This is a genomic window from Photobacterium pectinilyticum (assembly GCF_024357955.1).
GTDB lineage: Bacteria > Pseudomonadota > Gammaproteobacteria > Enterobacterales > Vibrionaceae > Photobacterium > Photobacterium pectinilyticum.
This window is the reverse complement of record NZ_JANEYT010000015.1, coordinates 1-57671: the sequence shown is the minus strand read 5'-3', so window position 1 is coordinate 57671 and position 57671 is coordinate 1. Positions and strand designations below refer to the sequence as shown.

The following is a 57671-nucleotide window of genomic DNA, read 5'->3' as shown; positions in this document are numbered from 1 at the left end:
TTCTTCTTCAAGCGCAGAACGCTTTACGTAGGTGCGCTTTTTGCGCACTTCTACCTGAACACTTTTATTTTTGCCACCTGAGCCCGAAACACTCAGCGTACTTCGGGTCTTACGTTGCAAAGTAAGGCGTGTAGGAGCCTCGCCAGCACTACTATCGCCACCATGTTCTTTCTTCAGGTGGGCTAACAGTGTCTGTTTTTCCTGTTGGCTTACGCTTTCTTCAGCTTTCTTGCTGATACCAGCATCGGCAAACTGTTGAAGCACACGGTCAATCGGCGTACCAATTTCCTCGGCTAATGCTTTAACTGTAACCTCTGACATGCTGCTTCTCCCTTGCGTATGAAATTTTTATGCTTCGTCACTGAACCAGCAAATATTACGAGCAGCCATAATCAGCTCGCCCGCTCTTGCTTCATCGACGCCGTCGATATCAGTAAGATCATCAGTACCCTGATCAGCAAGATCTTCTAGCGTTGTAACGCCTTTCGCAGCCAGCTTAAACGCAAGCTCACGCTCCAAGCCTTCCAGACCCAGTAGATCTTCAGCAGGCTCAACACCTTCAAAAGTTTCTTCCTGAGCAAGGGCAAGCGTGGTTAGCGCTTCTTTCGCACGGTTACGCAGTTCTTCAACTGTGTCTTCATCCAGGCCATCTACACCCATCAGCTCGGCTACCGGTACGTAGGCGATTTCTTCAAGCGTAGTGAAACCTTCTTCAACCAATACAGTGGCGAAGTCAGCGTCGATATCAAGGTGCTTAGTGAACACTTCAATAGACTCTTGGGCTTCTTCTTGGTGTTTCTTCTGAAGATCTTCAACTGTCATCACGTTCAGTTCCCAGCCAGTCAGCTGAGACGCCAAGCGAACATTCTGACCACTACGGCCGATTGCCTGAGCAAGGTTATCCTTCTCAACAGCGATATCCATAGTATGGTTGTCTTCATCAACGATGATAGAACTTACTTCTGCTGGAGCCATCGCATTGATCACGTACTGAGCGGCATTTTCGTCCCACAGTACGATATCGATACGCTCGCCACCTAGTTCACCAGAGACAGCCTGTACACGTGCACCACGCATACCCACACATGCACCCACAGGGTCAATGCGTTTGTCGTTAGTCTTCACAGCGATCTTGGCACGAGAGCCTGGATCACGAGCCGCACCCATCAGTTCAATCATCTCTTCGCCGATTTCCGGCACTTCGATGCGGAATAGCTCTGATAGCATCTCAGGCTTAGAGCGAGTCATGAACAATTGGAAACCGCGCGCTTCAGGACGTACTGCGTACAGAAGACCACGAACACGGTCACCTGGGCGGAAGTTTTCGCGTGGCAACTGGTCGTCGCGCTGGATAACAGCTTCTGCATTATTACCAAGGTCAATAATAACAGCATCGCGGTTAACTTTCTTTACTACACCGGTGATTAGCTCACCTTCGTTGTCAATAAACTGTTCAACGATTTGAGCACGCTCAGCTTCACGTACTTTCTGTACGATAACCTGCTTCGCAGTCTGCGTGGTGATTCGATCGAAAGTAACCGATTCGATTTCGTCTTCAACGAAGCCGTCAAGCTCGATGGTTTCATCATCAAACTGGGCTGCTTCCAAAGTGATTTCCAGCGTAGGCTGAGTCACTTCTTCAACCGCTTTCCAGCGACGGAAGGTTTCGAACTCACCCGTCTTGCGGTCGATAGCTACGCGAACATCGATTTCCGCTTCGTGTTTTTTCTTCGTTGCTGTGGCCAGTGCGATCTCTAGTGCTTCAAAGATACGCTCACGAGGTACAGCTTTTTCGTTGGATACCGCTTCAACGACAGCCAAGATTTCTTTGTTCATTTCTAATGCCCCAATTTAGCGGTTAGAATTTTGGAACCAGGTTGGCCTTGGAAATATTGCTCAGTGCAAATGTTTCTTCATTGCCATCAACATTTAATGTGACAAGCTCACCTTCAACGGCAACGATATCACCTTTCCACTTACGACGGTTGCCCATCGCCATTTTCAACACCAGGTTGACCTCGTGGCCAATAAACTGTTGGTAATGTGCGGCTTTAAAAAGCGGCCTTTCTAGACCAGGGGAAGAGACCTCCAGGTGATAAGCTACAGTGATTGGATCTTCAACATCCATCACCGCGCTTACCTGGCGGCTTACTTCGGCACAATCATCAACGTTAATACCGTTTTCATGATCGATGAATACTCGTAGTGTTGAGTGTTCACCTGCACGGATAAATTCCAGACCGACAAGTTCATAGCCTGTCGCCGTTACCGGCGCATCAAGCAGTTCGGTCAATTGCATCTCTAAAGCTGTCAAGACAACCCCCCGGAAACAAAAAAAGGGCTATAAAGCCCAGTAGATACCTGAATGGTCATGTTTCAGATAATAAAAAACCCCGAATTACGGGGTTTTTTATCACTGGACCCTGATTACCACAGCGGGTCGCTGTGATAGAAAAAACAACCTTACTAATAATAGCTGTTTTTTCGGAAAGTGGTTGCGGGGGCCGGATTTGAACCGACGACCTTCGGGTTATGAGCCCGACGAGCTACCAAGCTGCTCCACCCCGCGTCCGTAATCTGATACCGATTATATCGATCAGACAGCACTCTTTCAAGTGACTAATAATGGTGCCGAGAAGGGGACTTGAACCCCTACACCTTGCGGCACTAGCACCTCATGCTAGCGTGTCTACCAATTTCACCATCTCGGCTAAATTCTTTATTTACTCAGGAATGTCACTGTTAACGGGTGCATTCTGAGTTGGCTCAACAACTTGCTCAGTCGCCGGAGCGCTTAGGTCTTCCCAACCACTTGTTTCGTTTGCCTTTTTGGCGCTCATATTACCAAGCACTAGGCTGATGACGAAAAAGATAGTCGCAAAAACTGCGGTCATTCGGGTCAAAAAGTTTCCAGAGCCGCTCGCGCCAAACAGGGTTCCTGATGCGCCAGCCCCAAATGAAGCTCCCATATCTGCGCCTTTACCTTGCTGAACCAAAACTAGGCCAATAACACCAAGCGCAGCCAACAGATAAATCACAAGTAGAATTTCGTACATGGGTTCCACCTATGGTTAAATTGTTGTGCCGGCTTTGCTTCAGCAGTGCCAGCGCACCCCTTCCATTAGGAGCGGAATGAATACTAGCGAAAGCGCTCTTCACTGACAAGTAAAATATCAACGAAAACTCTGTTTCTTGAATTACTTGTCGAAGATTTAGACAAAACCGACACCCATCAGTTGAATTTAGGGCTACATCAGCAGTTTTCTTTCACTGCGTCAGCAATCAGCAAGGCTGACTCTTTAACCAGCGCAGCATCTTCCCCTTCCACCATTACACGGATCAAAGGTTCAGTGCCTGATTTGCGTAACAAGACGCGCCCCTTATCACCGAGTTTAGCTTCAACGGCTGCGGTTGCAGCAACAACTGCATCAGATTCCAACGGATTAGAATCCCCTTCAAAACGGACGTTCTCCAGTACCTGAGGGTACATGGTCATGCCATCCGCCAACTCTTTTAGGGTCATCTTGCTGCCGACAATCGACGCCATCACCTGTAGGCCAGCGACAATACCGTCGCCCGTCGTCACCTTGTCAAGCAAGATAACATGGCCTGAGTTTTCGGCACCGATCAACCAACCGTGGCTCTTCAGCTCTTCCATCACGTAGCGGTCACCGACCTTGGCACGGACAAACGGGATCCCCAGGTTCTTCAGGGCATTTTCCATACCAAGGTTTGTCATCAGCGTACCGACTACACCGCCTTTGAGCTCGCCGCGGCGCAAAGCATCACGGGCAATAATGTAGGCAATCTGATCACCATCAATTTTGTTGCCTTCTTCGTCGACCATGATCACCCGGTCGCCATCACCATCTAGCGCGATACCAAAGTTTGCATTCTCTTCCAATACCTTAGCTTGAAGAGCCGCAACATCTGTCGCGCCCACTTTGTCATTGATGTTAGTGCCGTTTGGCTCACAGCCAATAGTGATCACCTCGGCACCTAATTCTTTGAACACGCTTGGCGCAATGTGATACGTCGCGCCGTGGGCACAGTCGACCACAATTTTATAGCCTGACAAGTCGTACTTACTCGGGAAAGTGCCTTTACAAAATTCGATATAACGACCGGCCGCATCGTTAATGCGGTATGCCTTGCCCAGCATTGCCGACTCAACACAAGTTAGGGGCTTGTCCATTTCGGCTTCAATCGCCAATTCGATCTCATCCGGCAGTTTTGTTCCTTCTGATGAGAAGAACTTAATGCCATTGTCGTAATAAGGGTTATGGGACGCCGATATCACGATGCCCGCTTCTGCACGAAACGTACGTGTGAGATAAGCAACAGCCGGGGTTGGCATTGGGCCGGTAAATGCCGCCTGCAAGCCAGCGGCTGCCAAGCCTGCTTCCAGTGCCGATTCCAGCATATAGCCAGAGATACGGGTATCTTTACCGATAATCACTTTCTTGGTGCCCTGCTGGGACAATACACGTCCAGCCGCCCAACCCAGTTTCAATACAAAGTCCGGTGTAATTGGGGCTTTGCCCACCAAACCACGAATCCCGTCGGTACCAAAGTACTTACGTTCTGCCATTATCTGCTCCTAGCAACTTATCTATTTTCTTTCCTGCCCGCCGGCATTTACTCGCTCCGCAACTGGGACAGTGTCATCTCGCACACTTTGAGGACATCAACGGTCTCTTTCGCATCGTGAACTCTGATGATCTGTGCCCCTTTCATTGCGGCGATAGCAGCGCAGGCAAGGCTACCAGCCAGGCAATCGGCTGGTTGTTTATTTAATAATTTGAACACCATCGACTTTCGTGACATGCCAACCAATAACGGCAGGCCGAAACGATGGAACTCATCAAGGTGAGCCAGCAATTGATAATTGTGCTCCAGGGTCTTACCAAACCCATAACCGGGATCGAGCAATAATTGCTCGCGGGGGATCCCGACCTGCTCACAGGCTTGAATACGCTCAGCCAAAAAGTCACCGACATCGGCGATAACATCTTGGTATGACGGCTGATGTTGCATTGTACGCGGTTGACCCTGCATATGCATTACACAAATAGGAACGCCGGCCTTGGCTGCAGCCTCAAGTGCTCCATGCTCTTGCAGGGCACGGACATCATTGATCAAATCGGCGCCTGCCGTTACCGCCTCGCTCATCACCTGCGCCTTGCTGGTATCAACCGAAATCCAGCAATCAAAACGCTCACGCAAGGCTTCAATCACCGGTACTACCCGCTCAAGCTCACGCTCAACCGATACCTCATCGGCACCCGGCCGCGTTGATTCGCCACCAATATCTAAAATCGACGTGCCCGCCGCCAGCATCTCCTCGGCATGGCGCAAAGCCGCGTCCATCCGGTTAAAGCGCCCGCCATCGGAAAAAGAATCTGGGGTGACATTCAAAATCCCCATGGTGTGGGGACGGGAAAGATCTAACGTTTTGGTTTTGCTCTTGAGGATCACGCGTACCGCTCCTGGATATTCGGTGTTCTATATGCAAAAAACCCCGAACTAAGTCGGGGTTTTTGATTAGCTAGCAACGATTAGGCTTGTGGCTTGTCGTCTTCTTTGTTCTGTACTGATTGAGTATCAGGTGCTTGCTCAGGTTGCGTTTCGGCTTTTGGCTCAGCCGCCGCTTCCTCTTGCTCAGCAGGTTGCTCGTCAGCAACAGCGTCAGCTTTCATGGTGTCGTCCTCGTTACCCCAGCCTTTTGGTGCTCGGATAACTGGCTTACGCTCCATCAGGTCATCAATTTGACCAGCATCGATGGTTTCGTACTTCATTAACGCATCTTTCATTGCGTGCATGATATCCATGTTTTGCTCTAGGATTTCACGCGCTCGCTCGTAGTTGCGGTCAATAAGCGTACGAACTTCATTATCGATAAGCTTCGCCGTATCGTCTGACATGTGCTTGCTCTGCGTTACTGAACGGCCAAGGAAAACCTCGCCTTCATCTTCAGCATAAAGCAATGGGCCTAGCTTTTCAGAGAAGCCCCACTGAGTCACCATCTTACGGGCGATATCTGTTGCACGCTCGATATCATTCGAGGCACCGGTAGATACTTTTTGAACACCGTAAATAAGCTCTTCAGCGAGTCGACCACCGTAAAGGCTTGAAATCATTGACTCCAAGAATTCACGAGAGTGGCTTACACGATCCTGCTCAGGCAGGTACATGGTTACACCCAGTGCACGACCACGAGGAATGATAGAGACCTTGTAAACCGGATCGTGATCCGGTACCAAGCGACCAATAATCGCGTGGCCAGCCTCGTGGTAAGCCGTTGACTCTTTCTGCTCGTCCGTCATCACCATTGACTTGCGCTCTGCGCCCATCATGATTTTGTCTTTCGCCAGTTCGAATTCCACCATTGATACAACACGCTTGTTACCACGGGCTGCAAACAATGCTGCTTCGTTGACCAAGTTTGCCAGGTCAGCACCCGAGAAACCCGGTGTACCACGAGCAATAAGCTCAGGCTTCACATCACCGTCTAGCGGTACTTTACGCATGTGAACTTTCAGGATTTGCTCACGGCCACGTACATCTGGCAAGCCAACCACAACCTGGCGGTCGAAACGACCAGGACGCAATAACGCAGGGTCCAGTACGTCAGGACGGTTAGTCGCGGCGATAACGATAATACCTTCGTTACCTTCGAAACCATCCATCTCAACCAGCATCTGGTTCAGGGTTTGCTCACGTTCATCGTGACCACCACCTACACCAGCACCACGCTGACGACCTACCGCATCAATCTCATCGATAAAGATGATACAAGGTGCGGCTTTTTTCGCTTGCTCGAACATGTCGCGGACACGGGATGCACCCACACCGACAAACATTTCAACGAAGTCAGAACCTGAAATAGTAAAGAATGGAACTTTCGCTTCACCGGCAATGGCTTTCGCCAACAGCGTTTTACCCGTACCAGGAGGACCAACCATCAGGACACCCGTTGGGATCTTACCGCCCAGTTTCTGGAAGCGGCTTGGATCGCGCAGGTAATCCACCAACTCTTTCACGTCTTCTTTGGCCTCATCACAACCCGCTACGTCAGCGAAGGTTGTTTTGATCTGGTCTTCACTCATCATGCGAGCCTTAGACTTACCGAACGACATGGCTCCTTTGCCACCGCCGCCCTGCATTTGGCGCATAAAGAAGATCCAGACACCGATGAGCAAGAGCATCGGGAACCAGGATATAAAGATTGAGGCCAGTAGGCTTGGCTCCTCAGGCGGAGTACCCATGACCTTTACATTAGCGTTAATAAGATCGTCTAACAGCTTTTGGTCGTTAACGACAGGTAGATAAGTGACGTATCGCGTGTTATCACGTTTGAATACGGTAATTTCACGATCATTGAATCGCACTTCCCTTATCTGATCCTGACCGATTTCACGGACAAAGGTTGTATAGTCGACTTGACGGCCAGCACTATCACCGGGACCGAAACTCTGAAAAACAGACATCAGAACCACAGCGATGACCAACCACAAAATCAAGTTTTTTGCCATGTCACTCAAGGTGTTAACCTCGCGATAACTAATAGATGAATTTAGGGTACTACAGTTTGTAACCTGTAGCCACAATATATACCTCACGAGAGCGATCTCGTGACGAATCTGGCTTACGAATTTTGACTGCCTTGAACATACTACGCACTTCTGCCAGATATTGGTCAAAGCCTTCACCTTGGAAAACTTTAACCGCAAAGCTGCCATCAGGCGCAAGTACTTGTCTACACATATCTAATGCTAGTTCAACAAGATACATAGCTCTAGGCTGATCTGAAGCCAAGTTGCCACTCATGTTCGGTGCCATGTCAGATAACACGACATCAACCATATCCGGCTTGATACGCTCAAGCAGCGCATCCAAGACTGCCTCCTCTCGAAAATCCCCCTGCAGAAAGCTCACACCAGGTAGCGAGTCCATTGACAAGATGTCACAGGCAATCACCTGCCCCTCATCACCAACAACCTCTGCCGCATACTGTGACCACCCACCAGGAGCCGCTCCCAAATCGACCACGGTCATGCCGGGCTTCAGGAGCTTATCTTTGTTTTGAATTTCTTCGATTTTAAAAATCGCGCGAGAGCGGTAGCCCTTTTTTTGAGCTTCTAGAACATATTTGTCATCAAAATGTTCCTTCAGCCATCGGCCAGAACTGCCCGAATGTTTTTTCTTACTCATGATTTACCTAATGAGTTTGGGTACTTATCAAGTATACTCAGCAACACCACAAATGGCGTATACTAAACAAATTAGTCTTCTAGACTATATGGCGTTAGAATACGCGGTTTTCAACCCTAATTTAATAATAGAGCCGACATGAATCTAAGCACCAAGCAGAAGCAATACCTTAAAGGTCTTGCCCACAACCTAAAGCCTGTTGTCCTAATGGGCGCAAATGGCCTGACTGAAGCCGTGATTGCCGAAATTGAACTGGCACTTAACCACCACGAGCTTATCAAGGTTAAAGTGGCTGCTGAAGAGCGCGAGACCAAGGTTTTGATCGTTGACGCAATTGTTCGCGAAACCAAGGCAGAAAAAGTCCAAGTGATCGGTAAGACACTGGTACTGTACCGCCAGAGCGAAGAACGTAAGATCGAGCTTCCGCGCAAATAAAAAAGGCCGCCGCTGCGGCCTTTTTTATGCCTGTATCATGGCACGGAATGCCATGATCCATTCTTTACAGATACATTTAATAACACTTTAGTAATATTAAATGTAAGCAACTTCCGAAATTTCAAACTCACGCGCACCGCCCGGTGTGGTGATTGTCACTTCGTCATCCTGCATTTTACCGATAAGACCACGAGCAATCGGTGAGTTCACCGAAATACGACCGGCTTTGATATCTGCCTCGTCGTCACCCACGATCTGATACGTGACTTCTTCTTCTGTATCCACATCAATCAGGCTGACTGTCGTACCGAAGATCACTTTACCGGTGTTCTGTATCTTGGTGACATCAATCACCTGCGATACTGACAACTTGTACTCGATATCACGGATCTGCGCTTCACAGATACCCTGCTCTTCACGGGCAGCATGATATTCAGCATTCTCTTTCAGGTCACCCAATTCACGTGCTTCACCAATGGCCTGTGAAATGATCGGGCGACGCTTCATTAATACTTCCAGCTCTTCGCGTAGCAGCTTCTCGCCGCGTACCGTCATTGGAATCTTATCCATAACTCTTATTACCTCAACGCCCGTATAGCGACTGCTATTAGGCAAAACAAAGCCAGTCCGACAGGTTGGTCGAACTCAGCGATTACTAATGGGAACACTTCATTCTAAACAAAGATGCCCAAGAGATCATCCTGTTCATTGAGCGGCACACTTTACATGACAGGCGCTAGCTTATCGGTCAGAAATCATAAAAATTTCACAATTCATACGCCTAGCGCATGCCGTTTAAAATTTATGCGCTAAAGATCACAAAAACATTTAATAAAACAATTATTTCCGACTAAAAAAGCAAGAACAAAACCCTAAAAACAGCTAAAAAACGCCCCTAAAACCGAACTTTATTTAATACCTATAAACAACTGATATTAAAGACAATAAGCATCACAAAAAGATCGCAACCTATTGGAATAAAGTATTTTTCAGTTTTTTTTACTAACAGATCGGGCCAGAGACCAGTAAAAAGAACAGCATGCATTTAGCATTGATATGCATACAACAAAATAATTCCAAAAGGATTCGACAATGAACAAGAAACTGATTGCTCTAGCAGTAGCAGCAGCATCAATCTCTTCTGTAGCAACAGCAGCAGAAGTTTACTCTGACGAAACATCAAGCCTAGCAATTGGTGGTCGTTTTGAAGCACGTGCAGTAATGGCCGACAACGAAGCTGGCGACAGCAAAGTTTCTGATGCTACTCGTACTCGTATCAATGTTGCTGGTAAAACTGACATCACTGATTCAGTATACGGTATCGGCTTCTACGAAGGCGAGTTCACTGACGGCAACCAAGTTAACAACCGTCACATCAACGCAGGTATTGGCGGCGATTTCGGTCAAGTTGTTTACGGTAAGACTGACGGCTCTCTAGGCATGATCACTGACATGACTGATATCATGTCATACCACGGTAACGAAGCGGGTAACAAACTAGCTGCAGCTGACCGTACTGGCAACAACCTAGCATACGTGGGTTCTTTCGACCTTGGCGGTGACAACCTAGTTGTTAAAGCGAACTACGTATTCGACGATGGTGATGATACTGACGGTTACTCTGTTGGTGCAATCTACGCACTAGACATGGGTCTAGCATTCGGTGCGGGTTACGGCGAGCAAGACGGCCAAGTTGGTGATTCAACTGGTAAGCAAGCATTCGCTGGCGTTTCTTACACCTTCGGTGATTTCTACGTTGCTGGTCTTTACCAAGACGCACGTAACACTTCTGTATACAAAGATGCAAGCAAAAACAGCATCAACGTTAAAGAATCTACAGGTTACGAATTTGCTGCAGCTTACACTATGGGTAAAACTGTATTTGTTGCAACTTACAACTACCTAGAAGACACAGACAAGAACGTTGACCTACGTGACTCTCTTGCAATTGATGCAACTCACTACTTCAACAAGAACTTCCGTACGTACGCATCGTACAAGTTCAACATGCTAGACCAAGACTCTACAGCTGGTATCACTCGAGCTAATACTTCTGATGAGCTAGTTCTAGGTGCACGTTACGACTTCTAATCCAATTTGGATATAGAGCGTTAATGCAGCCTTTTCTAAGCACCGGCCTTCTGGCCGGTGTTTTTTTATGTTTGCAATCTCTTTTTATAGAGACTTTTTGTCCCCGCTCCAACAAGCTTTCCTGCCTCTGACTTTTTATCTGTCCCATATTGTTTATCATGGGTGTAATGAGAATCAAATATCCATGTTCAATATCTAATGTTCAAACTCATCGTTCAGAAAACAGGGGCCACAGATGCAACTGCCACTTCGTCTTGTACTTATAACAGCTAGCTTGTCGCTGCTTTCCCCCATGGCAGTCGGCCAACCCACTAATATAAATACAGCTGATCCTGAGCCAGCCTCAATGGCCCCTGCGACATTTCACCCAGATCTCCGCTCGCTACCCTACGGCAACGATACTGCCTTGCTCGTTGCAGATGCCAATACCGGCAAGATGCTTTATGCGCAGCGTGAGAACCAGTTTCAACCTCCTGCCAGTATCCAGAAAATGGTCACGGCACTGGCTGCCCAGCTATACCTCGGCAAGGACTACCGCTTTACTACCCAGCTAGAACAGCAAGAGGATGATATCGTGCTGCGCTTCAGTGGTGATCCCTCTTTATCACGCAAGCAGCTCACAGGGTTACTGGGCAAGCTCAAGGCCCATACTGGTAGCACCATCAAAGGGGACTTTCTGCTTAACGGCAGCCAGTTCAGTGGCTATGAGCAAGCGCCGGGGTGGCCGTGGGATATACTGGGGGTGTGCTATAGCGCGCCATCGAGCAGCCTGAGCCTTGAACACAACTGTGTACAGGGGGCACTATACAGCAATCGTCAAATCGGAGAGAGCACCAGGGTTAATATTCCCAACCACCAGCCACTGACCGTCACGACCAGTGCGCGAGTAACAACCAAGGAAGAGCAGAAAGCGAGTCATTGTGACCTTGAACTGGTTGATAAAGGAAGTAACCACTATCACTTGAGCGGCTGCCTAGTAAAGCGCGACAAGCCGCTGCCGCTCAATTTTGCGGTACAAGACACCGAAACCTATATCAGCCAAGTGATCATGGCTGAATTAAAACGTCTCGGGATCAAGCTAGAAGGTCAGATAAAGCGTGATGACAAAGCGACGGATACAAAGGGCAAGGTCATTGCAAACCACCAGTCAGCACCGCTGAACGAATTACTCGACCATATGGTCAAAAGATCCGACAACCTGTATGCCGATAATATTGCCAAGACCTTAGGCGCTGAGTATTTCAACCAGCCGGGCAGCTTTACCAACGGCAGCAAGGCCATAAAAGCGATCCTCAAGAAAGAAACCAATATCGACCTAGAGCGTGCAGTGATGGTCGATGGTTCAGGATTGTCCCGCAACAACCGAATGACAACAAGCCAAATGATGGAAGTGATCACTTACATCTACCAGCATAACGATGAGTTAGATCTACTGGCGACCATGCCCGTCAGCGGTCAAAGCGGCACCCTGCGCTACCGCCAGAGTCTCCGCCAGCAACCACTGAAGGGAAATATCCGCGCCAAAAGCGGCTCACTGTATGGCACCTATAACCTCGCCGGAATACTAACAACCCAGTCAGGTAAAACCCTGCTGTTTGTCCAGATGGTGAGTAACTACTTCCCGCCAGAACGCGATGAAAGCCAACCGGCTATTGCGCCGCCGATCGAAACGTTCGAGCGCACGTTATACCAAAGCCTATACAAGCAATACTGACACTAAAGTGTGTCGATAAGCTAAACAAAAAAGCGAGTGACTCATCGTCACTCGCTTTTTTATGGTCTAAATATTGAGGCAGTTTGGACTAGGCCAGCGCTAGGAATGCATTGACCGTCTTGAAGTAAATGATCATACCGGTAATATCGACTACCGATGCCAATACCGGGCTCACCAGTACCGCAGGATCAAGCTTGGCTGCACGGGCAATCATCGGAAGCACACCGCCTACCGTTGTCGACAGCACAACCTGCAAAGAAATGGCTACCCCGATGGCCATCGAGATATCCATCAGTTCCATACCGATAGGTAATGACGAGCCATCGCTGAACATCATCACGCGTCCCATGATAACCGCGGCCAAAACACCGGCGATCACCAGCGCAACTCGGAATTCCTTCCACATTACCTTGACCCAATCCCGGCAGCGTATCTCTTCCATTGCTAGGGCTCTGACAACCAAGGTTGCAGCCTGAGATCCGGTGTTACCACCAGCAGCCGCAATAACAGGCATGTACACGGCCAGAAGTACCAGCTGGCTCAGGGTATCTTCGTAGTGAGAGATGATAAGACCCGATACAATACCCAGCAACGCCAAGCCAACAATCCAGCCAATACGCTCACGCACGTGGCTAAATACACTGTTTTGCAGATAGTGACCTGCAGGCTCCGCTTCCGAACAAATTAAGCCCAGGCCGTTAGCCAAGTGACGCATACAAACTTCTTCATCCATATCATCAAGCAGATCCAACAAGATCTGTACATGGCGAAGTGGGATCTCATGCAAGATAGCAATCGCTTCTGAAATAGGCATCTTGACCAGCAATTTGGCTTGTTCTTCGATGTCATATTTCAAAAACGCGTTGCGTACGGCCAGAACATCGTTCTCAGCCAAGTTTTCGTTTACTAGCACAGCATCAGCTGCATAGTTCATTACCGCCATGGCGAATCTCCCGATTAGCTAACAGTAACGACCACCAGAAACCGCCATGACACGGCGCGAATGTGCTAGTTCCTATCTGCAGAGATATAAAAACGATCTACAGACAGAAAAAAGCCTGTCATTCACCACACATTGGCGAGATTCTATATTGAGATAATGGCTGGGAAAACCGAGGAAAAGTATGTTTGAAAAGGGTCATCTAAAGATGAGAAGTAACAGACTATTCCGAACCTGAGGCTAGTTCGGAATCATTGGAGACCGACACCGTTAACAGGTTTGATTTTCCACCTTCATACTCGGGGGATGGTCGGTATCGTTCATCTAAGTCTCCAAAAAAAATAAGTATCGCTTATGCGATGCGGCTAATTGTACGCGCTTCAGTTGAGGGTTGCAAAAGGATTTTCAATTACAAATGACACAAAGTATTAATGGCATCACAGTTATACAAAACCATGACAGTTAGGTGAATTCCGCTTCTTTTAGATAACAAAACGGCCTGCTATGCAGGCCGTTTGTTCATTAATTCGCGCTAACTAAAACCGAGGTTACGCGTTTTTGATGCGAGCATGTAACTCTTGTACTGAAGTTACCTTGTTACGGTCATCAGCACTCCAAGCCATACACGTTGCAAAGGCAGCGTTCAGCGTCGTGGTGTAGTTCACCTTCTCAGCCAAGGCACCGCGACGAAGAACTTTCGAATCTTCAATCGCCTGGCGGCCTTCCGCAGTATTCACAATGTACGAGTACTCGTTGTTCTTGATACGGTCAAGAATATGAGGACGACCTTCATGTACTTTGTTCACCAAGCGAGGGTTGATACCGGCTTCACCAAGAACGACCGCAGTACCATGCGTTGCGTCAAGCTCGTAGCCTTGCTTAACCAGCTTGGAAGCTAGGTCAACCACACGTTGCTTGTCGTTACCGCGAACAGACAATAGAGCACGTCCTTTCGCTTGTTTCTCTTTACCACAGCCAAGCTCAGCTTTGGCAAACGCTTCTGCAAACGTATCGCCAACACCCATAACCTCACCGGTAGAGCGCATTTCAGGGCCAAGCAGTGGGTCAACGCCCGGGAATTTGTTGAACGGCAATACCACTTCTTTTACAGAGTAGTACGGCGGGATGATCTCTTTGGTAAAGCCCTGCGACTCAAGAGACTGACCAGCCATTACACGTGCAGCGATTTTCGCCAGCGGTGCGCCTGTAGCCTTCGAAACGAATGGTACCGTACGCGCAGCACGCGGGTTAACTTCAATCAGGTAGACTTCGTTGTCTTTCACCGCGAACTGGGTGTTCATTAGACCACGTACGCCCAATTCGAACGCTAGCTTCTCAACTTGCTGGCGCATCACATCTTGGATGTCTTGGCTTAGCGTATACGCTGGTAGCGAACATGCTGAGTCACCAGAGTGAACACCTGCCTGCTCGATGTGCTCCATGATACCGCCGATAACCACACGCTCACCGTCGCAGATAGCATCAACGTCAACTTCGATTGCATCATCAAGGAAACGGTCTAGTAGAACCGGCGATTCATTCGATACGCTAACCGCTTCATTGAAGTAACGGCGTAGGTCTTGCTCGTCGTATACGATTTCCATCGCACGGCCACCCAGGACGTATGACGGACGTACAACCAGAGGGAAACCAATTTCTTTTGATTTCTCAACAGCCTGCTCCATAGTCGTTACGGTTGCATTTTCAGGCTGTAGCAGGCCAAGACGCTCAACAGCAGCTTGGAAACGCTCACGGTCTTCTGCACGGTCAATGGCATCAGGGCTGGTACCGATAATCGGCACGCCTGCCGCTTCAAGTGCACGAGCCAGTTTCAGTGGTGTTTGACCACCGTACTGAACGATAACACCTTTTGGCTTCTCGACACGGACGATAGCAAGTACATCTTCCAACGTTACCGGTTCGAAGTACAGGCGGTCAGATGTGTCGTAGTCAGTCGAAACTGTCTCTGGGTTACAGTTAACCATGATGGTTTCGTAACCGTCTTCACGCAGCGCAAGCGAAGCGTGTACACAGCAGTAATCGAACTCGATACCTTGACCAATACGGTTCGGGCCACCACCCAATACCATGATTTTATCTTTATCCGTTGGCTGTGATTCACACTCTTCATCGTAAGATGAGTACATGTACGCCGTGTCCGAAGAGAATTCAGCAGCACAGGTATCAACACGCTTGTAGACTGGGTGAATGTCGAACTTATCACGCAGTTTGCGGATTTCAGATTCAGCCACACCCAACAGTTTCGCCAAACGCGCATCGGCAAAACCTTTACGCTTCAGCTTACGCAGTACGTCTGCATTCAGGCCAGCAAAACCGCCCTCTTTAACCGCTTGCTCTTCTTTTACAATATCTTCGATTTGTACCAGGAACCAACGATCAACATTGGTTAGGTTGAATACGCCATCAACTGACATACCAGCACGGAAGGCATCGGCGATATACCAAATACGCTCAGAGCCCGCATCTTTTAATTCATGACGAATGGTTGTTAGCGCGTCTGGCGCGTCTAGGTCAACCATTTCATCAAAGCCGTTAGCGCCAACTTCTAGGCCGCGTAACGCTTTTTGCATTGATTCTTGCTGGTTACGGCCAATCGCCATCACTTCACCAACAGACTTCATCTGAGTCGTCAGGCGGTCGTTCGCACCCGCGAACTTCTCGAAGTTAAAACGAGGGATCTTAGTCACAACGTAGTCGATGGTTGGTTCGAACGAAGCCGGTGTTGCGCCGCCAGTGATGTCGTTCATCAGTTCGTCTAGGGTAAAGCCAATAGCCAGTTTCGCGGCTACTTTTGCAATCGGGAATCCCGTCGCTTTCGATGCCAATGCAGAAGAACGAGATACACGCGGGTTCATCTCGATGATAACCATACGGCCATCTTTCGGGTTGATACCAAACTGTACGTTCGAACCACCTGTTTCAACACCGATTTCGCGCAATACCGCTAGCGATGCATTACGCATTAGCTGATATTCTTTGTCTGTCAGTGTTTGGGCTGGGGCAACGGTGATGGAGTCACCGGTGTGGATCCCCATGGCATCGAAGTTTTCAATCGTACAAACAATGATACAGTTATCATTCTTATCACGAACAACTTCTGTCTCGTACTCTTTCCAGCCAATCAGTGATTCATCGATAAGCAGTTCGTTCGTCGGTGACAAATCCAAGCCACGGCGACAAATTTCTTCGAACTCTTCTTTGTTATAGGCGATACCACCACCGGTACCACCCATAGTGAACGATGGACGGATGATACAAGGGAAGCCAACCATATCGAGAACTTTGTAAGCTTCTTCCATGGTTTTCGCAGTATCAGCACGCGGACACTCAAGGCCAATCGACTTCATCGCTTTATCGAAGCGAGAACGATCTTCGGCTTTATCAATCGCGTCAGCCGTAGCACCAATCATTTCCACGCCGAACTCTTCCAGTACGCCGTGTTTCTCAAGATCAAGTGCACAGTTCAGTGCCGTCTGGCCACCCATGGTAGGAAGAACGGCATCCGGGCGCTCTTTTTCAATGATTTTGCGTACCACTTCCCAGTGGATTGGCTCGATGTAAGTCGCATCGGCCATGTCTGGGTCAGTCATGATAGTAGCTGGGTTCGAGTTAACCAGGATAACTCGGTAGCCTTCTTCACGTAGGGCTTTACACGCCTGAGCGCCTGAGTAATCGAACTCACAGGCCTGACCGATAACGATCGGGCCAGCACCTAGGATTAGAACACTTTGAATATCTGTACGTTTTGGCATTGCTTACTACTCCGGCTTAGGCGCTGTGCTGCTTAATTAGGTCAATGAAGTGATCAAATAGTGGCGCTGCATCGTGCGGGCCTGGGCTTGCTTCAGGGTGGCCCTGGAAGCTAAATGCCGGCTTGTCAGTACGATGGATACCCTGTAGCGAACCGTCAAACAGTGACTTGTGGGTCGCTCGCAGGTTGTCAGGCAGCGTTGCTTCATCAGCGGCAAAGCCGTGGTTCTGTGAGGTGATCATGACAACATCGCGGTCAAGATCTTTAACTGGGTGGTTGGCACCATGGTGGCCAAATTTCATTTTCACTGTTTGTGCACCAGAAGCCAGAGCCAGGATCTGGTGGCCTAGACAGATACCGAATACCGGTAGACCTTTATCTAGGAACACTTTGGTTGCTTCAATCGCATAGGTACATGGCTCTGGGTCACCAGGGCCGTTTGATAGGAATACACCATCTGGGTTCAGGGCCAATACTTCTTCTGCAGAAGTTTGGGCAGGAACCACTGTCAAACGACAGCCACGGTCAACCAGCATACGTAAGATATTGCGCTTGGCACCAAAGTCATACGCCACAACGTGGTATGGCAGTTCGCTGTCATCTTTGGCCTCAGGCAGGCCGCCTTCCAGCGTCCAAGATCCCTGCTTCCACTGGTATGCTTCAGAGGTTGTGACCTCTTTAGCCAAGTCCATGCCTTTCAGGCCTGGGAACTCTTTCGCTTTTGCCTGTGCCAGCGCTTCGTCCAGGTTGTTACCCGCAACGACACAGCCGTTTTGTGCGCCTTTCTCGCGAAGTAGGCGAGTTAGCTTACGGGTATCGATATCGGCAATGCCAACGATGTTCTGGGACTTCAGGTAATCAGAAAGGGTCTGTTGATTACGGAAGTTAGAAGCAATAAGAGGGAGGTCACGAATTACCAGGCCTTGGGCGTGGATAGAGGAGGATTCTTCGTCTTCGGAGTTGGTTCCGGTATTTCCAATATGGGGATAAGTAAGAGTAACAATCTGCTGAGAATAAGAAGGGTCAGTGAGAATTTCCTGATACCCCGTCATCGAGGTGTTAAAAACAACTTCACCAACGGCCGAACCATCTGCCCCAATGGACACGCCGCGGAACACTGTCCCATCTTCAAGGACTAACAGCGCTGATTTGCTCAAGACAACCTCCAAAAAATATAAAAATGCAGTTAAAACAGATAAAGTTGCAATTACCCATTCCATACAAAGTCAAAACCCGAGTCAAGCCGAATTTTGACAAATTGCGCGCATTCTAGTTATGGCGACAGAATCTGTCAACAGATCACGAAAAATATAATTATTTTTTAGCCACCTCATAGCTAAAACCATTAGAAGCTGGCAAAAGAACAAGAAAACCCCAGCATTGATCGGTCTTTTTTTCACCGCCGATCCAGTTTATCGTTTGCCTAAATCACAAAAAAAACAAAAACAAAAAAACAGCATCAAACCGCCATCAAAGGCACACTTTGCACCGCTTTTTAAGCACAAAGGCCAGCAATTAGAACAAACACGGTAAAATACGACACAAAGACAAGAAAATACAGTCTACATTCTACCCCCTAACCAAGACGCTAAACGAACGAGAAGAAAGTGGCTGAATATGCACTCATCAAGCATAACGGCAGTGCCGAACCGGTAAGAAATTTCCCTCGGGAATGGTTTGCACGACTCCTTGTTCTACATCATCGCAGCCATTAACCGGCATCACACCCGCTAAGGAATAAAAAAAACCGGCCAATTGGCCGGTCTATTCTGGAAGATTTACAGCTCATCGAGCCCTAGCACGTCCTGCATGGTGTAAAAACCCGCAGGTTTACTGTGGAGCCAGGCAGCTGCCCGGACGGCACCATTAGCAAACGTCATCCTATCAGTCGCCTTGTGGGTTATTTCAACCCGTTCACCAATATCAGCAAACATCGCGGTATGCTCGCCGACAATATCGCCGGCACGGATAGTGGCAAAACCAATTTCGTCACGGCTTCGTTCACCAGTGATCCCTTCTCTCGCATAAACGGCCACATCGCTCAGCTTGTTGCCCATAGCGCCTGCAATTGCCTCGCCCATACCTATCGCCGTACCAGACGGTGCATCGACTTTATGACGGTGGTGAGCTTCGATCACTTCGATATCGCAGTAATCTCCCATCACCTTGGCGGCTTTCTCCAGCAACTTAAACACCAGGTTGACGCCGACACTGTAGTTTGGCGCCATCACAACAGGCACCGACTGCGCAGCCTTGTCGATCTGGGCACGCTCTTCATCGCTGAAGCCCGTAGTGCCGATAACGATTTTCTTACCGTGCTGCTGGCAGAAGGCCAAGTTCGCTAGTGTCGCGACAGGTGCTGTGAAGTCGATAAGTACATCAAAGTCGTCGGAGGCCTTGACCAAGTCCTCGACGATAATCACCGATACCGGGCCAATGCCCGCTAACTCACCGGCATCCGCACCAATCAGTGTTGACTCGGGACGCTCGGTCGCTGCACCCAATACCGCCTGCTCGGACAAATGTGTCGCTTTCAGTAACTGACGGCCCATACGTCCTGCTGCGCCAGCAATCGCAATTCTAACCATTGCGTTTCATCTCCCTGGTTCTGTTTGGTATTACTCTCTGGCTCCCAATGTAGCCTGTTGAGAACGATAAAAAAAGCCCCAGCAATGGCTGGGGCTAATAAATCCAAAAAGCACACTGCCGACGGCTAGTGCTTAGACGTTCCTGACCTGCAACTCGCGCGGCACTTCAAAGAACATGTTCTCTTCTCGGCCGGACAATTCCTCTACACTAGCATCGGTCAGTGATTGGATCCGGGCGATAATCTGGTTAACCAGCTCTTCCGGCGCCGATGCCCCGGCAGTAATACCGATTTTCGCTTTGCCATCAAACCATGCCTGATCGATATCTTCCGGACAATCAGTCAGAAAGCCCGGCGTGCCAAGTTTCTCGGCCAGCTCACGCAAGCGATTGGAGTTTGATGAGTTCTTCGAACCAACCACGATCATGACATCGACATCCGTCGCCATTTCACGTACTGCATCTTGTCTGTTCTGGGTCGCATAACAGATATCGTCTTTACGTGGACCCTGGATCTCAGGGAACACTTCGCGCAGCTTGGTGATGACATCAGCCGTTTCATCAACTGATAAGGTCGTTTGACTCACGTAGTGCAAATTACTTGGATCTTTCACACTCAACGCTTCGACATCTTCTGGCTTCTCGACCAGATACATGCCGCCAGTCTCACTGGCATACTGCCCCATGGTGCCTTCCACTTCTGGATGGCCAGCATGGCCAATCAGTACCACTTCCATGCTGCGGCGGCTAGCACGGGCGACTTCCATATGGACTTTGGTTACCAACGGGCAAGTTGCATCGAACACGGTCAGCTGACGTGCCTTGGCTTCGTTGCGCACAGCCTGCGATACCCCGTGGGCAGAGAAAATGACAATATTGTCATCCGGTACTTCATGCAGCTTTTCGACAAAAATGGCACCGCGCTGCTTGAGGCCTTCAACCACAAAGCGGTTATGGACAACTTCATGGCGAACATAAATTGGCGGCTGATACATATCCAGCGCACGCTCAACAATACTGATGGCTCGGTCAACACCGGCACAAAAACCCCGAGGGTTCGCGAGTAAGATTTTCATTGCTAACGACTCTTAGTTTTCAATGGCAACGACTTCCACGTCGAAAGTCACACGCTGCCCTGCTAGCGGGTGGTTGAAATCAACGGTCACAGAATCACCGAGAACTTCCGTAATAATGCCCGGGATATCACTGCCATCAGGTCCGGCAAAGGCGATAATGTTGCCGACTTCGGCAGGGGCATCAGTACCAAATTTGGTACGGTCAACATGGTGGATATTATCAGGATTGGGTAAGCCGAACGCGTCTTCAGGCGCAAGATCGAAGCTGCTTTTCTGCCCCAGAGCCAACCCCAGCAAGCATTTTTCGAAATTATCGGTCAGGCTGCCATCTCCCATGGTAAATTTTGCCGGTTTGCCCATCGACTGGGTTGAATCTGCCACAGAACCATCTTCTAGCTTGATGGCAAAATGCATAAGAACTTCACTGCTTTCCGTAATAACCGGCATGTAGGATCCCTTCTAGAATATTTTATCCGCCCATTTAACAACAAAGCGCCGCCCGTATCAACGGGCGGCGCTTTGGGTTATAAGCTCAGGCAAGGCTAGTGTTTGACGGTTTGCTTCTTTTTGTCTTTGTCAGACAGAAAACCTTCGAGGATGATCAATCCGGCACCAATACATATCCCCATATCAGCGATATTAAAGGCTGGCCAGTGGTAGGTACCCACATAAAAGTCCAAGAAGTCGACGACAAAGCCATGGTATAAGCGATCAAACAGGTTACCCAACGCGCCGCCAATGATCAGGGCATAGGAGACATTCGCGAGCTTGTGGCTTGCCGGAAGCTTTCGCATCCAGAACATCAACATGGCACAAACCCCGAGGGCTATCGCCGCGAACAACCAACGCTGCCAACCGCCAGCATCACTCAGAAAGCTAAATGCCGCACCTGTATTATGCACATACAGCAAGTTAAAGAATGGCAGCAGCTCAATACGGTTTGGCCAACCGTATTCCATTGTATTCATCACCAGCAACTTGCTGGCGATATCAATAACAAAGACCAGAGCCGCCAGCCATAGCCAGCGAACCCCAGATTGTTTCAGCGATAGTCTGTTCTCAGACGATAACTTACTCATTAGGCAAACTTACGCTCTTCACCTTCACCTTCGACATTGCTGACACAGCGACCACACACTTCTTCGTGGCCTTCGATAGTGCCAACATCGGCAACGTGGTGCCAGCAACGGTCACACTTCGCTGCTTCAGACGCTGAAACAGTCACAAACAGACCGTCAACGTCAGTTTCTTGTGCGCCTTCTGGCTTGCTGTCAGCAACAACGACTTCTGCTTTTGATGTTAGCAGAACAAAACGCAGTTCATCTTCCAGCTTGTTCAGCTTGGCAGCCAATGCTTCCGACGCGTGCAGCGTAATTTCAGCCTGCAGTGCACCACCAATCACTTTGTCTTTACGTGCGCCTTCAAGCAGTTTGTTCACCGCACCACGCACGGTCTGGATTTCAGCCCAGAACTCGTTGTTCAGCGCTTCGCCTTCTGCGAGACCGAATAGTCCTTCGAACCACTCACCGGTAAACACGAATTTATCGCGCTGGCCTGGCATTTCGTTCCAGATCTCATCGGCCGTGAACGACATGATAGGCGCCATCCAGCGAACCAAGGCTTCTACGATGTAGTATAGTGCGGTCTGACAGCTGCGCTGCGCATGGCCACCTTGTTTTGCTGTGTACTGGCGATCTTTAATCACATCCAGGTAGAAAGAACCCATTTCAACCGAGCAGAACTGCATCAGGCGCTGGGTAACAGTATGCAGGTTGTACTCATCATATGCTTTGATGATTTCTTCCTGCGCAGCCATTGCACGGCCTACAGCCCAGCGATCCAGTGCGACCATCTCTTCTGGGGCAACCAGGTCAGTTTCTGGGTTGAATCCGCTTAGGTTCGCCAAGAAGAAACGTGACGTGTTACGGATACGGCGGTAAGCATCAGCTGAACGCTTCAAGATCTCGTCAGATACAGCCACTTCACCAGTGTAGTCCGTTGACGCAACCCACAGACGCAGGATATCGGCACCTAGCTTGTTGGTTACATCTTTCGGCGCAACAACGTTACCGATAGATTTCGACATCTTACGGCCCTGGCCATCAACCACGAAGCCGTGGGTCAGTACTTGTTTGTATGGCGCGACACCTTTCATCGCTACCGACGAAATCAGGGACGATTGGAACCAACCACGGTGCTGATCAGAACCTTCAAGGTATAGATCGGCACTGTTGCCGTTGTATTCTTCGCGGCTATCAACGACCGAGAAGTGAGTCACACCCGAGTCGAACCATACGTCCAAGGTATCAAGTACTTTCTCGTACTTAACCGCATCGTCTTCGCTCATGACGTCTGCTAGATCAAGGTCCCACCAAGCTTGGATGCCTTTCTGCTCAACAAGCTGCGCGACTTTCTCGATCAGCTCTGCGCTGTTCGGGTGTAGATCTTGCGTTTCTTTGTGAACGAACAGGGCAATTGGCACACCCCAAGTACGCTGGCGAGAGATACACCACTCAGGACGACCTTCAACCATACCTTCGATACGGCTCTGGCCCCATTCAGGCATCCACTCTACAGCTTTAATTTCTTCCAACGCTTTCGCACGCAGACCAGCCTGATCCATCGAGATGAACCACTGAGGAGTCGCACGGAAGATGATTGGCGTCTTGTGGCGCCAGCAGTGCGGGTAGCTGTGCTCGTAAGCGTGGTGATGCAATAGCGCACCGTGTTCTTTCAAGGTTTCAACAACGGCATCATTCGCTTTGAATACATGCTGACCGGCAAATAGCTCGGTATCTGGCAGGTAAACACCGTTGCTACCAACAGGGTTCGCCACTTCTAGGCCGTATTTCTGGCCTACCGCGAAGTCTTCCTGGCCGTGGCCTGGTGCGGTGTGTACACAACCCGTACCAGATTCAGTCGTTACGTGATCGCCTAGGATCACCGGTACGTTAAAGCTGTAGAACGGGTGGTTGAATTGCATCAACTCCAGATCAGCACCTTTACAGAAACCTAGGTTGTGGAAGTGTTCGATTCCCGCACGGTCTAGGACATCTTTCGCTAGCTCAGCCGCTACGATCAGACGCTCTTTCTTCTCACCTTCAACCTGAATAAGTACGTATTCCAGATCGTCACGAACCGCAACAGCACGGTTTGCTGGCAAGGTCCAAGGTGTCGTGGTCCAGATCACGATAGAGATATCGCCTTCACCGGTATGGCCATCAGCACACTGGAATTTCGCAACAGTTGCTGCTTCATCAGCCGCTTTAAAGCGAACATCGATAGAAGGCGAGACTTTATCTTTGTATTCTACTTCCGCTTCTGCCAGTGCAGAGCCACAATCAGTACACCAGTGAACGGGCTTGAAGCCTTTAAGCAGGTGACCCTGATCGGCAATTTTACCTAGCGAGCGGATAATGTTGGCTTCGGTGCCAAAGTCCATAGTACGGTATGGCTTATCCCACTCCCCCAGTACGCCCAGACGCATAAAGCTTTCTTTCTGGCCTTCAACCTGACCGGCAGCATAAGTACGGCACTTTTCACGGAATTCCGCAGCCGTTACCTTCTGGCCCGGCTTGCCGACTTTCTTCTCTACCATCAGTTCGATAGGAAGACCGTGACAATCCCAACCAGGAATGTATGGCGCATCAAAGCCAGACAGAGTCTTTGACTTAATAATAATGTCTTTAAGAATCTTGTTTAGCGCGTGACCAATGTGAATATCACCGTTGGCATATGGAGGGCCATCGTGCAGTACGAAGGATTTTTTACCCTTCTTGGCTTTACGAATTTCACCGTAAAGATCTTCATCGTACCAACGCTTAAGCATTGCAGGCTCACGCTGAGCTAGGTTGCCTCGCATCGGAAACCCTGTTTCAGGCAGGTTCAGGGTATCTTTATAGTCGCTCATTGATTCTCGATTCCGTTACTTGGGCGAAGTTGGACATTATTACGCTCAGTCAGCCACACCCGTGCTGACTGGGCATCACGCTCGATTTGTGCTTTCAACGCATCAAATGATTCAAATTTTATCTCGTCGCGCAGCTTATGGCATAACACGACGTCAATCTGGGTCCCGTAGAGATCAGATTGGAAATCAAATAGGTGCACTTCCAGTTGGCGGCGCACACCATTTACTGTCGGTCGTCGACCGACATTGGCCACCCCGGCAAGCGGTGTATCGGCCACGCCGTGGACTTCGACGGCATAAACGCCAGAAACCGGTGAGACCCGGCGTTTTAGTGGGACGTTGGCTGTCGGGAACCCGATAGTCCGTCCTAATTTTCTACCATGGGAGACACGTCCGCTAATACTGAACGGGCGCCCTAGCATGGACTCTGCCAGCTCAAGCTGATCGTCGGCCAAAGCCTGACGGATAGCGGTACTGCTGACACGCTGCTCGGAGACACAGAAACTCTGAGTACTCACAACCGTAAAGCCATATTCTTTACCAGCCGCTTGCAACATGGCGAAGTTCCCGCTGCGACCTTTGCCGAAACGAAAATCGTCACCAACTACCAGAAACTTAACACCCAATTGCTCAACCAACAAGCGGCGGACAAAATCTTGTGCCGACAGGCTGGCAAAATGGTGATTGAAATTCACGCACAGAAAACGCGCCAAGCCTTGCGCTTTTAAGCGTAAGTACTTGTCGCGAAAGCGAGTTAGTCGAGCTGGTGCGTCATCACCAGCAAACAGTTCCTGAGGTTGGGGTTCAAAGCTCATGACTGTCGCCGGACAGCCCAGCTCCTTCGCCTTGGCCATGACATTGCTAAGCACTGCCTGGTGACCTAGGTGAACACCATCAAAATTACCAATCGTTAGCACGCAACCGCGGTGCCTTGGCTGGATATTATGTATTCCTCGGATCAATTCCATGCGTCAAGTTCATTTTCGCAGAGTGAAAAACTGACGGATTATATACCCAAACCCCTGCCTTATGCATCAACCAGCGAGATTTTATCAGTGATTTATCACCTCTCGCTGGCTCTTTCGGCTTGGTTAACTGGCTGCACGCAGGTGACGGGGGCGAATCCCCATCAGCATGACAGCCACCAGATAAACGCCAGCACCTACGCCGATCAACCCAGCCAACCACATCGCCCGGTTCAGGAAGCTCCATTCCAGCCAGACGGCCATGCCAGGCAATAACCACAGCAGTGCACCGGCCATTACAGCACCGGCAATGACAAGGCGGATAACAAACCATAGGGTCTCGGCTGTCACTTTATAGACGCCAGTCATGTGCAAACCGCGGTACAGCAGCGCCGCATTGACCAACGCCGACAATGCGGTAGCCATCGCCAGACCGACGTAACCGTAGAAATAAGCGAAAATGGCATTGAAGAACATATTGGTGATCATAGCGACAATACCGAACTTCACCGGAGTCTTAGTGTCTTGCCTTGCGTAGTAGCCCGGAGCCAACACCTTAATCAGCATAAAGTTAAGTAAGCCGGACGCATAGGCCAACAAAGACATCGACGCCTGATGAACATCGTTAGGGCTGAACTCGCCACGCATAAACAGCACCATCAACATCGGCTTGGCCAGTACCATCAAACCGAGCATTGCCGGGAGACCGAGCAGCAGCACCATGCGTACCCCCCAGTCCATAGTATGGGCAAATTGCTCCGGACTTTGATCAACATGCTTGCGTGACAGCGCAGGCAAGATCACCGTGGCAATAGCAATACCGAACAGGCCAAGCGGAAACTCCAGCAAACGATCGGAGTAATACAACCAACTGATCGAGCCGGTAGCGAGGAAACTGGCTATAAAGGTATCAAACAACAGATTGATTTGACTGACAGAAACACCGAACAGTGCTGGGATCATCAGGGTGCGGATCTTCACCACACCTGGGTCATGCCATCCCCACTTGGGTTTCACCAGCATGCCTTCTTTATATAGGAAGGGCAGCTGGAACAAGAACTGGATCAGCCCCCCTAAGAATACCCCTAGCGCCAAACCAATTTCTGGCTGGCTCAAATTCGGTGATACGAACCAAGCACAACCAATGATGGCGACATTAAGAAAAACCGGGGTAAAGGAGGAAACGGCAAATTTGCCCAGCGTGTTGAGGATCGCCCCCGACAGCGCGACAAAAGTAATAAACCACAAATATGGAAACGTGATTTTCAGCAACAAGCTAGCCAACTCGAACTTCGGCGCCGAGGGCCCATCGTTGAGCCAATCGAGAAACCAACCCGCCCCGAATAAGGCTGTCACAACGCCCGAACCCAATATGCCCAGCAAGGTAACAATAGAAACAATCATCCCCAAGGTACCCGATGCCCTCGCTATCAACTGGCGGGTACGGTCTACCTCACCAGAGGCATGGTATTCAGTCAGAACAGGGACAAAGGCTTGGGAAAAGGCTCCCTCGGCGAACAGCCGCCGCAGGAAGTTAGGGATCTTATTGGCAAAGAAGAAAACATCGGCCGCAGCACCGGCCCCCATCAGGTTGGCGACCACCACATCTCGCACTAAACCAAGTACCCGAGAGACCAATGTCATGGTGCTGACAATCAGTCCTGAGCGCAAAAGACGCTTGCTCACAAAAAAAACCTCATAAAGATGGCCCCAAAAGGTGACTTCCGTAGCCAAATGCTGGTAAAATCTGCCGCCATATTAACCGTGTTATTCCGCAAGTGCCAATTCAATTGGTTAGGCGGTTATTTGCACAAATCATTTGACAATCACGGGCAAAAGAGGCATAGTCCTCGGCCTTAAAATGTCACCGTACCAAGTTTTGGAGTTATACCCTTGGCTAACATCAAATCTGCTAAGAAACGTGCGATCACTTCAGAAAAACGTCGCCAGCACAACGCTAGCCGTCGTTCTATGATGCGTACTTTCTTCAAGAAAGTTATTGCTGCTATCGAAGCGGGCAACAAAGAAGCTGCTACTCAAGCTTTCAATGAAATGCAACCTGTTATGGACCGCATGGCTACTAAAGGCCTGATCCACAAAAACAAAGCTGCACGTCATAAAGCTCGTCTAGCTGCTAAAATCAAAGCTCTTTAATTTGAGTTTATGATTTCGATAAAAAAACCGGCGTAAGCCGGTTTTTTTATATCTGCCTCTCAACAATTGCTGCACTGTCAGGTCCCGCAATACATCTTGTGTAACAACTGTATCATCGCTTTGACCTCATCGCTCTTGAGGCGATAATAGACCGTCTGAGCAACCTTCCTTGTCTCTACCAGGCCATCACGCCGCAACCAGGCCAGATGCTGCGATAGCGCTGATTGGCTAAGCCCCAGTCGCTCACTCATCATACCAACCGACATTTCTTCTTCCAGCAAGTAACACAGGATAAATAAACGTCGCTCGTTGGCCATTGCTTTTAGCAGAGCTACGGCTTTAGGGGCATTTTGCTCCATTTGCTGTAGTTCCATACTGCTACCACCTGTCAATTAAGTTAACGCTAATGTACTTAATTTAAAGGTGGTTTTCTAGCACACAGTATGGATATTTGAATCAAACGAACAAAAATGCAACCTTATTTAAACAGTTTCCTAAAGTCTGCCTCACATATCCGCTTAACCGCTGGGTGCATGATCATCCGTTCAGCGAAAATCACGTAGTATTCTTCGCGAATTTCCTTCACCCGCTTCACCTCGCGGATATTGTGGCTGGTATCTTCCAGCTCTGCGGCATAAATCGACGGCGCAACGAACATCGACTGCTGATACAAGCCAAACGCTTTCATCAAGGCGGCATCATCAAATTCACCAAGGATATTCGGTGTAATACCCATCTGATCGAACCAATGGATAAGCTTACGCCCCATTGCCGTACGCCGGCCCGGGATCAGCAACTTGTAATCCTCTATGCAAGCAGGGAAGTTCAGCGGCTTATCCGGATCGGTACAAAAGAAGCTCATCGTCGACTCCCCCAGCTTCTTACTGTATAGGCCTGGGCTCTGGGTAGAGTCCACCGGACAGTCAGACAGAATCATATCCAGCTTGTGCTGTGATAGCTGCTCTAGCAACATTTCATGGGTTGATTCATAACAGCGCAGGTGAATACGCTCATCTTCCGGCAAGCCCTCCATCAAGACCTTGCTGACCAGGCGTTTTGACAGTGCATCAGCGACACCCACTTCCAGCAGCAGATTCTCGCGCTGGGTGTAGTTGACGATATCCAGCATTTCGTAACTAAGATCGAACATCTTATCGGCATACTTGAAAACCAGCTGACCCAGTTCGGTCGGTTCGATATTACGGCCAACCCGTTTGGTCAATTTACCTTTGAGGCGCTCTTCCAGCGCTCTGATCTGTCCGGTAACCGTCTGTGGGGCCAAAAACAACGCATCGGCAGCTTTGGTAACCGAGCCCTGCTTGCAGACCATCCAAAAATAATAAAGGTGGTTGTAGTTAAGGTGAGACATGTTTAGCAACCATTTTCCATATGCATGTGTATTTCCAATCGGGATGGGCAAGGGCCAACGTAGAGGTTGAGTAGCCGAGTACAAGAAGAGTTTACGGTAACGTCGTCAAGTTACCAAAATACTGATTGGAAATTCGACTGCCTTAAAAATAAAAAACCCAGAAGTCAGCTTACGCTTAGCTTCTGGGCGCTTCAACCGTAATCAATCATTCACAAATGAAATATTACACTTATTCAGTTTTCATCTATCAAAAAAAATGTTTGTTGCTCGGTAGTTGAATATTTTTTCTGCTCAATCGATGTCATTTTTCGATAGCGCTCACCAACCCGCTGCTCAAGAGCCCTGGAGCGGAATGCGCTGTCGCTTTCAGCCATAGCCGTGGTCTCAGCTGCCGACTTAGCTTGGTTCAAACCAGCCAGGTAAGCCTGACAGATGTCAGAGCTACTGTCTTGGTTACAGTTTTGATAATCTGGCACAGCCATCACTGAAGTTGACATCATGATCCCAACAACAATCAATGCGCGTTTCATATTACACCTCCGTTTTCCTTGGCAACAGCGCTAGGCAACGAACGGCTTAGCATCATGTACCCCACTACAGCTGATATCGTCGACCCCAACAAAATCCCTAGACGAGAGTAGGTACTGAAATCCTCTGGTGCACCGACAAAGGCCAGCGACGAAATGAAGATGGACATGGTAAAACCAATACCACACAGTACTGACACCGAAAAAATCTGCCTAAATCCAATACCTTCCGGCATAGTAGCCATCCCGGCTTTAATCGCCAAGTAACTAGCGGTGAAGATACCTAGCGGCTTGCCAATCATCAGGCCAAGGGCGATACCCAGTGGTAACATCGATGTCAGGCCAGACAAAGAGACCCCTTCTAGCGAGATCCCAGCATTGGCAAAAGCGAACAGCGGCAGGATCAGGAATGCGACATACGGATGGAGGGCATGCTCCATTTTTTTGAGCGGTGAATGCTCATCCGATAAACCATTTTCACCGGATAGCGGAATAGCAAAGCCCATTACGACACCCGCCAGCGTTGCGTGGACACCAGATTTAAGCACGCTGACCCAAAGGATCAAACCAACCACCACGTACCAGGACACCTTGGTAACATTTCTAGCATTCATGACAAACAGAGCTGCTGTTGCCGCAAAAGCCACAGCCAACGCCAAGGTTGACAGATCGCTGCTATAGAACAGGGCAATGATCACGATAACACCAAGATCATCGATAATGGCCAGTGCCAATAAAAAGACCTTCAGAGTTACCGGCACACGACTACCAAGCAGGGCCATGATACCCAAAGCGAAAGCAATATCTGTTGCAGCCGGAATAGCCCAGCCTTGTATCGCCAACGGATCAGAAAAGTTAAAAAGCACATAGACCAATGCGGGTGCAATCATACCACCGACAGCTGCAATCGCTGGGAAAATCGCTTTTTCCTTAGTGTTTAGTGCCCCTTCAATTAACTCACGCTTGACTTCCAAGCCAATAAGCAGGAAAAACACCGCCATCAGGCCGTCGTTGATCCAATGGGAAATAGATAAGCCTGCAACATAAGTGTGCAGAGTGCCGTTATATAAATCCTGCAACGGAGAGTTTGCTATCAACATGGCCACTGCTGCCGCGATGATCAGGATAATCCCACCAGCAGATTCTAGTTTTAAGAATTTACGAATCGCATCGGTCATGGACCGGAACTCCTTTGCATGAAACAAATGTCACAAGAAAAATGTAAATTTAGTTTAGACGTCACAGCACTATATTGTTAAATCGTTTGTTCAGAACATAAACATCGGTAAAACCGAGTAATAATACCTTCAATACATGCAATAACCGTACTGTTTTATTTACACTGTCATACTTGTCATTTATGACGGCTCAAAAAACCATCGGCTACTCATTCACTCTAAAAAAAAGTACATTTACAAGAGAAAAAAATTTAACGTCACCATGAAACAACCAACTTAAAAATAAACAATAAAAATCAGCATCTTAATTTCAAGGTAAAATATTCATTACACCGAGGATCGCGTCTTAACCTCGCAAAAAGAGCACAAACTTACTCCGTGACAGCAGTTGTCATATTTCTGAAATAATCGTTCTCTACCATCGCCCTCAGATTTCAAAAATATGAAACCAAAACGACATATTCCTGTCATGGAGAAATGATTATGACTACCCAAGCCACTACTGCTGAACAGCCAATGAGCAGCTCTATGCATTGGGTCCGCTGGGCAAACCTAGCGTTCATGCTATACCTTCTACTTGTTGCCGTTTCTGTTGTCAGCGGTGGCTTCAAGATGGCGGTTGGCGATCAAGCGAAAACGCTCTTTGAATTTGCCTCGCATCCGGTTGCCGGCTTAATGATTGGTCTTATCGCAACGGCGCTAACTCAATCGTCAAGCACAACAACCTCTATTACCGTTGGTTTGGTTGCTGGCGGCCTGCCGGTTGAAACCGCTATTCCGATGATTATGGGCGCCAACATTGGCACAACAACCACTAATACCTTGGTGAGCTTAGGCCATGCCCGCTGTAAAGAAGAATTTCGCCGTGCGTTTGCTTCTGCAACGATTCACGACGTATTCAACCTAATCGCAGTGGCAATCTTTCTTCCTCTGGAAATTATGTTCGGCCTTATGGATCGTATCTCAGAGTGGCTGGTATCGCCAATGGCCGCTGCCGGTGACATGAGTGCGGCCAACGGTTTCAACTTTATGAAGACCCTGACAGGCCCGGCGACAGACCTGTTCAAGTCTGTCGGCACGATGTTCTCTCCTACTATTGGCGGTATCGTGATGATCGTGATGGGTATTGCCATTATCATGACGTCAATCAGCTTAATGGGTAAACTAATGCGTAAGCTGATGGTTGGACGCGCCCGCGACATCCTGAAATCAGCTATCGGTCGTGGTCCAATTCACGGTATTGCTTCTGGCAGTGTTGTGACAATTTTGGTGCAATCATCTTCTACCACCACTAGCCTTATGGTTCCACTGGTAGGCACTGGCGTCCTGAAAGTACGTGAGGTTTATCCGTTCACCGTCGGTGCGAACATCGGTACCTGTATCACAGCCCTTATCGCAGCAACATCTGCAAGTGGTGAGTTCGCGGTATTTGCTCTGCAAATCGCATTGGTCCACCTAGTATTCAACATTATGGCGACTCTGGTTGTGTTCGGTATCCCATTCCTACGAGAACTGCCAGTGAAAGGTGCTTTCTGGCTGGGCGATGTTGCCGCAAAAAACAAGATGGCCGTTGTGGCTTACCTAGGCACTGTTTTTGTTCTAGTACCTGGCATTATCTTGGCTCTTACTGCCTAAGCACAAATACGATGCTTTAAAAAGAAACCCGCCCCGGCGGGTTTTTTATTATCTCGGTTTAGCCCCTCGTCCTGCTATCCCTATATGGCATTGCAATTACTCTTTACTACCCGACTTCGATTTCCTCCTAAAAGAGCCCAGACGCTCGCTAACAGTACAAAGTAGTCTTTACAGGGGTAACTCACTGCACATCGTCTATACGCTTTCTATGCGCTACTGAGGAGCGGTATCGTCTAATTGTCTTCACTGCCTTACTTCGTAAGAATGTAAACTGTTTTTGTACCAAGAACTAGCGAGCGTAAATTAACTTGTACTTCTATTTACCTCTCTAATGCGAGATATAAAAAAAGCCCCAAAAGGGACTTTTTAGCGGGTAAAGTTATTTCAGCAACAACACCTTGTTACCGGGAGAAATACTTTTATACAGAAAAAGGGTACTTGATTGGGTCGTGATGGTGGTAACCAATGACTTCAAAGTCATCCATGGTGACCCAGGTTTCAAGATCTTCGAGCGACTTGATGTCTGGATTAATCTTCAGCTGCGGCGATGGGAATGGCTCACGCTTAAGTTGGACATCACGCATTAGCTCCAACTGATCTTCATAGATGTGCGCATTGACGATTTTATGGTAGGCCTGACCAGGCTTATGACCAGTGATCTGGGCGACAATCGCCAATAGGGCGAAGACTTGGATTTGGTTGAAGTTCAACCCCAGTGGCACGTCGCAAGAGCGCTGGTAGCTAGTGAGGTGCAAAGTATCACCCAGCAAAGAAAACGTGTGGGTATGCATGCACGGACGCAGACAGCCCATATCGAACTCACCCGGGTTATAGAAGGTCAGAATTTCACCACGATCGTCAATCCCCTTACTCAGGTTATCAATGATCTTGCGCAGCTGATCGATCGTGCTGCCATCGGGCTTTTGCCAACTACGGCCCTGCACACCGTAGACGCGGCCCATATCATCTTCACCCTTGCGGTGAGGGTTAGCCTGCCACGCGGCATTGTCATTGGCGTTCATGTCCCACGTTTTCGTACCCAGAGCACGGAAGTCAGCGGCATTGTCATAGCCACGGATATAACCCAACATCTCGGCAATCGCGGCTTTCCAGAAGCTTTTGCGCGTAGTGATCAGCGGAAACTGGTTGTTGGCTACATCATAATTCAAATCGGCATTGATCACCGTTAGGCAACGCTTGCCCGTTCGCTCGTTCTCAACCCATACTCCTTCGTCCACAATGCGCTGGCAAAGCGCGAGATACTGTTTCATGGTTCCGCTGGCCTTAGTTAACAAATAAAGTGCGGCTAATTCTACACGAAACCACGAATTATTCAGGTTATATCCCGCTATAAAAAAGGGCAGCCCAATGGCTGCCCTGTCTTAGAGTATATTTGGATTAGGCTGTTTTGCCTTTCGGCTGGTATTTATAAGCCCATAGCATCATCAAAGCTCCACCAATCACCATCGGCAACGACAGGATCTGTCCCATACTGATCCAGCCACCAAACAAGCCCAGATGCGCATCTGGTTCGCGGAAATACTCGACGACAAAGCGAAAGCTACCGTAGCCGAATAGGAACAGTCCCGAGGCAGCCCCTGCCGGTCGTGGTTTGCGGATAAATACGTTAAGGATGATCATTAAGACCAAACCCTCGAGGAAGAATTCATACAGCTGAGAAGGATGGCGTGGAAGTGGACCGCCGGTCGGGAACACCATGCCCAATGGCGAGTCGGTCACCCGCCCCCAGAGCTCACCATTGATGAAATTGCCCACACGGCCGACGCCCAGCCCAAATGGCACTAGCGGGGCGATAAAATCAGCGACGTTGAAGAAGGTTCGATTGTTTTTGTAGGCATACAAAAACATAGCCGCAATCACACCGAGCAAACCACCGTGGAAGGACATCCCACCGGTCCAAACCTTGAACAAGTACAGCGGATTATCAAGGAACAACGGGAAGTTGTAGAACAACACATAGCCGATACGGCCACCGAGTACTACCCCAAGGAAACCGGCAAACAATAAATCGCTGACCTGATCGCGGGTCCAGCCACTGCCCGGCTTGTCAGCCCGGCGGTTAGCCAACCACATGGCAAACACAAACCCCAACAGATACATCATGCCATACCAGCGGATGGCTAACGGTCCAATTTCAATCAATACCGGATCAATATTCGGAAACGTAAAAAAAACTTGGCTCATCTAATAAATCTCTATTCTTCACAGGCGATAGGCCTATGATGATTATCCCATAAACATTTTGATACTGATAAACAGTAAAAAAACCGCAAATATTTTCTTAAGTACCGGTGTCGGTAGATAACTTACCCAAGCCGCACCCAAACGTGTCGTCTGCATTGAGACCAATACGATACCCAATAAAGCCGGCAGGTACACATAACCCAAGCTCATCGCAGGCAGCGTTTGCTCACCCACACCCGCCAACACAAACCCACTCATGCCAGCAATCGCGATCAGTACACCCGAAAAAGAGGCACACCCGATGGCCCGCCGCATTTCTACCCCGTGCCAGTTCAAGTAAGGGACCGTCAACGAACCACCACCAATACCGGCCAGGCTAGACACAACCCCGATCACCCCACCAGAGCAAAATGTGCCCACACCACTCGGCATATCACGCTGAGCGCTAAAGCGCAGTGACAACAGCATTTGGGTTGCCAGCAATAACACAATAATGGCAAAAATTTTCGGCAACATCGATGAAGGCACTAATTCTGCGACAAAACTGCCACCCAGCCCTCCCAAAATGACTCCCGGAGCCAAGCTGCGAACGATGGCTAAATCCACATTACCTAGCTTGAAATGGTTACGCGCCGACGAGCCCGAGGTCAAAACAATGCTCGCTAGGGACGTTCCCAGAGCAATATGCATCACCATATCGGCATCAATACCCGCCTGAGGCAGCAACCATACCAGCGCCGGTACCACCAGCAAACCACCACCAATCCCCAACAGGCCAGCCAGGATCCCGACCACGCCCCCCAGAGCCAAGCACCAAGCAAACACCCATAACTCGTTTGCATACAAAGGTACCATGTCGGTCATGCTGCTTATACCAACCAACGAAAACGGTTATACCAACCAACTAAAACGATGACTTTACTTACCAGCACGAATGAACCCACCCAAGCCATGGCCATCAACAAACTCAATAGTATTACGCCTTACTTCATCGGCATAAGTCGCCGATAAGGCGAACTCCGCCAACTGTTCCATGTCGCTGACCGACACGTGACGCAAAATGTATTTAATCTTTGCAACGTTACGGGTATTCATACTGAGCGAACGATACCCTATTCCCACCAGCAACAAGGCACCAATCGGATCACCGGCTAACTCGCCACATACGCTGACCGGCAGCTCAAGCTGCTGGCTGACGTCAATAATATGCTTGAGAGCATGGATTACAGCAGGGTGTAGCGCATCATAGATACCGGCAACCCGTGAATTGTTCCGGTCAACGGCCAACAAATACTGAGTTAAGTCGTTGCTACCGACCGAAATATAATCGACCCGCCCTTTCAAGGCCGGTAACTGGTAAAGGATGGAGGGAACTTCAATCATTATACCGACCCGTGGCCGGCGCAATACATACCCTTGATCAGCCGCTGTTTTTGCCACCTCGGTATAGGCTCTCTCTATCAAGGCCAACGAATCGTCCAGCTCAGCAATTCCGGAGATCATTGGCAACAGAATATCCATGTTGTCATGCCCGATACTGGCTTTCAGCATCGCCCTAACCTGAATTAAGAAAATCTCTGGATGGTCGAGGGTGAAACGGATCCCGCGCCAACCCAAGAAGGGGTTATCCTCTTCAATAGCCAGGTAAGGTAACGGTTTATCACCACCAATATCCAGCGTGCGCATGACCACCGGCTTGCCGCCATAGGTTTTGAGAATAGATTGGTACTGCTGGGTTTGTTCTTCTTCCGAAGGAAAGCTGCGCTGCAGCAAAAAAGGGACCTCGGTACGGTATAAACCAACACCGTCAACACCGCGGTTGACCGCTATACTGGTATCTGCACTCAACCCTGCATTGAGGAAAATATTAATACGTTCATCATCAAGCGTCGCCGCGGGTTTATCCAACCCAGTTTCGACAACTTCGGCCAATTCCTGCTCTTCTTTCTGCAAGCGTAGGTATTCAGCCAGTACATGACGATTGGGATTGACCAGCAGATCGCCACGGTAACCATCGACAATGACTTGGCTGTTATGAATTTTTTCCGGAACAAAATCGACCCCCATCACAGCAGGGATCCCCAGCGCTCGGGAAAGAATCGCGGCATGAGAGTTCGCGGCCCCTTCCTGGGAAACCACCGCCGCCAGCTTGTCGCGCGGGACACTAGCCAGCATTGCAGCGGTCAATTCACGAGTCAGTAGTACTACCGGCTCATCCCAAGAGTGCTCAGTGGCTTTCTCGTTGGCCAAAAAGTACAACAACCGCTGGCCGAGCTCGCGGATATCCTGCACTCGCTCTTTGAGGTAGGCATCCTCCATATTGGAAAAGCGAACAGAATAGATTTCCACTACCTGGCGAATCGCCCACTCGGCCATGTCGCCACCGGCAATTTTATGGGACAGATCCTTGCGCAGCATGGGATCGTTGAGCAAATGACTGAACAAGTCGAAAATCGCCAGCGTTTCCTTGTGCAGTTCACTGTCGAAACGCTTGCGCAGCCGACGAAACTCCGCACTCGCCAACTCAATAGCAATACTCAGACGCTCTTGCTCAGCATCCCGGTCCAAACAAGAAGCCGGGGCCACCAACTCAAGCCGGGGCTGGTTATCATCCCACCAAGCACGGGCAACCGCGACCCCGGTTGACGCAGCCGATCCCATCAAGTGCAAACCGTTATGTTGATCCGGCCACATACCCTGCGCCTTGGCATGAGCCAGCAATACTGCCAGCTGCGCGGCTAGCGTGACCATAAAGGACTCTTCACTTTCGTCGAACTCGCGCTGTTCACGCTGCTGGATCACCAGTACCCCGAGCACTTGCCGCTGATGGATAATTGGCGTACCAAAAAACGAACTGAAGGACTCTTCCCCGATCCCGGGAAGATGTTTGAAATGAGGGTGATGCCGGGCATCGGCAACATTTATGGGCTCAGCCCGGTCGGCAACCAAACCAACCAGCCCTTTACCAAAAGGCAAGCCGACATGACGGTGGGGCTTTTTAAGCCCCTTGGTAGCCATTAAGGTGAAGCGCTGGCGTTGGTGATCGGCAATGTATACCGAGCAGCACTCGGTCTTCATCGCCTTACACGTACTGATCACCAGTTGTTCAAGGGCATCAAGCAGACTCGGGGCCGTCGCCACCTTTTCAACAATTTCTCTTAGTTGCGTCAGCATAATCCGCCCCGCTCCCTACCAACAGGCCTAGCCGCGCTTGCCCCGGCGCTTTTTTCGCTCTTTGCGCTCTTTAAAAGGCATAGCTATAGCAGCAAATTCTTTTAATGCTCTGCGATAAACATCTCGCTTGAAAGACACAACCTGACGCACCGGGTACCAATAGCTGACCCAACGCCAACCATCGAACTCTGGCGTACTGCCACGTTGCATATTCACCTTTGACTCATCGCACTCTAGACTGAGCAGAAACCATTTCTGCTTTTGCCCGATACAAACCGGCTTGGAATCCCAGCGCACCAAGCGCTTGGGTAACTTGTAACGAAGCCAGTGGCGACTTGACGCCACAATTCGTACATCCTTCTTGGTTAGCCCTACTTCCTCGTATAATTCCCGGTACATGGCTTGCTCAGGGGTTTCCCCTTCATCAATCCCACCTTGCGGAAACTGCCAAGAATGTTGTCCATATCGTCGAGCCCAGAATACTTGGCCATGGCTATTACAGATCACAATACCCACATTAGGGCGGTACCCATCGCCATCAATCACTGGACGACCTCAATTAAATCTCTATTAATAGTGATTTTTTCACAGACAACTCAATGGGTAAACAAACATTGTTATTTATCCGTCTATTTTACTAGCCAAGCCTCATTATCTGGATAACTTTCGGTGACTGGATACTTTATGAACACCCCAATGAGACATAGCCCACATTTATACACGTTTTCTGTGGATAGATTTGTTAAGAAGCCGTCAATCCAGAGGATTACTATTGAGTTTGTAGTAACTAATAAATAAAAACAGAGACTCAACATTAAAGTAAAAACCTTAATAAACATGAATTAAAAACCAAAAAAGCAACTATAACCACGTTTTACAGCTCGTATTTTTGCACCACCAACCACGATCGGTCAAAGATCAACCAATCATCATTTTATCCACATCAAAAAGCACCAATCACTCAAAAAAGCACCAGGAAACTGATTAATTTACCAACCAACACCTGTATAAATGCACAGACAGGCTGGTGGAAAGTTTTTCCTTCATCCCCCTGTGGATAACTAGATAATAGGATCCTCTACGGCGGCTATGGTAGGATCTCCTGCCACAAAGAAGGTAAACGTCATGCAACCCACCCCGAAGACTGAACAGGAACTTTTGATGCGTGCCAACGCTCTCGCGGGAATGACCCTCGGTGAACTGGCACAGATCGCCAATATTGTCGTCCCGCCGGATCTCCGCCGTGACAAGGGCTGGGTCGGGCAATTGCTGGAGTGGCACCTCGGTGCCAGTGCCGGTAGCAAACCGGTGCCTGATTTCGACGACCTGGGCATTGAGCTCAAGACTATTCCTGTGGGATATCACGGCAAACCGCTGGAAACGACCTTCGTCTGTGTTGCCCCGCTAATAGGACTGCATGGCCTATGCTGGGAAAACAGCCATATCCGCCATAAGCTCGCACGGGTACTATGGGTCCCGGTTGAGGGAGAGCGAGACATTCCTCTTGCCGATCGTCATGTCGGCTCTCCGCTACTGTGGAGCCCTTCACCAGAGGAAGAGCAACAACTCCGGCAGGACTGGGAGGAGCTGATGGATATGATCGTACTCGGCCAAGTCGAGCAGATCACCGCACGCCACGGTGAAGTACTTCAATTGCGCCCTAAAGCGGCAAACAGTAAAGCGCAGACCGAAGCATACGGCGCCAATGGCCAACCGATCAAAACCCTGCCAAGAGGGTTTTACCTCAAGACCCAGTTTACCGCCAGCCTGCTGGAAAAGTACTTTATCCTTTAGGCACGATTATAGCGCAATCGTCATATCCTCACGGCAGTTACTCAGCAGCCCATCAGGCGAAAATTCATCATAGGGGTCAATGACCCTTAGTGTCACACTGGTGATCCCCAGCGGCCGCAACAGCTCCCTCACCTGCTCGATGGACTGAAACTTAACCATATCCCCACTTTCGGTTTTGAGCGGCTCGAGGTGATGCTTGTATTCCACTTCGATCAGGTAATCAGAACACCCTGCATAACTTGTCAAAATACAAGCAGGAGTAGCCCCACCTCCCGCTTTGGTCCAGTGTTTCAGTTGTGACAGCTTCATCGCGATCGCGCCTCCCCCAGCGTTACTCTGCATTACCACTTTCGACAATACCTAACTATTAGTCACAATCCCTAACTCAGCAAGGCTAAGGTAGGGACCTGCCGAGGTGCTGTAGGACTTCTCACACTATAAAACTCGCGCTATAGTCGAAGACAGAACATCTGCTCAGTCCAAGGAGGGCTAATGAAATACCACAAGATCCCCCACTCGAGCCTTGAGGTCAGCAAAATCTGCCTCGGCACCATGACCTTTGGTGAGCAAAACAACGAACAAGAGGCACACAGCCAACTTGATTTAGCCTTTGAACGCGGGATTAACTTCATTGATACCGCCGAGATGTACCCTGTTCCACCCAACGCACAAAGCCAAGGGCTCACCGAAACTTATATTGGTAGCTGGCTAAAAAAAACCGGCCAGCGTGACAAGGTTATCCTTGCGACCAAGGTGGCTGGGCCCCGCAATTTACCTTATGTCCGACCGGACATGGCCCTCGACAGGCGCAATATCCACGACGCTGTTGAAGCCAGCCTCAATCGGTTGCAAACCGACTATATCGACCTGTACCAACTGCACTGGCCACAACGTGAGACTAACTGCTTCGGCCAGCTCAACTACCAATACCAAGAGGATCATTCCGGCGTTACCCTGACAGACTCGCTTGAAGCACTCGCCGAATTGGTCAGAATGGGGAAAATCCGCTATATCGGCCTATCCAATGAGACCCCTTGGGGCGTCATGTCATTTTTACGCCTGGCCGAAAAGCACAACTTGCCACGAGTGGTCACCATCCAAAACCCCTACAACCTGCTCAACCGCAGCTTTGAAGTCGGTTTGTCGGAGATCAGCCACCATGAAGGGGTCGAGCTACTGGCCTACTCACCACTCGCTTTCGGTACCCTTAGTGGTAAGTATCTAAATAATGCCCGCCCGGAAGGAGCCCGCTGCAGCTTGTTCGAACGCTTTTCGCGTTACTTCAAACCGCAAGGCATTGCCGCTACCGAAGCCTACGTCAATATTGCCCACAAGCATGGCTTGAACCCTAGCCAGATGGCACTGGCCTTCGTCAACCAACGTCCTTTTGTCGCCAGCAATATCATCGGCGCCACTACGCTCGAACAACTTAACGAAAACATCGACAGCCTAGATGTCGAGCTAAGTGAAGAGGTGTTGCAGGATCTGCAACAGGTCGGCGTTCAATATTCCAACCCTTGCCCTTGACTTGCCAATGCCCCCGCCAGCAAATCGCAGGCAAAAAAAAAGCCCCCGTAATACGGAGGCCAAAAAACATTAGCTCAACCAACTTAGGTAGACACCTTTGTTGATGCCCGGCTACTTTACCTAAGCTTCCACCCTTGCTCTAGAGAGCATTCGTCGCAAAGCGTTGGTAAATGTTACAAGCCATGACGGTCTCTCCCTGTCGCTAACAGTTCGTCATGTTTTCCTCCCTCCGCAACCGTTTTACGGAGGGAGGCATTACGTCACGAGTCTAGATTTGTATTCCCGTCTCAAATGGCGAACCTTACGACTCGCAGAGGTGCTCAGTAGATGTGGGGCCATACGCTGCTCTTCATCGATACCGATGTCTTTTAGCATATAAGCCGAAAGATGGTACGGCAGGTGGACCTGAACACGACGGTGTTCTCGACGCCACTGGGCATCCTCACGTTTTACATCGAGTTGGACAAGAAAGACTGCAAGGCGTAGATATACTGATTGGCGCATAATTGTACTCTCCAAATAATTACAGATAGTTGGAGGGACACAGATCCTGCCGTTCAGGCTAACAACATAAGCAAAAACTTAGCTAGCCGCGACAGAAATCCGCGGCCCATTTACACAGCGGATTGCCGTTAATGATTAGGTTTGATGCAGGTCTCACCGAATGAACTGGTGTACGACATCGTGATAGTAACTGGCATATCAGCTCCTCCGGTAATAAGTTATGAAGATTTGAAGTATGGGTTTATTGTAACAAGTAGTGAATACAAAACAACCACCTAGGCTCGATTGCGGTGATAAAAAAACAATGCTCTGCGCATTAGCTTGGCCCCGCAGAATTTGATGAATTATTCACCGCTATCACGTATAACGCCAGACAATGCCACCAGTTTCAGCTTTGACGAAAGTGTTTGGGCGGTGGCACTAAATCATGCTTGTTGAGCAGGCGGTACATGGTGGCCCTCGACACCCCCAGCTCCCTGGCAGCAGCTGATATTTGCCCTTTATTGTTTTCGAGCACCGTCAATATTGCCCCACGCTCCGAATCAGCCCGGATTTTTTTGAGGCTTTGCTTATCGTCCATCACTCGGGGTAGATCAAGGTGATCGGCTTGTAATACTTTATCATCAGCCAACAAAATAGCCCGCTTGATATGGCCTATTAATTCCCTGACATTGCCAGGCCAAGAGTAACTCACCAGTAGCTGGCCAGCTTCCGATGATAGCTGCTTGACCGGGCTATTGTACTGACGGGCAAATTTCAGCATAAAAAACTCGGCCAACAGCACGATATCTTCGCCCCGCTCACGGAGTGCTGGCACCATCACCCCCAAGGCATTAAGCCTAAAGTACAACTCCTCACTGATCAGCCCGGACTCCAAAAGTTCTTCTTGAGAATAACGGGTTGAAACAATAACCCGAGTATCCACTGACACTTTTCGGCCCGAAACCATAGTAAAGGCTTCGACTTGTAGCAAACGAACCAATTCCTGCTGGCGCTCGAGATCAAGCTGGGTAATTTCATCAAAAAACAGCACCCCACCATCTGCTGCGGCTAGGCAACACTCAGCCGGTTTACCAGTCGCTAGCTCTGCCATCCAGCTCTCTGTTAATGCTTCGCAATTCACACTGACAAACGCCCCCTTGCCACGGGTCGACGCTTGGTGGATAGCCTGGGCAACCAACTCCTTGCCAGTGCCGATCTCTCCCTGGACCAAAACCGGGACATCTGCCATCGCGATCCTTTTGACATGATGACGAAGCTTTTTCATTGCTGCCTGCTCGCCCTGCAAACCAGATTGACCAAACACTCCGAGCTGCGGCCACACCCTATGCTCCAATTGGAGCATCCCTAACTGGTGACCGATGGTGCCGAGTAACTGAGCTTCAGGTACCGGGTCGGTGAAGTAATCGATACAGAAGTTAACGATAAACTGGCAAATAGAATCATGGTTAAGTTGACGCTCTTGTACCAGTGCCAGCCAGCGCACCTGTTTGTTGCGGTTGACCAGCCCAGCCACCCCTTGCAGGCTAAAGTCATCCCGAGTGAGATCGACAACGCCAATACAGGGGCCAATTTCCAGCATCAACGATTCGGCAGCACGGAGATCGTAACAGCGATGGCAAGCCCAGCCCGCTTTCTCCAGTACCTTTATCCAGGTCGGTGCCCCACCACCTAAAATCACCAATGTCCCCAAGACAGAACTGTTTCCCTTTGTTCTTTTCATCCGCGATACCTTCTCGGCCAGAGCATCCTTATTGGCTAAGGTGCCATTTCAGACATAGTCTGTAACCAACCAGTTAATACAATCTAACTAATGCGCAATTAATTTAATATTAAAATTGTAGCTAAGTCTGGCGATAGACAAAAATTTTAGACGCAAATAAAAAAAGCGCCCGAAGGCGCTTTCATGTTTCATCCCATTGAGACCTATTGTTAACTCACCGTAGCGCGCTCAGCCTGAAGCTCTGAATCGGTTTCAACGGCGGTGCCGATTTCATTTTCTGATTTCGCCACAATGGTGTTGACTGCCGTGTCACCGACCACGTTCGAGCTGGTGCAGAACATATCATTGATACGGTCAACAGCTGCAATGATTGCCAAACCTTCAGGTGGTAGGCCTAGTTGGTGCAGCAGCACACCCACCATCACCACACCACCACCCGGTACACCACCGGCACCGATAGAGAGCAACAGGATAGTCAGACCAAGAGTGAAGATATCAGCACTATTGATTGGCTGGCCGAAAGCATTGGCCACGAACAGCGTTGCCAGGGCAATGTAGATAGATACCCCAGACATATTCATCGTTGCCCCCAATGGAACACCAAAGCCAGCCACAGATTTCGACACACCAATTTTGTCAGTCAGTGTACGCATAGTCACAGGAATCGTTGCATTCGAGCTCGCCGTTGATAGCGAGAACAGGATCTGTTCGCGAGTATGGCGGAGAAACTCACTCGGCTTGATACCGGTTGCCAGACCCACCATCATTGGGTAGAAGAAGAAAATCCAGAACACCAGCATCGAGACAACCAGAGCCACATAACCGGCTACTGACATCAAGGTGTTGGCATCCAAAGTGGCACCCAGTTGGATCATCAGGGCAAACACGCCGAATGGCGCTAAGCTCATCACCAGGCCAACCAGCTTCATCATGATCTCATTGGCCATTTTGAAGGTCTTGATGGCAGGGCCACCACGGGTATCCAGTGCCTGAATCGCCAGACCGGTCAGGATCGCCATGAAGATGATCTGCAGCATATCGCCATTGGCAAATGCCTGCACCGGGTTACTCGGTACGATGTTTACAATCAGTGAGAAGATATCCGGGGTTTCTGTCGCCGTCAGTTCAACGGCTTCCGACACGGTACCGGCCAAATTGGCATCGGCGCCCGGTTGGAAAATCATCCCAACCGTTAAGGCTGCGGTAATGGCGATGATGGTATTGATAATGTATAGGGCAAAGGTTTTACCACCGAGGCGACCAAACGCGGTAATGTCTTTCAGTTCAACGATGCCGCAAACAATCGACACATACACCAAAGGAACAACCAATAGCTTGATCAACGAGACAAACATGCCGCCAGCACCTTCTGCCAAGCCGAGCACATAAGTATCCATCAAGGTCACGCCATTAAACAGGTACTGTATTGCCGTACCGATGATCAGGCCGGCAAATAAGCCTGCAAATATCTTTCCTGATAGCGATTTCTTCATCGTCCATCTCCAGTCTGTTGTGCTTTAAAAACTATATTTAGTTCCCATTCCCGCTGTCCATCACGAGATTGGGCGTCATTTTACACAGTGAATACAAACTTAAAAGAATAATTTTTACAATCTAGATACAATTTAAATACATCATTAATCACCAGAATCAGACGGTAAATCCAAAACAAAACACTAAAATCCATGCAAAACGGTAACTTATTCACACTATCAATAGCACAAAGTTTGGCGATATATGGCTTTGTATACATAATTATCAATTACGGAAAACGTGCCCCTCATCACACCCACGCGTTTACTATACGAACATTTTGTAACCAGATTTATTATTGGAAACTATTAAAAAGGCCTCTCTGATCCCAATCAGAAAGGCCCTTAGATTGCTTTGATAGCCAATAAAAAAGCCACCCGGAGGTGGCTTTCATCATTCACAATCAGCGTGGATTAGTCGTTGTTCTGCGGGCGCATAGCCGGGAACAGAAGGACGTCACGGATAGTGTGAGTGTTGGTGAACAGCATTGCCAGACGGTCGATACCGATCCCCTGACCCGCTGTTGGCGGAAGACCGTGCTCCAACGCTGTAATGTAATCAGCATCGTAGAACATGGCTTCGTCATCACCGGCATCTTTCGCTTCAACCTGTGCCTTGAAACGTGCGTCTTGATCTTCAGCATCGTTAAGCTCAGAGAAACCATTCGCCACTTCACGGCCACCAATGAAGAACTCAAAGCGGTCAGTGAAGAACGGGTTGTCATCGCTGCGACGTGCCAATGGCGAGATATCTGCCGGGTAGCCCGTAATGAACGTTGGCTGGATCAGTTTCGGCTCAGCCGTTTCACCAAAGATCTCCTCTAGCAACTGACCACATGTCCAGAAATCTTCCACTTCAACGTGAACAGACTTGGCAATAGAAACCATCAGCTCACGGTTCTGCAGATCTTCTTCTGTCAGCGCCTGGATTTGCTCGTGGTTCGGGTTGTAGTGCTTGATCGCTTCAAACATGCTCATACGCATGTAAGTACCGCCGAACTCAACCGTCTCGTCACCGTAAGGCATCGCCGTTGAACCCAGTACTTCCATCGCAACCGTACTTAGCATCTCTTCCGTCAGATCCATCAGATCTTTGTAGTCCGCGTAAGCCTGGTAGAATTCCATCATGGTGAATTCTGGATTGTGACGTGGCGATAGACCTTCGTTACGGAAGTTACGGTTGATTTCGAATACACGATCGAAACCGCCCACAACCAAACGCTTCAGGTACAGCTCTGGTGCCACGCGCAGGTACATGTCGATATCCAGTGCATTGTGGCGAGTGATGAACGGACGCGCTGTCGCACCGCCAGGGATCACATGCATCATTGGCGTTTCAACTTCAAGGTAGTCTTTAGACATCATGAAGTTACGAATTGCAGCTACCAGCTTAGAACGGATGATGAACGCATTACGCGAGTCGTCGTTAACGATAAGGTCAACGTAACGCTGGCGGTAGCGCATTTCCTGATCAGTCAGGCCGTGGAATTTTTCTGGCAGAGGACGCAGTGCTTTGGTCAGCAGCTCGTACTCGTCCATGTTAACGTAAAGGTCGCCTTTACCTGATTTATGCAGGGCTCCTTTAACACCGATGATGTCACCGATATCCAGACCTGAGTATTTTTCTTTCAGCTCTTTCTGAACGTTCTTGTCAGCGTAAGCCTGAACACGGCCAGAGACATCTTGAATCGCAAGGAAAGGACCACGCTTAGCCATTACACGGCCAGCAATTGCCACTACGTTACCCGCTTCAGCAAGCTCTTCTTTAGTCAGTTCGCCGTATTTAGCCTGCAGATCTGCCGCGAGGCTATCGCGACGGAAATCATTTGGGTGGCCGTTTGCCTTGCAATTTTCGCGGATCTTATCCAATTTCGCGCGACGTTCAGCAATCAGCTTATTCTCATCTTGTAATTGATCAGTCATGGGTTAACCCTTAAATGTTTTAACCGGAGTCGGTTACAGACCTGATTTCAGGCTGGCTTCAATAAAACGGTCTAAATCGCCGTCAAGTACGGCCTGGGTGTTACGATTTTCCACCCCGGTACGTAAATCTTTAATACGGGAGTCATCCAGCACATAAGAGCGGATCTGGCTACCCCAACCAATGTCAGACTTTGAGTCTTCATTGGCTTGCTTCTCAGCATTTTGTCTCTGCATCTCAAGCTCGAACAGTTTCGCTTTCAACTGCTTCATCGCCTGATCTTTGTTCTTGTGCTGAGAGCGGTCATTCTGACACTGCACCACGGTATTGGTCGGCACGTGGGTAATACGTACTGCCGACTCAGTGGTGTTTACGTGCTGACCACCTGCGCCCGAAGCTCGGTAAACATCAATACGTAGATCAGATGGGTTGATCTCGATATCAATGTTGTCATCCACTTCCGGGTAAATAAATGCTGATGAGAATGACGTATGACGGCGGCCACCGGAGTCAAATGGTGACTTACGCACCAAGCGGTGAACACCCGTTTCTGTACGTAACCAGCCGTAAGCATATTCGCCGCTAATACGGACAGTTGCCGACTTAAGGCCAGCTACATCACCTTCAGATACTTCGATAACTTCTGTTTTGAAGCCCTTGGCATCTGCCCAGCGCAGGTACATACGCAGCATCATAGACGTCCAGTCCTGTGCTTCGGTACCACCCGAACCAGCCTGTAGATCGATATAGCAATCTGAGCCATCGTGATCGCCAGAGAACATACGACGGAACTCAAGCTTGGCCAGTTTGCTTTCTAGCTCAGCGAGTTCTGGTTCAATCTCGTCAAATGTCTCTTGATCTTCTTCTTCAATCGCCAGCTCAAGCAAACCTTCGACGTCTTCCACGCCTTGGTCCAGCTGATCGATCGTATCAACAATCGCTTCTAATGATGAACGTTCTTTCCCCAGCGCCTGTGCGCGATCGGGTTCATTCCATACATCAGGTTGCTCTAACTCTGCATTGACCTCTTCTAGACGCTCTTTCTTAGCATCATAGTCAAAGGTACCCCCTAAGGATATCAGTACGTGCTGATACATCCTCAAGTCGGTTTTTAATAGGATTAATCTCGAACATTGCCACTCTTCATAGCCGAAATGGACATAACCGAAGGATTCTATCGAATTGTAGATAGAATATACAGTGGAAAGGGAAGGGAATCGGCGAATTTATTTTTTTAACCCGATCACAAAAACGCCGTCTGTTACAAAGAGGCGGCTTTTCACCTTGCCTCTCTGCAACCGGGATAGCGGCAGACTGTTTTTGCCCGCCAAACGGCACTTAAACAGCCGTGATGTGCTCGACCAATAACTGGGCGCTGCGGTTATCGCGGAACTCGTTGACATCCAGTCGGTATGCCAATTCTACCTGCTGGACCGAGGCATCCGGCCAGCGACGAACATCAACATTGAAGGCAATAGCATCAATCACGCTGCCACCAGCCAATGGCTCAAGCATCATCTTGAGATGCTTGCTACCCACCAGCTTCTGGTGCAGCAGACGGAAGCGGCCATCAAACATCGGCTCGGGGAACTGCTGCCCCCACGGCCCACCAGCCCGCAACACTTCTGCCACCTGCAAGTTCAACTCCTGCGGCATTAATTCACCATCGCTGAGCAACACGCCACGCAATGCATCTTCGTCGAGTTCAGCACGTACCGCGTTGTCAAAGGCTTGATTAAAGGCGTCCAATTGCGTCTCAGGAATGGTCAGTCCTGCCGCCATGGCATGGCCGCCAAACTTGAGGATCATCCCTGGGTTTTGGGTATCGATAAGATCTAACACATCACGCATATGCAAACCGGGGATAGAGCGGCACGAGCCCTTGATTTCACCGTTACCGGCATCAGCAAAGGCAATCACCGGGCGGTGATATTGCTCTTTGATACGCGAGGCAAGGATCCCTATCACGCCTTGGTGCCAGTCTCGCTGGAACAGCGACAAACCGTATGGCATGTCCTGTTTGTTAAACTTAAGGCGCTCACAGATCGCCACCGCCTCTTCTTTCATTCCGTGCTCAATTTCCTTGCGAGTCTGATTCAAGGCATCAAGCTCGGTGGCCATTCTGCGCGCAGCCTGAATGTTGTCACACAGCAATAATTCCACCCCGAATGACATGTCATCCAAACGTCCAGCCGCATTGATCCTCGGCCCCAAGGCAAAACCCAAATCGGTGGCGACCAAACGGGCTGGATCGCGGTTGGCGACTTCAATCAGGGCACGGATCCCCGGCCGGCACTTACCAGCCCTAATACGCTGCAGGCCCTGATGAACCAAAATACGATTATTTCCGTCCAGAGCCACCACATCGGCCACGGTCCCCAGCGCGACTAAGTCCAGCAACTCAGCCAAATTAGGCTCTGGTAGCCCCTGCTCGGCAAACCAGTTTTCCTCACGCAGCGACGCACGCACGGCTAGCATCAGGTAGAAGGCAACCCCTACCCCACACAATGCTTTGGAGGGAAACGTACACTCATGCAGATTGGGGTTCACGATGGCATCAGCTTCCGGTAATACATCTCCCGGTAAGTGGTGGTCAGTGACCAATACTTGAATACCGCGCGCTTTCGCTGCGGCAACCCCAGAAATAGAAGAGACCCCGTTGTCCACCGTCATGATCAGTTCAGCCCCGCGATCGGCAGCCTGCTCAACCACTTCAGGGCTCAAGCCGTAGCCATCGTCAAAACGGTTAGGGACCAGATAATCGACATTACGGCTGCCTAGCATCCGCAATGCCAGCACGGACAATGCTGAACTTGTTGCCCCATCGGCATCGAAATCACCGACAACGATGATCCGACGCTGCTCGGCTAATGCCTGCTTAAGCAGTGCCACCGCTGGGGCAATGCCGTACAGCTGGTTATAACCCAGCAACCCGCGTACCCCGCGCTCCAATTCAACTTCACTAGAAATACCTCTGGCAGCATAGATCCGCTGCAAGATAGGCGGAGTTGAGTCGGTAAACTGGCTGGTATCGGCTTCTGGACGGCGTTTAATTTCAATCATTGGGTCAGTCTATAGGCAGGGGATAAGTTAGGGTTACTTGGGCATATGTGCCTCAAGCCATTATAGGCGCTGAACATGAGCGGGCAACAGAAATTCGGCGTGTAAAAAAGCCCCGGTCTTAGCCGAGGCCTTGTACCCGAGTCACTGGGTGTATGCTTTTTTAACCGCGGCTATCTAGCATCTGACGCAGCATTTGCGCCGGCTGGTAACCCGGCAGCATAGTGCCATCTTCCAAAATCATCGCCGGCGTACCGGAAACACCCATTGCGACACCGAGCTGATAATGTTTATTGATCAAATCGTTCTGTGTCTCAACACCGGCAGGGTTAAAGGTGCCTTCTTTGGCCTGATCCATCGCTTTCGCCGGATCTTTGGCTCCCCAAATAGCACTCATCTCACCGAAGTTACGCGAGCGCTCCCCCCCACGTGGAAAGGCCAAATAGCGAATGGTGATACCCGCATCATTGTAGGCCTGCATTTCACTGTGTAGCTTGCGGCAATAACCACAGCTGGTATCGGTAAAGACCGTTACCACATATTTTTCATCTTTGGCCGGATAGACGATCATTTCGTCCTCCATCCCCTGTAGCTTGGCCTTGTTCAACTTAGCCATCTTCTGCTCGGTCAGGTTAACCGGCTCTGCATCAGTAGCCTGATATAGACTGCCAAGAATGAAATGGCCACCATCATCGGACACATAAAAAATGCCACGCTCAGTCACGACTTCATTGAGCCCAGGTAGCGGTGAAGCGCTGATAGAAACCGGCGCCAGCCCCAGTTTACTCAACTTGCTTGTAATTGCCGCCTCATCTGGCTTGGCTGATGCCGTAAAGGCAGTCATTGCCACTGCGGTTGCAAGTAACGTACGACTCAAAAAGTGCATGCGACTCTTTCCTTTAAAAAAATAAGTTCGTGCCGGAGTATGGCGATCACCGCCAGCACCCATCACTACGGGGTATATGACCCCGATAGTGCAAAAAAATTTCACATTCCGCAAATAATCTCACCCTTTCTAGTATATACCCAAGTATCAACCAGATGCAGGTTAGCCATCACGGTAAGCAAGGCTAAACAGCCACTCAAGCTCGTGGATGGTGCTCACCATGTAGCTGTTTGAGTCGCTCGGTCGCAACATGGGTATAAATCTGGGTGGTCGATAAATCGCTATGCCCGAGCAGCATCTGCACCACTCGTAGATCCGCCCCGTAATTGAGCAAGTGGGTCGCAAACGCATGGCGCATCACATGGGGGGACAATGTCTCTGCATCAATGTCGGCCTTCACCGCATAGTGCTTGATCCGATGCCAGAATGTCTGGCGAGTCATCTGTTTGGCTCGCTTGCTCGGGAATACCACATCCGAGCTTTTCTCCCCTAACAATAAGGGGCGCCCGTTTTGCAGGAACTGTTCAATCCAGTCAATCGCATCCTCGCCCATCGGCACAAGGCGCTCTTTATTACCTTTACCGATAACCCGCACCACTCCTTGGCGCAAACTGACATTTTCCATCGTCAGACTGACTAACTCTGTAACACGCAACCCGGTGGCATACAGCAACTCAAGCATCGCCTTGTCACGCAGCTCTATCGGATCGTTGGGATCGGGAGCCGACAACAAAGCATCGACTTGCTCTTCGGTAATATCTTTGGGCAGGCGCTTGGGCAGCCTTGGGCTAACGAGCAGAGCGCTGGGATCATCATCGCGCATTTTTTCCCGATTTAAATACTGGAACAAACGACGGATCGCCGACACCATGCGGGCCCGGGAAGTCTGTTTATAGTCAGCATCGAACAACCACTGCTGATATCGCTGCAGATCATCGGTAGACACCCGCTCTAGCGTTAGCCCTTGCTCGTCGAGCCAGCTCTCCATTTTTTTCAGATCATTGCGGTATGACATCAGGGTATTTTCAGACAAGCCCCGCTCCATCCACATCGCATCGAGAAACCGCTCGATGATCACTTCATCGTTTTCCACTACAACCTCGGTGTACGCTTTAGGGGTTATTTCCCGCAAAAACACATGGATAAATACACAGTACTCAATGGTAGACGATTTCCAGTCAAATGTAACGACTCGGCCCAGTTGCAACCGGAATTTCTGACTCAATCACTCAGAAATAGTCAAGACCGCCCAAGCTAGGTAGAATCCCCTATCATTATTCGTTACACATTGGACAAGCAGCATGAAGATTGGCTTATTCTACGGCTCAACCACCTGCTATACCGAAATGGCCTCGGAGAAAATCCGCGAATGCATCGGTGCTGAACTGGTTGATTTACATAATATCAAAGAAGCAGATATCAGCGGGATGAACCAGTATGACATGCTGATCCTTGGGATCTCGACGTGGGATTTCGGCGAGTTGCAGGAAGACTGGGAAGCCGTGTGGGAGCAACTCGACGGGCTCAGCTTGAGTGGCAAAACCGTGGCCCTATTCGGCCTTGGCGATCAGGAAGGCTATACCGAATGGTTCCTCGATGCGATGGGCATGCTGCACGAGAAACTGCTGGCGACCGGCGCCCAGTTTGTCGGCTACTGGCCAAATGAAGGGTACGACTTCGAAGCCTCGAAAGCACTTACCGACGACGGCACGCTATTTGTTGGCCTGGCTCTGGATGAAGATAGCCAATATGAATTGAGCGATGAGCGTATCACGACATGGTGTGAACAAATCCTAACTGAGTACAGCGAAACGCTGTAACGCTTTTTTCATCGCCCCCCTCCAACCGTGCGTGAGCGGCTGGAAATACAAAAAGGGATGCCGAGGCATCCCTTTTTTGTCTTCGCTCTTTTAGTCAAAGCGATACAATCTATATCACCTTAAGCGGTTTGGCTTTCCTGCTGGTCTTGCTTAATCGCCTGTTGTGAACCAACAAAGCAAGTCACAACCAGCGCCGCAAATGTCGGCATCACCCACGCCATACCGTAATCAAACAACGGCAAAACACGGAATGCAGAAACATTAAACCCTGCGACCTTAGCGGCATCAATCATGCTGAACGACAGCGCCACCAGCATAACAACGCGGTAAGACAGTGTCGGGCTTGGCAACCAGCGGCGGATGAACGTCAGGATAACCAATGCCATTGCAATTGGATACAGAGCAAATAGCGCTGGCAGCGACAGGACAATCAGCTGGTTCAGACCTACATTGGCCACCACACAGCAAATCACTGATAACAATACCGCCCATTTTTCGTAAGACCAGCGAGTCAGCGAAGAGAAGTACTCAGAACACGCACTGATCAGGCCAACCACGGTGGTCAAACATGCCAACAACACAATCAACGACAACATCATCTGGCCGGCAGGGCCAAATAGCGCCGCAACGTAGATCGCCAGGATATCACCACCATTCGACGCATTGGCCGCAATGTTGACACTGGTCGCTCCCAAGTAGAACAGGGAGATATACACAAATGCCAGACCGGCAGCGGCAATAAGGCCGGCCATGATCAGGTATTTACGGGTTGCTTGCTCATCGGTCACACCTTTGTTACGCACGGCATCAACAATCACCATACCGAACAGCAAGGCGGCAACCGCATCCAGGGTGTTATACCCTTCGACAAAGCCTTTGAGGAACGGCATCTCGACATAGTCACCCTTGGCCGCTTCAATCGCATCTTGCGGATTGACGACAACGCTCACAGCCAATACCACTAAGGCCACAAACAAAATCGGTGTCAGGAACTTACCGACCAAATCAACCAAATTGCCACGTGAACGCGACAGGAACATCGCTATGCCAAAAAAGACAATAGAGAAAACTGTAAGGCTAAGCTGTCCTGCATCGGCAATAAACGGTTTCACGCCCATTTCATAGGCAACCAAACCGGCACGCGGAGCGGCAAATGCCGGGCCGATCACGATAAAGATCAGCACAGCCAGTAATGTGGCGACTTTCGACGGCAAGTCTTGGGTCATGCCTTTCCAACCGCCGGCAACGGCAACGGCAATAATGGCAACAAGCGGCAAGGTAACACCGGTTGAAAGGAACCCGAACATCGCCGGTACGAGGTGATCACCAGCCTGCTGGCCAGCCTGTGGCGGGAATATGATATTACCTGCGCCTAAGAAGAAAGCGAAGGTCATAAAACCCAACGCCATGATATCGGTAAAACTGAGTGACTTTTTCAAACTGCACCTTCCACTCTTGATGTTATGTCTGCTGTTTTGTAAATATTGTTATTTTTTTGGCCACAAAAAAGGATTACCTGAATGTGACCTTGCTCGCAGCATAATGACGAAAAAGCACTCAATAAGCAATATCACAGTTAAAAACACTACATTCTTTGGTTTCAACACTAAAAAACTAGTATATACAACCAAAAAAAACAACCAGATCAAAGTTAAATACCGATAAAATCCACTTATGAAAAACATAAAAAACAGAATCAATAACCATGCAACAACTATTCAACAGAAGGTTATCATTCTTAAATTGTTCCCGAGCAGGCTATAATGGCAAGGTCAAAAACATCACAAGGTCCAGCTACGCCATGGCAAAAGGTTTCACCTTCAAGCAATTCCACATTAATGACCACGGCTGTGGTATGCCCGTCAGTACTGATGGGGTTCTGCTCGGTGCCTGGGTAACCCTGTCGCCATCTGGCCCGATCCTCGATATCGGCACAGGTAGCGGTTTGCTAGCGCTGATGGCAGCACAACGCACAGCTAAGCAAGGCAATCCCATCACCGCGATTGAAATTGACAACGGTGCAGCATTGGCAGCTCAGCGCAACGTCACCGACTCCCCATGGACAGGACGCATCAAAATAGCGCACCAAACCGTTCAGGCTTGGGCTAACCAGCAACCAGCCGGCTCCGTCGGTACGATTGTCTGTAACCCGCCTTATTTCAACCATGGTGAGCAGGCTGACAGCCAAGCACGGGCAACGGCACGTCATACCGATACCTTGCCACATCACGAGTTGCTGGCGGCTATTCGCCACCTGCTGAGCCCAACGGGAAGTGCCAGCCTCATTTTACCGGTGTATGAAGGCGAGCAATTGATCGAAGCGGCGCGTGTCCACCAGCTCTATTGCCAGCGGTTGTGCAAAGTGAAAACCACCGAGCGCAAACCACCGAGCCGGCTGCTGATCGAATTGGGGACAAATCCGTCATCGTGCCAAAGCGAACGACTGGTGATCCACCAAGGCGGCCAGTACAGCAAGGGCTTTATTGCCCTAACCAAGGCGTTTTACTTGAAAATGTAATGTGAATACCGCATTCAATTTGGCGAAATGCGGAAGTTTTTATACTTTTATCGGTGATCGTTGCGGCAATAATCTCTATAATGCCGCCCCTTATGTTTTTTGCACGTAACCGGCGATCTATAGGCTCCCCATATAAAAGAGGGGGATTCCCTTATTTCCCCAAGGAGAAATGACTGGTGAGAGAGTTTTCCGAATTAGAATTAGATAGCGAGCTGCTGCAGGCCATTGCCGATCTCGGCTACGATCGCCCAACCGTGATCCAAGCTGAAGCGATCCCGCACGCGCTGGATGGCCGAGATGTACTAGCGTCCGCTCCTACCGGTACCGGAAAAACCGCAGCATTTCTTCTGCCGATGATCCAGCACCTGCAGGATTTCCCGCGTAAAAAGCCGGGGCCTGCGCGCGTACTGGTACTAACACCAACCCGAGAGCTGGCTATTCAGGTCGCCGATCAAGCCCGCGCGCTTGCCAAGCACACCCAGCTGAAGGTTTTCACCATTACCGGCGGCATCTCCTACGATGAGCATGCCGAGCTATTGGGCAAAACCCAAGATATCGTGGTGGCAACACCGGGTCGCCTGATGGAGTACATCGAAAGCGAGCGCTTTGACTGCCGTGCAATTGAATGCCTGATCCTCGACGAAGCTGACCGCATGCTGGACATGGGCTTTGGTAAAATCGTCCAACGTCTTCACAACGAATGTCGCTGGCGCCGCCAGAGCTTACTGTTCTCCGCAACCTTGGAAGGCAAAGGTGTCCGCGACTTCTCAAGCACCATCCTTAACGAGCCAGTTGAAGTCAATGCCGAGCCGCCACGTCGTGAGCGCAAGAAAATCCATCAGTACTACCACCGCTGCGACGACATGGCCCACAAGCTGGCGCTGCTGGAGACAATTCTTAAAAGCGAAGCCGAACGCACCATCATTTTCGTCAAGACTCGAGAACGTCTGGCGACACTGCGTGACCAGCTTGCTGCGATGCAGATCCCTTGCTGCTGGCTCCAAGGCGAAATGGCCCAAGCCTCGCGTAACAATACTATCCGCCGCTTCCGTGATGGCGAAATAAATATCATGCTGGCAACCGACGTTGCTGCCCGTGGTATCGATCTGCCGGATATCAGCCACGTCATCAACTTCGACATGCCACGTACTGCCGACGTTTACCTACACAGAATTGGCCGTACCGCCCGGGCCGGTAAGAAAGGCACTGCCATATCGCTTATCGAAGCACATGATCAAAGCATGATCGATCGTGTTGGTCGCTACATGAACGAAGAAGTGGCAGAGCGTTTTATCGAAGGCATGCGCCCGAAACACAAAAAAGCCCTGACCGTGAAAAAGAAGAAGAAAAAAGATCCGAAAAAGAAAGCGGCTGTGAAAAAGAAAAAAGCGAAGAAGTAATACTTCTGCTTTCACCTAATACACAAACGGGCTGGTATTCACCAGCCCGTTTTTTCTAATACCAAACCCAATAATATTGGTACCACGACTCTACACGATAATAATTACGGCTCTTCGCGCTTAAACACCAACTCGGTCGCCGTCGACTCGGCTGGCACAAAGTAATAACCCGCGGTATCAAACTGCTTGAGCTTTTCCACCGAATCCACTTGGTTATCAATGATGTAACGCGCCATCATGCCACGCGCCTTCTTAGCGTAGAAGCTAATAACCTTGTAAGTACCATTCTTGCAGTCTTTGAACACTGGAGTTATTACCTTACCCGCCACCTGCTTGGCCTTAACCGCCTTAAAGTATTCATTTGACGCCAAGTTGATCAGGGTATCATCACCTTGCTCAACTAATGCCTGGTTGATCTTATCAGTAATGATATTGCCCCAAAACTGGTACAAATTGGTGCCGCGCGGGTTGGCCAGCTTGGTCCCCATTTCCAGACGGTATGGCTGCATCAAGTCAAGCGGGCGCAGCAGGCCATACAGGCCCGATAGCATTCGCAGATGCTGCTGAGCATAAGCAAATTGGGCGTCATCCATGGTTTCGGCGGCCAAACCGGTATAAACATCACCTTTAAAGGCTAAAATCGCTTGGCGGGCGTTATCGGTGGTAAATTCAGGTTGCCACTCAGCGAAACGGGCCGCATTCAAACCGGCGATTTTATCACTGACTTTCATCAGGCTGGCTATCTGGGCCGGGGTCAGCTCGCGACACACTTCTATCAGCTCTGCCGAATGATCAGTCAGCTCAGGCTGGGTGAACATCTCTGTTGCCAACGGAGAGTCATAATCGAGTGTTTTTGCCGGTGAAACCACTATTAACATGGGATGCTTCCTTTTGATCTTATATGGCTAAGATGTTAACAGCATGACAAAAAAAAACCACGCGTTGTACGCATGGTCTTTTCTATTCGCTATGTTCCCTTAAGTTGTTGCTACACTTAAAGTAGGCAGCAACTGGAGGGAATTTTTATGCTCCAAGCTCACT

General features: G+C 49.6%; 49 protein-coding genes and 2 tRNA genes (1 of these 51 running past the window's edge). 10 read left to right on the top strand and 41 right to left on the bottom strand.

Features of this window, described 5'->3' with window-relative positions; all coding sequences use genetic code 11:
- The 10 genes from infB to rlmE all read right to left on the bottom strand — a co-directional run.
- Positions 1 to 321: the 5' portion of a translation initiation factor IF-2 gene (gene infB / locus NHN17_RS08850; protein ID WP_255041953.1), read on the bottom strand. 2430 nt of this gene lie to the left of the window's left edge; only the first 321 of its 2751 coding nucleotides appear in the window; its start codon is at positions 319 to 321; its stop codon lies beyond the left edge, outside the window.
- A gap of 27 nt (positions 322 to 348) precedes the next feature.
- Positions 349 to 1836 (bottom strand): transcription termination factor NusA, encoded by a 1488-nt coding sequence (gene nusA / locus NHN17_RS08845; protein WP_255041951.1) that lies wholly within the window; start codon positions 1834 to 1836, stop codon positions 349 to 351.
- Positions 1837 to 1858: 22 nt separating this feature from the next.
- Positions 1859 to 2314: a ribosome maturation factor RimP gene (gene rimP / locus NHN17_RS08840; protein WP_255041950.1), complete on the bottom strand. Its 456-nt coding sequence runs from the start codon at positions 2312 to 2314 to the stop codon at positions 1859 to 1861.
- Between the two features lie 178 nt (positions 2315 to 2492).
- Positions 2493 to 2569: transfer RNA gene (locus NHN17_RS08835), tRNA-Met, on the bottom strand.
- A 57-nt stretch (positions 2570 to 2626) separates the two neighbouring features.
- Positions 2627 to 2711: transfer RNA gene (locus NHN17_RS08830), tRNA-Leu, on the bottom strand.
- A 12-nt stretch (positions 2712 to 2723) separates the two neighbouring features.
- Positions 2724 to 3056 carry a preprotein translocase subunit SecG gene (gene secG / locus NHN17_RS08825; protein WP_255041949.1) on the bottom strand — a complete coding sequence of 111 codons (333 nt, stop codon included), beginning with the start codon at positions 3054 to 3056 and terminating at the stop codon, positions 2724 to 2726.
- A gap of 197 nt (positions 3057 to 3253) precedes the next feature.
- On the bottom strand, positions 3254 to 4591 hold the full coding sequence (glmM, locus tag NHN17_RS08820; protein WP_255041948.1) for a phosphoglucosamine mutase: 1338 nt from the start codon (positions 4589 to 4591) through the stop codon (positions 3254 to 3256).
- A 47-nt stretch (positions 4592 to 4638) separates the two neighbouring features.
- A complete protein-coding gene (gene folP, locus NHN17_RS08815; RefSeq protein ID WP_255041947.1) occupies positions 4639 to 5478 on the bottom strand; it encodes a dihydropteroate synthase in 840 nt (279 codons plus the stop codon).
- 80 nt (positions 5479 to 5558) lie between these two features.
- A complete protein-coding gene (gene ftsH / locus NHN17_RS08810) occupies positions 5559 to 7535 on the bottom strand; it encodes an ATP-dependent zinc metalloprotease FtsH (RefSeq protein ID WP_255041946.1) in 1977 nt (658 codons plus the stop codon).
- Between the two features lie 49 nt (positions 7536 to 7584).
- On the bottom strand, positions 7585 to 8214 hold the full coding sequence (gene rlmE / locus NHN17_RS08805) for a 23S rRNA (uridine(2552)-2'-O)-methyltransferase RlmE (RefSeq protein ID WP_255041945.1): 630 nt from the start codon (positions 8212 to 8214) through the stop codon (positions 7585 to 7587).
- Between the two features lie 138 nt (positions 8215 to 8352).
- Here rlmE and yhbY point away from each other — a divergent pair, with 138 nt between their 5' ends.
- Positions 8353 to 8649 carry a ribosome assembly RNA-binding protein YhbY gene (yhbY, locus tag NHN17_RS08800; protein ID WP_107300350.1) on the top strand — a complete coding sequence of 99 codons (297 nt, stop codon included), beginning with the start codon at positions 8353 to 8355 and terminating at the stop codon, positions 8647 to 8649.
- 96 nt (positions 8650 to 8745) lie between these two features.
- Here yhbY and greA read toward each other — a convergent pair whose 3' ends face one another.
- Complete coding sequence (gene greA, locus NHN17_RS08795; RefSeq protein ID WP_255041943.1) at positions 8746 to 9219, bottom strand: transcription elongation factor GreA; 474 nt, start codon at positions 9217 to 9219, stop codon at positions 8746 to 8748.
- 522 nt (positions 9220 to 9741) lie between these two features.
- On the opposite strand from greA, the gene NHN17_RS08790 reads away from it, so the two are divergent.
- Together NHN17_RS08790 and dacB are read left to right on the top strand one after the other, a co-directional pair.
- Positions 9742 to 10740 (top strand): porin, encoded by a 999-nt coding sequence (locus NHN17_RS08790; protein ID WP_255041942.1) that lies wholly within the window; start codon positions 9742 to 9744, stop codon positions 10738 to 10740.
- Positions 10741 to 10975: 235 nt separating this feature from the next.
- Positions 10976 to 12454 (top strand): serine-type D-Ala-D-Ala carboxypeptidase, encoded by a 1479-nt coding sequence (gene dacB / locus NHN17_RS08785; protein ID WP_255041941.1) that lies wholly within the window; start codon positions 10976 to 10978, stop codon positions 12452 to 12454.
- 88 nt (positions 12455 to 12542) lie between these two features.
- Here the strand turns inward: dacB and NHN17_RS08780 are convergent, their stop codons facing one another.
- From NHN17_RS08780 to murJ, 10 genes are all read right to left on the bottom strand, one after another.
- Positions 12543 to 13397, bottom strand: a complete 855-nt coding sequence (locus NHN17_RS08780; RefSeq protein WP_255041940.1) for a magnesium transporter — start codon at positions 13395 to 13397, stop codon at positions 12543 to 12545.
- Positions 13398 to 13942: 545 nt separating this feature from the next.
- Positions 13943 to 17167, bottom strand: a complete 3225-nt coding sequence (gene carB / locus NHN17_RS08775; protein WP_255041938.1) for a carbamoyl-phosphate synthase large subunit — start codon at positions 17165 to 17167, stop codon at positions 13943 to 13945.
- Positions 17168 to 17183: 16 nt separating this feature from the next.
- The gene (gene carA, locus NHN17_RS08770; RefSeq protein ID WP_255041936.1) at positions 17184 to 18323 is read right to left on the bottom strand and encodes a glutamine-hydrolyzing carbamoyl-phosphate synthase small subunit; all 1140 of its coding nucleotides are present in this window, start codon (positions 18321 to 18323) and stop codon (positions 17184 to 17186) included.
- A 621-nt stretch (positions 18324 to 18944) separates the two neighbouring features.
- On the bottom strand, positions 18945 to 19754 hold the full coding sequence (gene dapB / locus NHN17_RS08765) for a 4-hydroxy-tetrahydrodipicolinate reductase (RefSeq protein ID WP_255041935.1): 810 nt from the start codon (positions 19752 to 19754) through the stop codon (positions 18945 to 18947).
- A gap of 132 nt (positions 19755 to 19886) precedes the next feature.
- Positions 19887 to 20828, bottom strand: a complete 942-nt coding sequence (gene ispH, locus NHN17_RS08760; protein ID WP_255041934.1) for a 4-hydroxy-3-methylbut-2-enyl diphosphate reductase — start codon at positions 20826 to 20828, stop codon at positions 19887 to 19889.
- A gap of 12 nt (positions 20829 to 20840) precedes the next feature.
- Positions 20841 to 21275, bottom strand: coding sequence for an FKBP-type peptidyl-prolyl cis-trans isomerase (fkpB, locus tag NHN17_RS08755; protein WP_255041933.1), 435 nt, complete (start codon positions 21273 to 21275; stop codon positions 20841 to 20843).
- Between the two features lie 95 nt (positions 21276 to 21370).
- Positions 21371 to 21907 (bottom strand): signal peptidase II, encoded by a 537-nt coding sequence (gene lspA, locus NHN17_RS08750; RefSeq protein ID WP_255041931.1) that lies wholly within the window; start codon positions 21905 to 21907, stop codon positions 21371 to 21373.
- Complete coding sequence (ileS, locus tag NHN17_RS08745) at positions 21907 to 24738, bottom strand: isoleucine--tRNA ligase (protein ID WP_255041929.1); 2832 nt, start codon at positions 24736 to 24738, stop codon at positions 21907 to 21909. The genes lspA and ileS overlap by 1 nt, the downstream gene beginning before the upstream one ends.
- Entirely contained in the window at positions 24735 to 25706 is a 972-nt protein-coding gene (gene ribF / locus NHN17_RS08740) for a bifunctional riboflavin kinase/FAD synthetase (RefSeq protein ID WP_255041927.1), read from the bottom strand. The genes ileS and ribF overlap by 4 nt, the downstream gene beginning before the upstream one ends.
- Positions 25707 to 25829: 123 nt before the next feature.
- Complete coding sequence (gene murJ / locus NHN17_RS08735) at positions 25830 to 27389, bottom strand: murein biosynthesis integral membrane protein MurJ (RefSeq protein WP_255041926.1); 1560 nt, start codon at positions 27387 to 27389, stop codon at positions 25830 to 25832.
- Positions 27390 to 27596: 207 nt separating this feature from the next.
- Here murJ and rpsT point away from each other — a divergent pair, with 207 nt between their 5' ends.
- Positions 27597 to 27857 (top strand): 30S ribosomal protein S20, encoded by a 261-nt coding sequence (gene rpsT, locus NHN17_RS08730; protein ID WP_255041925.1) that lies wholly within the window; start codon positions 27597 to 27599, stop codon positions 27855 to 27857.
- 77 nt (positions 27858 to 27934) lie between these two features.
- Here rpsT and NHN17_RS08725 read toward each other — a convergent pair whose 3' ends face one another.
- From NHN17_RS08725 to nhaA, 4 genes are all read right to left on the bottom strand, one after another.
- Positions 27935 to 28231: an ArsR/SmtB family transcription factor gene (locus NHN17_RS08725; protein ID WP_107350705.1), complete on the bottom strand. Its 297-nt coding sequence runs from the start codon at positions 28229 to 28231 to the stop codon at positions 27935 to 27937.
- A gap of 104 nt (positions 28232 to 28335) precedes the next feature.
- Entirely contained in the window at positions 28336 to 29226 is an 891-nt protein-coding gene (nhaR, locus tag NHN17_RS08720; protein WP_255041922.1) for a transcriptional activator NhaR, read from the bottom strand.
- A gap of 233 nt (positions 29227 to 29459) precedes the next feature.
- Complete coding sequence (locus tag NHN17_RS08715; RefSeq protein ID WP_255041921.1) at positions 29460 to 29756, bottom strand: hypothetical protein; 297 nt, start codon at positions 29754 to 29756, stop codon at positions 29460 to 29462.
- Positions 29753 to 30931, bottom strand: a complete 1179-nt coding sequence (gene nhaA / locus NHN17_RS08710) for a Na+/H+ antiporter NhaA (protein ID WP_255041920.1) — start codon at positions 30929 to 30931, stop codon at positions 29753 to 29755. The genes NHN17_RS08715 and nhaA overlap by 4 nt, the downstream gene beginning before the upstream one ends.
- Positions 30932 to 31414: 483 nt before the next feature.
- Here nhaA and NHN17_RS08705 point away from each other — a divergent pair, with 483 nt between their 5' ends.
- Positions 31415 to 32566, top strand: a complete 1152-nt coding sequence (locus NHN17_RS08705; protein WP_255041919.1) for a Na/Pi symporter — start codon at positions 31415 to 31417, stop codon at positions 32564 to 32566.
- Positions 32567 to 32985: 419 nt separating this feature from the next.
- On the opposite strand, the gene NHN17_RS08700 is transcribed toward NHN17_RS08705, so the two are convergent.
- The 5 genes from NHN17_RS08700 to rppH form a co-directional block, all read right to left on the bottom strand.
- Positions 32986 to 33837, bottom strand: coding sequence for a thymidylate synthase (locus NHN17_RS08700; protein WP_255041918.1), 852 nt, complete (start codon positions 33835 to 33837; stop codon positions 32986 to 32988).
- 127 nt (positions 33838 to 33964) lie between these two features.
- On the bottom strand, positions 33965 to 34771 hold the full coding sequence (gene lgt, locus NHN17_RS08695) for a prolipoprotein diacylglyceryl transferase (protein ID WP_255041916.1): 807 nt from the start codon (positions 34769 to 34771) through the stop codon (positions 33965 to 33967).
- A 42-nt stretch (positions 34772 to 34813) separates the two neighbouring features.
- Positions 34814 to 35635 (bottom strand): sulfite exporter TauE/SafE family protein, encoded by an 822-nt coding sequence (locus NHN17_RS08690; protein ID WP_255041915.1) that lies wholly within the window; start codon positions 35633 to 35635, stop codon positions 34814 to 34816.
- Positions 35636 to 35689: 54 nt separating this feature from the next.
- Positions 35690 to 37945: a phosphoenolpyruvate--protein phosphotransferase gene (ptsP, locus tag NHN17_RS08685; protein ID WP_255041913.1), complete on the bottom strand. Its 2256-nt coding sequence runs from the start codon at positions 37943 to 37945 to the stop codon at positions 35690 to 35692.
- Between the two features lie 27 nt (positions 37946 to 37972).
- Positions 37973 to 38491, bottom strand: a complete 519-nt coding sequence (gene rppH / locus NHN17_RS08680; RefSeq protein ID WP_039465987.1) for an RNA pyrophosphohydrolase — start codon at positions 38489 to 38491, stop codon at positions 37973 to 37975.
- 579 nt (positions 38492 to 39070) lie between these two features.
- On the opposite strand from rppH, the gene mutH reads away from it, so the two are divergent.
- Positions 39071 to 39739: a DNA mismatch repair endonuclease MutH gene (mutH, locus tag NHN17_RS08675; RefSeq protein ID WP_255041911.1), complete on the top strand. Its 669-nt coding sequence runs from the start codon at positions 39071 to 39073 to the stop codon at positions 39737 to 39739.
- A gap of 6 nt (positions 39740 to 39745) precedes the next feature.
- On the opposite strand, the gene NHN17_RS08670 is transcribed toward mutH, so the two are convergent.
- Positions 39746 to 40048, bottom strand: coding sequence for a DUF6482 family protein (locus tag NHN17_RS08670; protein WP_255041910.1), 303 nt, complete (start codon positions 40046 to 40048; stop codon positions 39746 to 39748).
- Positions 40049 to 40231: 183 nt separating this feature from the next.
- On the opposite strand from NHN17_RS08670, the gene NHN17_RS08665 reads away from it, so the two are divergent.
- Positions 40232 to 41266: an NADP(H)-dependent aldo-keto reductase gene (locus tag NHN17_RS08665; protein ID WP_255041909.1), complete on the top strand. Its 1035-nt coding sequence runs from the start codon at positions 40232 to 40234 to the stop codon at positions 41264 to 41266.
- Between the two features lie 255 nt (positions 41267 to 41521).
- Here NHN17_RS08665 and NHN17_RS08660 read toward each other — a convergent pair whose 3' ends face one another.
- The 8 genes from NHN17_RS08660 to xerD all read right to left on the bottom strand — a co-directional run bounded on the left by NHN17_RS08660 (position 41522) and on the right by xerD (position 51985).
- Positions 41522 to 41770 carry a hypothetical protein gene (locus tag NHN17_RS08660; RefSeq protein ID WP_255041908.1) on the bottom strand — a complete coding sequence of 83 codons (249 nt, stop codon included), beginning with the start codon at positions 41768 to 41770 and terminating at the stop codon, positions 41522 to 41524.
- Between the two features lie 388 nt (positions 41771 to 42158).
- Positions 42159 to 43493 (bottom strand): sigma-54-dependent transcriptional regulator, encoded by a 1335-nt coding sequence (locus tag NHN17_RS08655; RefSeq protein ID WP_255041906.1) that lies wholly within the window; start codon positions 43491 to 43493, stop codon positions 42159 to 42161.
- A 209-nt stretch (positions 43494 to 43702) separates the two neighbouring features.
- Positions 43703 to 44986, bottom strand: coding sequence for a dicarboxylate/amino acid:cation symporter (locus NHN17_RS08650; RefSeq protein WP_255041905.1), 1284 nt, complete (start codon positions 44984 to 44986; stop codon positions 43703 to 43705).
- 453 nt (positions 44987 to 45439) lie between these two features.
- Positions 45440 to 46948 carry a lysine--tRNA ligase gene (lysS, locus tag NHN17_RS08645; protein WP_255041904.1) on the bottom strand — a complete coding sequence of 503 codons (1509 nt, stop codon included), beginning with the start codon at positions 46946 to 46948 and terminating at the stop codon, positions 45440 to 45442.
- A 33-nt stretch (positions 46949 to 46981) separates the two neighbouring features.
- Positions 46982 to 48080 (bottom strand): peptide chain release factor 2 gene (gene prfB, locus NHN17_RS08640; RefSeq protein WP_255041902.1). Its coding sequence is split into 2 segments (ribosomal slippage): positions 46982 to 48004 and positions 48006 to 48080, totalling 1098 coding nucleotides; the frame shifts between segments, so codons are not numbered across the junction.
- Positions 48081 to 48284: 204 nt separating this feature from the next.
- Positions 48285 to 50009 carry a single-stranded-DNA-specific exonuclease RecJ gene (recJ, locus tag NHN17_RS08635; protein WP_255041900.1) on the bottom strand — a complete coding sequence of 575 codons (1725 nt, stop codon included), beginning with the start codon at positions 50007 to 50009 and terminating at the stop codon, positions 48285 to 48287.
- Between the two features lie 160 nt (positions 50010 to 50169).
- Entirely contained in the window at positions 50170 to 50892 is a 723-nt protein-coding gene (gene dsbC, locus NHN17_RS08630; RefSeq protein WP_255041899.1) for a bifunctional protein-disulfide isomerase/oxidoreductase DsbC, read from the bottom strand.
- A 196-nt stretch (positions 50893 to 51088) separates the two neighbouring features.
- Entirely contained in the window at positions 51089 to 51985 is an 897-nt protein-coding gene (gene xerD, locus NHN17_RS08625) for a site-specific tyrosine recombinase XerD (RefSeq protein WP_255041997.1), read from the bottom strand.
- 208 nt (positions 51986 to 52193) lie between these two features.
- Between xerD and fldB the strand changes: the two genes are divergently transcribed.
- On the top strand, positions 52194 to 52712 hold the full coding sequence (fldB, locus tag NHN17_RS08620; RefSeq protein ID WP_255041898.1) for a flavodoxin FldB: 519 nt from the start codon (positions 52194 to 52196) through the stop codon (positions 52710 to 52712).
- A gap of 119 nt (positions 52713 to 52831) precedes the next feature.
- Here the strand turns inward: fldB and brnQ are convergent, their stop codons facing one another.
- Entirely contained in the window at positions 52832 to 54151 is a 1320-nt protein-coding gene (gene brnQ, locus NHN17_RS08615) for a branched-chain amino acid transport system II carrier protein (protein WP_255041896.1), read from the bottom strand.
- A 362-nt stretch (positions 54152 to 54513) separates the two neighbouring features.
- Between brnQ and NHN17_RS08610 the strand changes: the two genes are divergently transcribed.
- A complete protein-coding gene (locus NHN17_RS08610; protein WP_255041894.1) occupies positions 54514 to 55230 on the top strand; it encodes a tRNA1(Val) (adenine(37)-N6)-methyltransferase in 717 nt (238 codons plus the stop codon).
- Between the two features lie 176 nt (positions 55231 to 55406).
- On the top strand, positions 55407 to 56630 hold the full coding sequence (gene srmB / locus NHN17_RS08605; RefSeq protein ID WP_255041893.1) for an ATP-dependent RNA helicase SrmB: 1224 nt from the start codon (positions 55407 to 55409) through the stop codon (positions 56628 to 56630).
- A 104-nt stretch (positions 56631 to 56734) separates the two neighbouring features.
- Here the strand turns inward: srmB and yaaA are convergent, their stop codons facing one another.
- Positions 56735 to 57508: a peroxide stress protein YaaA gene (gene yaaA, locus NHN17_RS08600; protein ID WP_255041892.1), complete on the bottom strand. Its 774-nt coding sequence runs from the start codon at positions 57506 to 57508 to the stop codon at positions 56735 to 56737.
- Between the last annotated feature and the right edge of the window lie 163 nt (positions 57509 to 57671).

Bases quoted from the DNA above. Each gene is read 5' to 3' on its own strand.
- nusA (WP_255041951.1), bottom strand. From the start codon at position 1,836: ATGAACAAAGAAATCTTGGCTGTCGTTGAAGCGGTATCCAACGAAAAA.
- secG (WP_255041949.1), bottom strand. From the start codon at position 3,056: ATGTACGAAATTCTACTTGTGATTTATCTGTTGGCTGCGCTTGGTGTT.
- glmM (WP_255041948.1), bottom strand. From the start codon at position 4,591: ATGGCAGAACGTAAGTACTTTGGTACCGACGGGATTCGTGGTTTGGTG.
- ftsH (WP_255041946.1), bottom strand. From the start codon at position 7,535: ATGGCAAAAAACTTGATTTTGTGGTTGGTCATCGCTGTGGTTCTGATG.
- rlmE (WP_255041945.1), bottom strand. From the start codon at position 8,214: ATGAGTAAGAAAAAACATTCGGGCAGTTCTGGCCGATGGCTGAAGGAA.
- yhbY (WP_107300350.1), top strand. From the start codon at position 8,353: ATGAATCTAAGCACCAAGCAGAAGCAATACCTTAAAGGTCTTGCCCAC.
- greA (WP_255041943.1), bottom strand. From the start codon at position 9,219: ATGGATAAGATTCCAATGACGGTACGCGGCGAGAAGCTGCTACGCGAA.
- NHN17_RS08790 (WP_255041942.1), top strand. From the start codon at position 9,742: ATGAACAAGAAACTGATTGCTCTAGCAGTAGCAGCAGCATCAATCTCT.
- dacB (WP_255041941.1), top strand. From the start codon at position 10,976: ATGCAACTGCCACTTCGTCTTGTACTTATAACAGCTAGCTTGTCGCTG.
- NHN17_RS08780 (WP_255041940.1), bottom strand. From the start codon at position 13,397: ATGGCGGTAATGAACTATGCAGCTGATGCTGTGCTAGTAAACGAAAAC.
- carB (WP_255041938.1), bottom strand. From the start codon at position 17,167: ATGCCAAAACGTACAGATATTCAAAGTGTTCTAATCCTAGGTGCTGGC.
- dapB (WP_255041935.1), bottom strand. From the start codon at position 19,754: ATGGTTAGAATTGCGATTGCTGGCGCAGCAGGACGTATGGGCCGTCAG.
- ispH (WP_255041934.1), bottom strand. From the start codon at position 20,828: ATGAAAATCTTACTCGCGAACCCTCGGGGTTTTTGTGCCGGTGTTGAC.
- fkpB (WP_255041933.1), bottom strand. From the start codon at position 21,275: ATGCCGGTTATTACGGAAAGCAGTGAAGTTCTTATGCATTTTGCCATC.
- lspA (WP_255041931.1), bottom strand. From the start codon at position 21,907: ATGAGTAAGTTATCGTCTGAGAACAGACTATCGCTGAAACAATCTGGG.
- ileS (WP_255041929.1), bottom strand. From the start codon at position 24,738: ATGAGCGACTATAAAGATACCCTGAACCTGCCTGAAACAGGGTTTCCG.
- ribF (WP_255041927.1), bottom strand. From the start codon at position 25,706: ATGGAATTGATCCGAGGAATACATAATATCCAGCCAAGGCACCGCGGT.
- NHN17_RS08725 (WP_107350705.1), bottom strand. From the start codon at position 28,231: ATGGAACTACAGCAAATGGAGCAAAATGCCCCTAAAGCCGTAGCTCTG.
- nhaR (WP_255041922.1), bottom strand. From the start codon at position 29,226: ATGTCTCACCTTAACTACAACCACCTTTATTATTTTTGGATGGTCTGC.
- NHN17_RS08715 (WP_255041921.1), bottom strand. From the start codon at position 29,756: ATGAAACGCGCATTGATTGTTGTTGGGATCATGATGTCAACTTCAGTG.
- nhaA (WP_255041920.1), bottom strand. From the start codon at position 30,931: ATGACCGATGCGATTCGTAAATTCTTAAAACTAGAATCTGCTGGTGGG.
- NHN17_RS08705 (WP_255041919.1), top strand. From the start codon at position 31,415: ATGACTACCCAAGCCACTACTGCTGAACAGCCAATGAGCAGCTCTATG.
- NHN17_RS08700 (WP_255041918.1), bottom strand. From the start codon at position 33,837: ATGAAACAGTATCTCGCGCTTTGCCAGCGCATTGTGGACGAAGGAGTA.
- lgt (WP_255041916.1), bottom strand. From the start codon at position 34,771: ATGAGCCAAGTTTTTTTTACGTTTCCGAATATTGATCCGGTATTGATT.
- NHN17_RS08690 (WP_255041915.1), bottom strand. From the start codon at position 35,635: ATGACCGACATGGTACCTTTGTATGCAAACGAGTTATGGGTGTTTGCT.
- ptsP (WP_255041913.1), bottom strand. From the start codon at position 37,945: ATGCTGACGCAACTAAGAGAAATTGTTGAAAAGGTGGCGACGGCCCCG.
- mutH (WP_255041911.1), top strand. From the start codon at position 39,071: ATGCAACCCACCCCGAAGACTGAACAGGAACTTTTGATGCGTGCCAAC.
- NHN17_RS08670 (WP_255041910.1), bottom strand. From the start codon at position 40,048: ATGAAGCTGTCACAACTGAAACACTGGACCAAAGCGGGAGGTGGGGCT.
- NHN17_RS08665 (WP_255041909.1), top strand. From the start codon at position 40,232: ATGAAATACCACAAGATCCCCCACTCGAGCCTTGAGGTCAGCAAAATC.
- NHN17_RS08660 (WP_255041908.1), bottom strand. From the start codon at position 41,770: ATGCGCCAATCAGTATATCTACGCCTTGCAGTCTTTCTTGTCCAACTC.
- NHN17_RS08655 (WP_255041906.1), bottom strand. From the start codon at position 43,493: ATGAAAAGAACAAAGGGAAACAGTTCTGTCTTGGGGACATTGGTGATT.
- NHN17_RS08650 (WP_255041905.1), bottom strand. From the start codon at position 44,986: ATGAAGAAATCGCTATCAGGAAAGATATTTGCAGGCTTATTTGCCGGC.
- lysS (WP_255041904.1), bottom strand. From the start codon at position 46,948: ATGACTGATCAATTACAAGATGAGAATAAGCTGATTGCTGAACGTCGC.
- recJ (WP_255041900.1), bottom strand. From the start codon at position 50,009: ATGATTGAAATTAAACGCCGTCCAGAAGCCGATACCAGCCAGTTTACC.
- dsbC (WP_255041899.1), bottom strand. From the start codon at position 50,892: ATGCACTTTTTGAGTCGTACGTTACTTGCAACCGCAGTGGCAATGACT.
- fldB (WP_255041898.1), top strand. From the start codon at position 52,194: ATGAAGATTGGCTTATTCTACGGCTCAACCACCTGCTATACCGAAATG.
- NHN17_RS08610 (WP_255041894.1), top strand. From the start codon at position 54,514: ATGGCAAAAGGTTTCACCTTCAAGCAATTCCACATTAATGACCACGGC.
- yaaA (WP_255041892.1), bottom strand. From the start codon at position 57,508: ATGTTAATAGTGGTTTCACCGGCAAAAACACTCGATTATGACTCTCCG.